General features: G+C 61.9%; 51 protein-coding genes and 1 pseudogene (1 of these 52 cut by a window edge). 30 read left to right on the top strand and 22 right to left on the bottom strand.

Translation table 11 applies throughout. The features are described from left to right. From MJ122_RS00260 to MJ122_RS00225, 8 genes are all read left to right on the top strand, one after another. A protein-coding gene (locus MJ122_RS00260) for a transporter substrate-binding domain-containing protein (RefSeq protein ID WP_239741694.1) crosses the window boundary here: on the top strand, positions 1-708 show its 3' portion. 120 nt of this gene lie to the left of the window's left edge; the window shows 708 of its 828 coding nt (coding positions 121-828); the start codon falls outside the window, past its left edge; it ends in the stop codon at positions 706-708. Between the two features lie 13 nt (positions 709-721). Further along, positions 722-1,081, top strand: a complete 360-nt coding sequence (locus MJ122_RS00255) for a DUF4398 domain-containing protein (protein WP_239741692.1) — start codon at positions 722-724, stop codon at positions 1,079-1,081. Next, positions 1,078-1,905 carry an OmpA family protein gene (locus MJ122_RS00250; RefSeq protein ID WP_239741690.1) on the top strand — a complete coding sequence of 276 codons (828 nt, stop codon included), beginning with the start codon at positions 1,078-1,080 and terminating at the stop codon, positions 1,903-1,905. Before MJ122_RS00255 ends, MJ122_RS00250 begins: the two co-directional genes overlap by 4 nt. 153 nt (positions 1,906-2,058) lie before the next feature. Continuing rightward, the gene (locus MJ122_RS00245) at positions 2,059-2,694 is read left to right on the top strand and encodes a response regulator transcription factor (protein ID WP_088416948.1); all 636 of its coding nucleotides are present in this window, start codon (positions 2,059-2,061) and stop codon (positions 2,692-2,694) included. A 102-nt stretch (positions 2,695-2,796) separates the two neighbouring features. Beyond that, entirely contained in the window at positions 2,797-4,236 is a 1,440-nt protein-coding gene (locus tag MJ122_RS00240; RefSeq protein WP_045212506.1) for a PLP-dependent aminotransferase family protein, read from the top strand. 290 nt (positions 4,237-4,526) lie between these two features. Beyond that, a complete protein-coding gene (locus tag MJ122_RS00235) occupies positions 4,527-5,120 on the top strand; it encodes an RNA polymerase sigma factor (protein WP_239741689.1) in 594 nt (197 codons plus the stop codon). Next, positions 5,117-5,809, top strand: a complete 693-nt coding sequence (locus tag MJ122_RS00230) for a hypothetical protein (protein WP_239741687.1) — start codon at positions 5,117-5,119, stop codon at positions 5,807-5,809. Before MJ122_RS00235 ends, MJ122_RS00230 begins: the two co-directional genes overlap by 4 nt. Before the next feature lie 82 nt (positions 5,810-5,891). Further along, positions 5,892-6,506, top strand: a complete 615-nt coding sequence (locus tag MJ122_RS00225; RefSeq protein WP_239741685.1) for a hypothetical protein — start codon at positions 5,892-5,894, stop codon at positions 6,504-6,506. A gap of 30 nt (positions 6,507-6,536) precedes the next feature. On the opposite strand, the gene MJ122_RS00220 is transcribed toward MJ122_RS00225, so the two are convergent. The 8 genes from MJ122_RS00220 to MJ122_RS00185 all read right to left on the bottom strand — a co-directional run bounded on the left by MJ122_RS00220 (position 6,537) and on the right by MJ122_RS00185 (position 18,331). After that, entirely contained in the window at positions 6,537-8,354 is a 1,818-nt protein-coding gene (locus MJ122_RS00220; protein ID WP_239741683.1) for a long-chain-acyl-CoA synthetase, read from the bottom strand. Positions 8,355-8,638: 284 nt separating this feature from the next. Further along, entirely contained in the window at positions 8,639-9,460 is an 822-nt protein-coding gene (locus MJ122_RS00215) for an NAD(P)-dependent oxidoreductase (RefSeq protein ID WP_239741681.1), read from the bottom strand. Positions 9,461-9,596: 136 nt separating this feature from the next. Then, positions 9,597-11,588, bottom strand: coding sequence for a geranyl-CoA carboxylase subunit apha (gene atuF, locus MJ122_RS00210; RefSeq protein WP_239741679.1), 1,992 nt, complete (start codon positions 11,586-11,588; stop codon positions 9,597-9,599). A 68-nt stretch (positions 11,589-11,656) separates the two neighbouring features. Next, complete coding sequence (atuE, locus tag MJ122_RS00205; protein WP_239741677.1) at positions 11,657-12,454, bottom strand: isohexenylglutaconyl-CoA hydratase; 798 nt, start codon at positions 12,452-12,454, stop codon at positions 11,657-11,659. Positions 12,455-12,583: 129 nt separating this feature from the next. Then, a complete protein-coding gene (atuD, locus tag MJ122_RS00200) occupies positions 12,584-13,744 on the bottom strand; it encodes a citronellyl-CoA dehydrogenase (protein WP_088416955.1) in 1,161 nt (386 codons plus the stop codon). 183 nt (positions 13,745-13,927) lie between these two features. After that, entirely contained in the window at positions 13,928-15,544 is a 1,617-nt protein-coding gene (gene atuC / locus MJ122_RS00195; protein WP_239741675.1) for an acyl-CoA carboxylase subunit beta, read from the bottom strand. Positions 15,545-15,547: 3 nt separating this feature from the next. Further along, positions 15,548-16,423: an SDR family oxidoreductase gene (locus MJ122_RS00190; protein WP_088416957.1), complete on the bottom strand. Its 876-nt coding sequence runs from the start codon at positions 16,421-16,423 to the stop codon at positions 15,548-15,550. A gap of 111 nt (positions 16,424-16,534) precedes the next feature. After that, the gene (locus MJ122_RS00185; RefSeq protein ID WP_239741672.1) at positions 16,535-18,331 is read right to left on the bottom strand and encodes an acyclic terpene utilization AtuA family protein; all 1,797 of its coding nucleotides are present in this window, start codon (positions 18,329-18,331) and stop codon (positions 16,535-16,537) included. Between the two features lie 217 nt (positions 18,332-18,548). Between MJ122_RS00185 and MJ122_RS00180 the strand changes: the two genes are divergently transcribed. Continuing rightward, a complete protein-coding gene (locus MJ122_RS00180; RefSeq protein ID WP_197698107.1) occupies positions 18,549-19,169 on the top strand; it encodes a TetR/AcrR family transcriptional regulator in 621 nt (206 codons plus the stop codon). Between the two features lie 149 nt (positions 19,170-19,318). Here the strand turns inward: MJ122_RS00180 and MJ122_RS00175 are convergent, their stop codons facing one another. Then, positions 19,319-20,083 (bottom strand): CPBP family intramembrane glutamic endopeptidase, encoded by a 765-nt coding sequence (locus MJ122_RS00175; RefSeq protein WP_017517594.1) that lies wholly within the window; start codon positions 20,081-20,083, stop codon positions 19,319-19,321. Between the two features lie 100 nt (positions 20,084-20,183). Then, positions 20,184-20,354, bottom strand: coding sequence for a DUF2897 family protein (locus MJ122_RS00170; protein WP_017517593.1), 171 nt, complete (start codon positions 20,352-20,354; stop codon positions 20,184-20,186). A gap of 290 nt (positions 20,355-20,644) precedes the next feature. Here MJ122_RS00170 and MJ122_RS00165 point away from each other — a divergent pair, with 290 nt between their 5' ends. The 3 genes from MJ122_RS00165 (at position 20,645) to pyrF (ending at position 23,671) form a co-directional block, all read left to right on the top strand. Then, positions 20,645-21,946, top strand: coding sequence for an ATP-binding protein (locus MJ122_RS00165; RefSeq protein ID WP_239741671.1), 1,302 nt, complete (start codon positions 20,645-20,647; stop codon positions 21,944-21,946). 2 nt (positions 21,947-21,948) lie between these two features. Further along, positions 21,949-22,872 (top strand): response regulator, encoded by a 924-nt coding sequence (locus MJ122_RS00160; protein WP_239741669.1) that lies wholly within the window; start codon positions 21,949-21,951, stop codon positions 22,870-22,872. Positions 22,873-22,972: 100 nt separating this feature from the next. Beyond that, on the top strand, positions 22,973-23,671 hold the full coding sequence (pyrF, locus tag MJ122_RS00155; RefSeq protein ID WP_024764511.1) for an orotidine-5'-phosphate decarboxylase: 699 nt from the start codon (positions 22,973-22,975) through the stop codon (positions 23,669-23,671). Positions 23,672-23,855: 184 nt separating this feature from the next. Here pyrF and MJ122_RS00150 read toward each other — a convergent pair whose 3' ends face one another. Beyond that, entirely contained in the window at positions 23,856-24,302 is a 447-nt protein-coding gene (locus MJ122_RS00150) for a multidrug/biocide efflux PACE transporter (protein WP_239741667.1), read from the bottom strand. 133 nt (positions 24,303-24,435) lie between these two features. On the opposite strand from MJ122_RS00150, the gene MJ122_RS00145 reads away from it, so the two are divergent. The 6 genes from MJ122_RS00145 (at position 24,436) to MJ122_RS00120 (ending at position 31,046) form a co-directional block, all read left to right on the top strand. Then, the gene (locus MJ122_RS00145; protein WP_088417044.1) at positions 24,436-25,296 is read left to right on the top strand and encodes a LysR family transcriptional regulator; all 861 of its coding nucleotides are present in this window, start codon (positions 24,436-24,438) and stop codon (positions 25,294-25,296) included. A 113-nt stretch (positions 25,297-25,409) separates the two neighbouring features. Then, positions 25,410-26,327 carry an AAA family ATPase gene (locus tag MJ122_RS00140; protein WP_239741666.1) on the top strand — a complete coding sequence of 306 codons (918 nt, stop codon included), beginning with the start codon at positions 25,410-25,412 and terminating at the stop codon, positions 26,325-26,327. Position 26,328: 1 nt separating this feature from the next. After that, a complete protein-coding gene (locus MJ122_RS00135; protein ID WP_239741663.1) occupies positions 26,329-27,282 on the top strand; it encodes a DUF58 domain-containing protein in 954 nt (317 codons plus the stop codon). Further along, on the top strand, positions 27,279-29,282 hold the full coding sequence (locus MJ122_RS00130) for a DUF3488 and transglutaminase-like domain-containing protein (protein ID WP_239741661.1): 2,004 nt from the start codon (positions 27,279-27,281) through the stop codon (positions 29,280-29,282). Before MJ122_RS00135 ends, MJ122_RS00130 begins: the two co-directional genes overlap by 4 nt. 81 nt (positions 29,283-29,363) lie before the next feature. Continuing rightward, positions 29,364-30,134 (top strand): CHAD domain-containing protein, encoded by a 771-nt coding sequence (locus MJ122_RS00125; RefSeq protein WP_239741659.1) that lies wholly within the window; start codon positions 29,364-29,366, stop codon positions 30,132-30,134. Between the two features lie 111 nt (positions 30,135-30,245). Then, entirely contained in the window at positions 30,246-31,046 is an 801-nt protein-coding gene (locus MJ122_RS00120; RefSeq protein WP_088416966.1) for an acyl-CoA thioesterase domain-containing protein, read from the top strand. Positions 31,047-31,056: 10 nt separating this feature from the next. Here the strand turns inward: MJ122_RS00120 and MJ122_RS00115 are convergent, their stop codons facing one another. From MJ122_RS00115 to MJ122_RS00095, 5 genes are all read right to left on the bottom strand, one after another. Beyond that, positions 31,057-32,628, bottom strand: a complete 1,572-nt coding sequence (locus MJ122_RS00115; RefSeq protein ID WP_239741658.1) for a GGDEF domain-containing protein — start codon at positions 32,626-32,628, stop codon at positions 31,057-31,059. Between the two features lie 5 nt (positions 32,629-32,633). Further along, a complete protein-coding gene (locus tag MJ122_RS00110) occupies positions 32,634-33,080 on the bottom strand; it encodes a molybdopterin-dependent oxidoreductase (protein WP_239741656.1) in 447 nt (148 codons plus the stop codon). A gap of 144 nt (positions 33,081-33,224) precedes the next feature. Further along, the gene (locus tag MJ122_RS00105) at positions 33,225-33,584 is read right to left on the bottom strand and encodes an Mpo1-like protein (RefSeq protein ID WP_088416969.1); all 360 of its coding nucleotides are present in this window, start codon (positions 33,582-33,584) and stop codon (positions 33,225-33,227) included. Positions 33,585-33,699: 115 nt separating this feature from the next. Beyond that, positions 33,700-35,178: a methyl-accepting chemotaxis protein gene (locus MJ122_RS00100; RefSeq protein WP_239741654.1), complete on the bottom strand. Its 1,479-nt coding sequence runs from the start codon at positions 35,176-35,178 to the stop codon at positions 33,700-33,702. A gap of 136 nt (positions 35,179-35,314) precedes the next feature. Continuing rightward, positions 35,315-36,115 (bottom strand): TatD family hydrolase, encoded by an 801-nt coding sequence (locus MJ122_RS00095; RefSeq protein WP_239741652.1) that lies wholly within the window; start codon positions 36,113-36,115, stop codon positions 35,315-35,317. A gap of 224 nt (positions 36,116-36,339) precedes the next feature. Here MJ122_RS00095 and MJ122_RS00090 point away from each other — a divergent pair, with 224 nt between their 5' ends. Both MJ122_RS00090 and MJ122_RS00085 read left to right on the top strand, forming a co-directional pair. Beyond that, positions 36,340-37,764, top strand: coding sequence for a transglycosylase SLT domain-containing protein (locus MJ122_RS00090; RefSeq protein WP_088416972.1), 1,425 nt, complete (start codon positions 36,340-36,342; stop codon positions 37,762-37,764). 142 nt (positions 37,765-37,906) lie between these two features. Beyond that, positions 37,907-38,341, top strand: a complete 435-nt coding sequence (locus MJ122_RS00085) for a DoxX family protein (RefSeq protein ID WP_017517576.1) — start codon at positions 37,907-37,909, stop codon at positions 38,339-38,341. A gap of 78 nt (positions 38,342-38,419) precedes the next feature. Here MJ122_RS00085 and MJ122_RS00080 read toward each other — a convergent pair whose 3' ends face one another. Then, positions 38,420-39,448 carry a YeiH family protein gene (locus tag MJ122_RS00080; RefSeq protein WP_239741650.1) on the bottom strand — a complete coding sequence of 343 codons (1,029 nt, stop codon included), beginning with the start codon at positions 39,446-39,448 and terminating at the stop codon, positions 38,420-38,422. A 93-nt stretch (positions 39,449-39,541) separates the two neighbouring features. Here MJ122_RS00080 and MJ122_RS00075 point away from each other — a divergent pair, with 93 nt between their 5' ends. Next, the gene (locus MJ122_RS00075; protein ID WP_088417045.1) at positions 39,542-40,441 is read left to right on the top strand and encodes a LysR family transcriptional regulator; all 900 of its coding nucleotides are present in this window, start codon (positions 39,542-39,544) and stop codon (positions 40,439-40,441) included. Here the strand turns inward: MJ122_RS00075 and thpR are convergent. After that, on the bottom strand, positions 40,427-40,945 hold the full coding sequence (thpR, locus tag MJ122_RS00070; protein ID WP_239741648.1) for an RNA 2',3'-cyclic phosphodiesterase: 519 nt from the start codon (positions 40,943-40,945) through the stop codon (positions 40,427-40,429). The two genes, MJ122_RS00075 and thpR, sit on opposite strands and share 15 nt — an antisense overlap. Before the next feature lie 182 nt (positions 40,946-41,127). Between thpR and MJ122_RS00065 the strand changes: the two genes are divergently transcribed. Further along, on the top strand, positions 41,128-41,448 hold the full coding sequence (locus tag MJ122_RS00065; RefSeq protein WP_239741646.1) for a hypothetical protein: 321 nt from the start codon (positions 41,128-41,130) through the stop codon (positions 41,446-41,448). A 33-nt stretch (positions 41,449-41,481) separates the two neighbouring features. Here MJ122_RS00065 and greB read toward each other — a convergent pair. Then, positions 41,482-41,805, bottom strand: a pseudogene (gene greB, locus MJ122_RS00060) (transcription elongation factor GreB); the annotation flags it as partial. Between the two features lie 136 nt (positions 41,806-41,941). On the opposite strand from greB, the gene gmtY reads away from it, so the two are divergent. The 3 genes from gmtY to gmtX are packed head-to-tail and all read left to right on the top strand — an operon-like array spanning position 41,942 to position 49,714. After that, positions 41,942-43,303 (top strand): gamma-mobile-trio recombinase GmtY, encoded by a 1,362-nt coding sequence (gene gmtY / locus MJ122_RS00055; RefSeq protein ID WP_239741644.1) that lies wholly within the window; start codon positions 41,942-41,944, stop codon positions 43,301-43,303. Beyond that, entirely contained in the window at positions 43,281-49,130 is a 5,850-nt protein-coding gene (locus MJ122_RS00050) for a VPA1269 family protein (protein ID WP_239741643.1), read from the top strand. Before gmtY ends, MJ122_RS00050 begins: the two co-directional genes overlap by 23 nt. Further along, positions 49,130-49,714 (top strand): gamma-mobile-trio protein GmtX, encoded by a 585-nt coding sequence (gene gmtX, locus MJ122_RS00045; protein ID WP_239741641.1) that lies wholly within the window; start codon positions 49,130-49,132, stop codon positions 49,712-49,714. The genes MJ122_RS00050 and gmtX overlap by 1 nt, the downstream gene beginning before the upstream one ends. 773 nt (positions 49,715-50,487) lie before the next feature. On the opposite strand, the gene MJ122_RS00040 is transcribed toward gmtX, so the two are convergent. Both MJ122_RS00040 and MJ122_RS00035 read right to left on the bottom strand, forming a co-directional pair. Continuing rightward, a complete protein-coding gene (locus tag MJ122_RS00040) occupies positions 50,488-52,029 on the bottom strand; it encodes a nucleotidyltransferase (RefSeq protein ID WP_239741639.1) in 1,542 nt (513 codons plus the stop codon). Next, entirely contained in the window at positions 52,029-52,583 is a 555-nt protein-coding gene (locus MJ122_RS00035; RefSeq protein ID WP_239741637.1) for an SLATT domain-containing protein, read from the bottom strand. The genes MJ122_RS00040 and MJ122_RS00035 overlap by 1 nt, the downstream gene beginning before the upstream one ends. Positions 52,584-52,876: 293 nt before the next feature. Between MJ122_RS00035 and MJ122_RS00030 the strand changes: the two genes are divergently transcribed. The 5 genes from MJ122_RS00030 (at position 52,877) to MJ122_RS00010 (ending at position 56,251) form a co-directional block, all read left to right on the top strand. Then, positions 52,877-53,485, top strand: coding sequence for an SLATT domain-containing protein (locus tag MJ122_RS00030; RefSeq protein ID WP_345772969.1), 609 nt, complete (start codon positions 52,877-52,879; stop codon positions 53,483-53,485). Beyond that, on the top strand, positions 53,485-54,768 hold the full coding sequence (locus tag MJ122_RS00025; protein ID WP_239741633.1) for a nucleotidyltransferase: 1,284 nt from the start codon (positions 53,485-53,487) through the stop codon (positions 54,766-54,768). The genes MJ122_RS00030 and MJ122_RS00025 overlap by 1 nt, the downstream gene beginning before the upstream one ends. Before the next feature lie 14 nt (positions 54,769-54,782). Beyond that, a complete protein-coding gene (locus tag MJ122_RS00020; RefSeq protein WP_239741631.1) occupies positions 54,783-55,052 on the top strand; it encodes a DUF3892 domain-containing protein in 270 nt (89 codons plus the stop codon). A 92-nt stretch (positions 55,053-55,144) separates the two neighbouring features. Continuing rightward, positions 55,145-55,789, top strand: coding sequence for a BRCT domain-containing protein (locus MJ122_RS00015; protein WP_239741628.1), 645 nt, complete (start codon positions 55,145-55,147; stop codon positions 55,787-55,789). Between the two features lie 12 nt (positions 55,790-55,801). Continuing rightward, positions 55,802-56,251, top strand: a complete 450-nt coding sequence (locus MJ122_RS00010; protein ID WP_239741627.1) for a hypothetical protein — start codon at positions 55,802-55,804, stop codon at positions 56,249-56,251. Here MJ122_RS00010 and MJ122_RS00005 read toward each other — a convergent pair. Next, a partial coding sequence (locus MJ122_RS00005) for an IS3 family transposase (RefSeq protein WP_143972353.1) occupies positions 56,248-56,356 on the bottom strand: 109 nt, incomplete at its 5' end. The genes MJ122_RS00010 and MJ122_RS00005 overlap by 4 nt on opposite strands.

Genomic DNA, 56,356 nt, shown 5'->3' with positions numbered 1-56,356 from the left:
CCACCCTACCTGTGGCGCGATCCCGCGCAGCCGGAGCGCCTGATCGGTGCCAATGCCGACCTGCTGGAGGAAATCGGCAAGGCGGTCGGGGTGAGTATCCGGGTGATTTACACCGGCTCCTGGGCCCGTGCGCAGGAAGAGGCGCGGTTGGGCCGGGTCGACCTGATCGCCGGCGCCTTCCTCACCCCGCCTCGGCTCGAAACCATGGATTACATCCATCCGGCCTTCCTCACCACCGATAACGTCGTGTGGATGCGCAAGGACGTCGCTATGCCCTATAACGGCCGCGATGATCTCAAGGGGCTCAAGGGCGGTACCCTGGTCAACAACAGCTTCGGTCCGGACTTCGACACCTTCGCCAAGCAGGAGCTGACGCTGGAAGAGGTGCCGAGCCTGACCCAGGCCTTCCAGAAGCTGCTGCTCAAACGCTCGGATTATGTGATCTACGAGCACTATCCCGGCCTTGCGGTCGCCGATACCCTCGGCATGGCCGATGATCTGCAGCCGCTGGAACCGCCGATCTCCAGCGAAGGTCTGTACCTGACCGTGGCGCACAACTCAGCCTGCAACGACCCGTGGCTGCGCGGACAACTGGCGAAAAAAATGACAGAATTGACCGCCGCCGGAGTCCCGCAGCGCCTGCTGCAGGACAACCTGGCCCGCTGGAAGGCGCAGCAGCTTCAGCCCGCCAGCACTCCCACCCAGTAGGACAATAGATTTCGTGATCAATCGACGGATGATGGTCGCCGGCCTGGCTTTGTTTGCAGTGGCCGGCTGCGCGACGAACGACCCGGCACCCAACGAACAGATGCGTCTCACCGAGCAGGCGCTGGAGCAGGCCAAGGCCGTGGGGGCGACCGATGACGTCGCCGAGCTCAAGCTTGCCGAGGACAAATACCAGGCCGCCAAGGGAGCCCTGGCGGTCGGTTCGAACAAGAAGGCGCGGCAACTGGCCGAACAGGCCGAGCTCGACGCCCGCCTGGCCGAAGCCAAGGAGCTCACGCGCAAGAGCTCGGAGCAACTGGCCGAGCAGACCAAGAGCATCAACCGCCTGCGCAAACAGTTGGGAGAAGTGCAATGACTTCGCTGAAACTGTTGCGCCGCGGTGCTTCCCGGATCGGCACGCTGGGCTTGGTCGCGCTATTGGCCGGCTGCGCCAACAGCCAGCTCAGCGAGAAGTCGCTGGAACAGGCGCGAGTGCAATTCCAGGCCGTGAAGGAAGACTCCTCGGTGCTGCGCAGTGCGCCCAAGGACGTGATACGTGCGGGCGAATCGCTGGCCCGCGCCGAGCGCCTGTCCAACTATTGGGGCAGCAGCGACGATGTGCTGCAGTATTCCTATCTCAGCCAGCGCTACAGCGAGATAGCCCGCGAACACAGCAACCTGGCGCTGAACCAGGAGCGCCTGCTCAAACAGCAGCTGGAACGCGAGCGCCTGCAACTGGCGATGCGCGAAGCGCGCCTGCTCAATGTGCAGGAACAGAGCAAGTGGCTGGAGCAGCAGATGGTCAGCCTGGCCACCAACGAGACCGAGCGCGGCCTGGTGCTGACCCTCGGCGACGTGCTGTTCGACAGCGGCGAAGCGGACCTCAAGCCAGCCGCCAACCGCACCGTGCTCAAGGTGGTGCAGTTCCTCCAGCTCAACCCGCGCCGGGTCATCCGCATCGAGGGCTATACCGATGCTGAAGGCGACCGCGAGCAGAACCTGCAATTGTCCAAGGATCGCGCTCAGGCCGTGGCGGATGCCCTGACCGATCTGGGCGTGGACGCGAAGCGCATTCAGGTGCAGGGCTATGGCGAGGCTTATCCGGTCTCGGATAACGCGTCTTCCCTTGGCCGTGCGCAGAACCGCCGGGTGGAGATCGTCTTCTCCGACGAAAATGGCCAGCTCGGCGCCGAACGCTGACAGCTCTCGTAATATCCCGTCACAGGAAAACCCCGGCAGCCTTGGCTCCGGGGTTTTTCGTCAGGGGGATCTCGAAATCTTTCGAGTGGCAGCTTGGCGAAAATAGCCGGGTGCGACTAATCCCCTCAGGGGAGCTGTAGATGAGAGAACGTGATGTCATCGGAAAAGAAGCTTTTCAATGTAATCGTGGCGGACCCGCAACCGATGATCGGCTGGGGTCTGGAGCGCTATCTGCTGGAGCGCGAGCTGGCACAGGTGAAAGCCTTCGTCAGCGATACCGACAGCCTGCTGGATGTGCTCACGGCCCATCCGGAGGTTGACCTGGCCATCGTCGAACTGGCATTGCCCGGCGCCCGTGGGCGTGATGGCGTGCACCTGATCGAATGGCTGCAGCGCCACCATCCGGAGGTGCCTGTGCTGGTCTACTCGGTCATGGGGGCGCCGCTGCTGGCGACTGCAGCGGTCAAGTGCGGCGCCGTGGGCTATGTCTGCAAGCGCAACCCGCTGTCCTTGCTGGATGAAGCCTTCGCCCGTATCAGTAAGGGCGAGACCTACATCGACCCGATGCTGCGGCCGCCGCGCCACACCGGCAAGCCGCTGAGTCCGACCGAGATCGACATCATCCGCCGCCTGGCCCATGGCGCCACGGTGGGGGAAATCGCCGAGCGGACCAATCGCAGCGTTTCCACCATCAGCACCCACAAGCGCAATGCCATGCAGAAGCTCGGCCTGACCACGGATGCACAACTGGTGGTCGCGGGACTTCTGGATTGGCTCGGCGAGATCTGAGCAGGACAGCGTAACTGTATCGGACGGAATACCTCTGACTGTTCTGGAACAGTTTGCCGTTTTTGGCTACTGTTTCGGTTCAAAGCCCGAGGAATGGCCGTCATGTCCAATCTGCTGCTGTACCAGCGTATCGCCCAGCAACTGGCGGAAGACATCCGTCGTGGTGTTTACCAGCCGGGCGAGCGCGTGCCGTCCGTGCGCAAGCTGAGTACGCAGCTCAACGTCAGCCATGCCACGGTGCTCCAGGCCTACGCCACCCTTGAAGACCAGGGGCTGATCCGCGCTCGCCCGCAGTCAGGCTTCTATGTGCACCGCACACCGGCGCTGACCGCCTCGACCCCGGATATCGCCCGCGTCGAGCGGCCAGGCCTGGTAACCCGCAGCAGCATTATCAACCAGGTACTCGCCGAGGCGCGCCGCGAAGGCGTGTTTCCGCTGGGCGCCGCTGTGCCGCACGTGGATTACCTTCCCGTCCGCGCGCTGCACCAGCAGTTGGCCAAGGTCACGCGCTTCTCCAGCCCGCGCGCCTTCAGCTACATGTTCAGCCCCGGCTACGAGCCGCTGCGCCGCCAGGTGGCGATCCGCATGCGCGATGCCGGTGTGGTGGTCGATCCGACCCAGGTGACCATCACCCATGGCTGCGTGGACGCGATCCACATGGCCTTGCGCGTGATGACCCGCCCGGGCGACCTGATCGCCACCGAGTCGCCGAGCTACTACGGCCTTCTGCAGTTGGCCGACATCCTCGGCCTGAAGGTCATAGAGATCCCCAGCGATCCGCTCACCGGCATCAGCCTGGAAGCTCTGCAACTGGCCGCCAACCAATGGCCGATCAAGGCGCTGGTACTGACCGCGCGCCTGAGCAACCCGCTGGGCGGCACCATTCCGGAAGACCGCCAGAAGGCGTTGCTCAAGCTCACCGCCGAGCACAACATCGGGGTGATCGAGGACGACATCTACGGCGAGCTGATGTTCGACCAGGGCCAGACCAAGGCGCTCAAGGCTCACGATCGTGACGGCCGCGTGGTGTATTGCTCCAGCTTCTCCAAGACCATTTCCCCCGGCGTGCGCATCGGCTGGATCATCACCGAGCGCTACCAGGAGGAAATCCGTCGCCTGCAGACCTTCACCACCCATTCGGCGTGCACCGTCACCCAGATGGGTGTGGCGGCGTACCTGGAGAACGGCGGCTACGACCGGCACCTGCGCTACATCCGCCAGGAGTACCGGAAGAACATGACCGCCTACCAGCTGGCGGTGCAGCAATACTTCCCCGAAGGCACGCAGATGACCCGGCCCAAGGGCGGCTTCATCCTCTGGGTCAGCCTGCCGGCCAAGGTGAACACCAAGGAGTTGCACGTGCGCGCGCTGGAGCAGGGCATCAGCATCGCGCCGGGGCTAATCTTCAGTAACACCGAGCAGTTCAACAACTGCCTGCGCCTGACCTGCGGCATCCCCTGGGACCGCGAGGCGGAGCGCGCGATCATGACCCTCGGCATGCTGGCCTGCCAGCTCTGCCAGGAAGAACTGATCGCCGCGTAGGAGCTTGGCTTGCGCAGGAGCGGACTCCGTCCGCGAGGGTATCCGGCAAGAGGCGGGCCTATCGCGGACGGAGTCCGCTCCCACGGAATAGCTTCATATCGGCGCCAACCCGTTTACCCGCGTCGTCTCGTCCAAGGAGTTGACCCCTCGACGAGGCCGCCGCCGTGCCGCTTGCCACACCCGGGCTTCTGCCTGCCCGCCACCGCGCTACCCCGGCGCACGCGCCATCGGCGATACTTGGCCACTGGCGAGACGCCAGCCGACACCCGCCCCGTAATGGATCGAGAGAGTTGAAGACACCCCTCACGGATGAAGACGACGCGGCGCTGCTGCGGCGTTATCGACACGGCGACGCCGAGGCCTTCGGTGAACTTTACGCCCGCCATCGCCTGGGCCTGTTCCGCTTCCTTTGCGGCCTGTGTGGCGATCACGCCCAGGCCGAGGAAGTGTTCCAGGAAACCTGGATGAGCCTGATTCGCAGCGACAGCCAGCCGCTGGGTGCGGCCAGCTTCAAGACCTGGCTGTACCAGATCGGCCGCAATCGCCTGATCGACCACTGGCGCAAGCTGGGCCGCCACCAGGGCCGTCAGGAGAGTTTCGACGAGCAGCTGCACGGTGAGGCGCTGGCCGGCGAAAGCGTCGACCCCGAGCGCGAGCTGAGCCTGAGCCGCGACCAGCAGCGCCTGCAGGGTGCGCTGGAGTCGCTGCCCCAGGAGCAGCGCGAAGTGTTCCTGCTGCGCACCCACGGTGACCTGGAGCTGAACGAAATTGCCGAGCTGACGAAAACTCCGGCCGAAACGGTGAAGAGCCGGCTTCGCTATGCCATGCAGAAACTGCGTCGGTTGTTGTCCGACCCGTCGGTGACCGAGGAGGTGAGCCCATGAACCGCGATTCGCACGAGCAGGACCTGCTCGAGCACTACCGCCGGCACAGCGATGAGCAGCCGTCGGCGCAGCTGGACGCGCGCATCCTGGCCGCCGCTCTTGCCGCCACGCAGGAGCAGAAACCGGGTTTGGCCCAGCGCCTGCACCGCTGGCTGCTGGGCGCTGGCAGCCGCCAGCGCTGGGGCGTCGCTGTGGCGGGCCTGGCGACCCTGGGCATCGGCCTGAGCCTGACCCTGCGCACCTACGAAGAGGCGCCCGATCGCTTTGACGCGCCAGCCGCCCCAGCGATGATGCGTGCGCCGGCTCCCGCACCGGCCATGGCGCCGCCAGCGGCTCCGGCTGCCGCGCCCTATGCGGCGGCGCCGAGTATCGATAGCGCTGCCGCGGGGGGGGCGATGGAAGAGCTCGCCAAGCCGGCGCCGATGAGCAAGAAGAAGGCGGTGGACAGCGCGAAAGGCGAGGCCCGTGAGCTTTCTGACGCTCAGGTTCAGCCTGACATGCGGGTCCAAGAGAAGCTGCAAGCGTTCACGGAGGAGGCTGGTGAGCCGCGTACCAGTCTGTTGCACCTGCGCGACTTGCAAGGCAAGGGTCTGAAGGCAGAGGCGGAACTTGTACGTGAGAGCCTGCGCCAGCGCTTTCCCGACCTGGATATCGACAAGGCTCTGAAGGATCTGACGGACAATCCTTGATCAATGACAGGCCGGGTTCAGCACTGTTCTGTCAGATTGTTCGGTAGTAGAAGGCTTGTTACGGCAAGCCTCTTGCCCTGCAATGAATCTCGCGCCAGCATTGCGCGGTTTTCTGACGGTCCGCTCCATGAAAAAATCCCGAATCCTCATTGTCGCCAGTTTGTCGCTGCTGCTCGTCGCCTGCGGTGACGAGCACAAGGACAAGGCTGCCGCTCCGGTTGCAGCTCCCGCGCCTGCCGCAGCAGTGACGCCGGAGGCGGCCAGTGCGCCTGCGCCCAAGCCTGCTGCCGAGCAGCCGCGCGAGGATGAGGCCAGGCCTGCCGCCGCCAAGGCCGTAGCGTCGCCCAGGGCTCCCGCCGTCGAGGCGTCGATAAAGCCGGAAGCCAAAGCGCCTTCGAAAACCCCGGCACAGGTGAAGAAGCCGGTCGATCCTGTGGTCAAGCAGCCGCTGCCGCCCGTGAAGCTGGATCTGCGCCTGCCCAAGGATCTGCTCCAACAGGAACAGGCGGACGATCCCATCACCATACTCGAGGAGAAGCCGATCCTGCCGCCGATGTTCGGCGAGAAGGTCGGGCAGAGCCCGTTCGAGGTCGGCGGTCGGTTGATCCAGCGCGAACCCAATGAGCGCGAGGCCAACGACGACAGTTGGCACTCGGATATCCGCGGCGCCGAACTGCAGTTCAAGTTCCGCAACTGATCGCGGCGTCTGCCCTTGTGGGCGAGGTCGTCAGAACCGGTACACGCCGCCGCGAATCGCTTCGAACAGAGCCCTGTCCAGTGCCCGGTAGTCCGCTTCGCCGGGCAGGCGCACGTATAAGGCCTCGCTCACTGAGGATGGGTCATAAGCGTTGCGCTTGAGGTCGGTCTTCTTGTACTTGAAGGTTCCGGTGGTCTCCACCTGGGTCAGCAGGCGCAGGAACAACGGCACGGCGTAGGCCGGCAGCTCGCGGTCCAGGTGCGTGGCGAGCTGTGCGGGGTCGAGGCTGGCACCGTCTGCCAGGCGCAGCGCGGCCATGCCGCAGCGGCCGTTGGTGCCGGGAATTTCCACGCCATAGACCACCGCATCCTCCACGCCGGGGAATGCACCCAGGGCGTTTTCCACTTCGGTGGTGGAGACGTTTTCGCCCTTCCAGCGGAAGGTGTCGCCCAGGCGGTCGACGAACTGGGTGTGCTTGAAGCCGATGTCGCGCATCAGGTCGCCGGTGTTGAACCAGGTATCGCCTTCCTTGAACACATTGCGGTAGATCACCGCTTCGCTCTTGGCCGGATCGGTGTAGCCGTCGAACGGCCACTTGTCGCTGATCTCGCTGATCAGCAGGCCGGCTTCGCCCTTGTCGACCTTTTCCATGAAACCCTTGCCGTTGCGCACCGGCTGGTCGCTTTCCAGGTCGTAGCGGACGATCGCGTAGGTTGCCGGCGAGAAGCCCACCGTATTGTCGAAGTTGAATACGTTGGTGAAGCCGATGTTGCCCTCGCTGGAGGCATAGAACTCGGTGATTCGCTCGATGCCGAAGCGCTCCTTGAACTCGTTCCAGATCGACGGGCGCAGGCCGTTGCCGATCATGCAGGTCAGGGTATTACCGCGCTCTTCGGCACACTGCGGCTGGTTGAGGAGGTAACGGCAGAGCTCGCCGATGTAGCCGAAGCAGGTCGCCTGGTAGGCCTGCACGTCCTTCCAGAAGGCGCTGGCGGAGAACTTTCGGCGCAGGGCGATGGCCGCGCCACCGGCGAGCACGGCGCTCCAGCAGACGGTCACGGCGTTGTTGTGGTAGCAGGGCAGGGTCAGGTAGAGCACGTCGCTGTTGGTCAGCCCCAGGCCGGAGTGGCCAAAGCCGCCGTAGGCCTTGATCCACTTGCCGTGGCTCATGATCGAGGCCTTCGGCAGGCCGGTGGTACCGGAGGTGTAGATGTAGAAGCAGGCGTCCTTCAGGCGGACCTTGGCGGTTTCCGGCAGGTTGATGGAATCCTGTTCCTGGGCCAGTCGCATCAGGCTCTGCCAGCCGACCGGAGCCTGCGCCGACTCCTCACCGTCGGCGATCCAGTAGCAGCGCCCGCCGCTGTTCTCCAGGGCCGGGCGGACGTCCTCGAAAGCCTCGCGCAGCTCCTCGCCGACCACGAAGTGGCTGGGCTTGACCAGGTTGAGGCTGTGGCTGAGCACCTGGCCGCGCTGGGTGGTGTTCACCAGCGCGCCGATGGCGCCGAGCTTGGCCAGGGCGGCGAGCACCACCATGAGTTCGGCACGGTTTTCCAGCATCACCGCGACCACGCTGGCGTGGCCCACGCCTTCGGCCTGGAAGGCCCGCGCCAGGCGGTTGGCCCAGCCGTTGAAGAGAGCGTAGGACAGGCGCCGGCGTTCGTCGATCAGTGCCGGGCTGTCCGGGTAGAGGCGCGCGGCGCGCTCCAGCGCCCAGCCCAGGGAGAGGTTCCTCTCGCGGTTGCGGATGCCGGTGTAGTACAGCCCGCGCAGCATGCGTGGCACGCGGCCGAGGGTGGCCGGCAGGTGGGCGAGGAAGCGGGTCGGGGTGATGATATCGGCGTGGCTCATTGACGCGTGCCCTTATTGTCATTGTTGTCTGTGGCGTGCAGACGCTTGCGAGCGACTCTAGGTCGTCGTCCGACGTGCGCCTATGGCTGTTGCGCGCGTGGCGCAGGGCAGATCGGCAAACGCATCGGGCAGGCGTTCATCGCAGTCTAGAAAGCGATGGCCGGACGGCCAGGGCGGGAGTGTGTCGATTGGTAAATGGCGACACGGCGCGCGTGGGGGAGGGGTGGTAGGGCGAATAACCGCTTGCGGTTATCCGCCATTGGCCGTGGTGCGATGGGTGGCGGTCAGTCGAGGAACAGGTCGGGCACCAGGCTGCCGCCGTTCGGGTCGAAGCGATACTGCTCGAAGTCGCTCTGGCCCTGTTCGCGCAGGATCTCCTCGTCGATCAGCAGGCGTCCGCTGATGCTGCGCTCGCTGCTGGAGAGAATGGCGTAGGCAGCGTCCGCCATGATCGCCGGGGTGCGCGCGCGTTTGAAGGCGTCGCGGCTACCCAGCTCGAACTCGATGGCAGCGGTGGCGATCATGGTCTTGGGCCACAGCGCGTTGACGCTGATGCCGTACTTCCTGAACTCCTCGTGCATGCCTAAGGTGAGCATGCTCATGCCGTACTTGGTCACGGTATAGGGGCCGTGCTGGGCGAACCACTTGCCGGCCAGGTTGATCGGCGGCGACAGGCTGAGGATGTGGCCCTTGCTCTGTTTCAGGTAGGGCAGCGCGGCCTGGCTGCAGACCATCACGGCGCGGGTGTTGATCTGGTACATCAGGTCGAAGCGCTTGGGCTCCAGGCGCTCCACGCCGACCAGCTTGATGGCGCCGGCGTTGTTGATCACCGCGTCAATCCCGCCGAAGTGTTCGGCGGCCTTGGCCATGGCCTCGCGTACGGCGTTTTCGTCGCGCACGTCCAGTTGCAGGGCCAGCGCCTTGCCGCCGGCGGCCTCGACTTCCCCGGCGACGCTGTAGATGGTGCCTTCGAGTTTCGGATGGGGCTCGGCGCTCTTGGCGGCGATGACGATGTTGGCGCCGTCGCGGGCGGCGCGCAGGGCGATCTCGCGGCCGATGCCACGGCTGGCGCCAGTGATGAAGAGGGTTTTGCCGGAAAGGGACATGTTGGGTGCTCCGTGTTCTTGTTGTCTTGTTCTGACGGAAAGGGTGATCGCAGGATCTGTAGGAGCGAGCTTGCTCGCGAACGCGCCCTCGCTGCGGGGATTGTTCGCGAGCAAGCTCGCTCCTACGAAAAGCGGTTCAGGCGGACTCCAGCGCCTCGACCTCTACCAGCAATTGCCGCGATTTCACTTGCTCGCCCTTGCTCACCTGCACACGGCGGATCACGCCATCGACGCCGGCCTTGAGCGGGTGTTCCATCTTCATCGCTTCCAGCACCAGCAGCAGTTGGCCCTTGCTGACCCGTGCACCTTCGGCCACCAGCACATCGACGATGGCGCCATCCATCGGCGCTTTCACCGTGCCCGAGCCTGTGCCGCCGGCCGCGCCAGCAGGTTCGTGGGTAATGTCCTGCAATTCCAGGTTGCCGTCCGCGCCATACAGCCACAGGCGCGCACCCTCGCGGTGGAAGGGTAGACGGCGGCGGATGCCGTCGGCTTCGAGGATGGCGTCGCCATTTTCTTCACCGAGCAGGCGCAGCGCGATCTCGGCTTCTCCGATACGCGCCAGGAGCACCGGTTGGGTGCCGTGCTCACGGACTTCCAGCTCGACGATGAATTTTTCCTCGCCATGCTTGAGCGCGAAACGCCACGGCGCGCTGCCGGCGCTGCGCCAACCGGCAAGTCCCGGCTGGTGCGCGCGGTCACTGGCCGAAGCCTGGTAGAGCAGGACGGCGGCGCAGGCCAGTTCCAGCGGCTGCGGCTGGCGCGGGGCGAGGCTCGGGTCGCCGGCGAACTGCTCGCCGATGAACGCGGTGGTGGCCTTGCCAGCGGCGAATTCCGGGTGCTTGAGCAGGTTGGCGAGGAAGCGCTGGTTGCCGGTCACGCCCAGCAGCACGCAGTCCTCGACGGCGCGCACCAGCTTGCGCCGGGCTTCGTCGCGGGTGGCGCCGTAGGCGATGACCTTGGCCAGCATCGGGTCGTAGAACGGCGTCACCGGCTGGCCTTCGCGCAGGCCGTGGTCGATGCGGATGCCGTCCAGCCGAGGCGGCGTCCAGCGCAGCACCTGGCCGGTCTGCGGAAGGAAGCCGCCGCCGGCATCCTCGGCGTACAGGCGCACTTCGATGGCGTGGCCCCTGAGCTGGATCTGTTCCTGGGTCAGCGGCAGCGAATGGCCCTCGGCGACGCGGATCTGCCAGGCCACCAGGTCCTGGCCGGTGACCAGTTCGGTAACCGGGTGTTCCACCTGCAAGCGGGTGTTCATTTCCAGGAAGTAGAAGGCGCCGCTGGCCTCCAGCAGGAACTCCACGGTGCCGGCGCCGACGTAGTTCACCGATGCAGCGGCCTTCACCGCGGCCTCGCCCATGGCAGCGCGCAGCTCCTCGGTCAGCACCGGGCAGGGCGCTTCCTCTATGACCTTCTGGTGGCGGCGCTGCACCGAGCAGTCGCGCTCGCCGAGGTAGACGATATGGCCGTGGCGGTCGCCGAATACCTGGATTTCCACATGGCGCGGCTGCACCACGGCTTTCTCCAGGATCAGCTCGCCGCTGCCGAAGGCGTTCTGGGCTTCCGAGCGCGCGGTGCGCAGCTGTTCGGCGAGCTCTTCCTCGCGGGTCACCAGGCGCATGCCGCGCCCGCCACCGCCGGCGCTGGCCTTGATCATCAGCGGGTAGCCGATGCGCTGCGCCTCGCGGGTCAGCGTGGCGTCGTCCTGCTCCGCGCCTTCGTAACCGGGGATGCAGGGCACGCCGGCTTCGAGCATGGCGATCTTCGACAGGCGCTTGCTGCCCATCAGGTGGATGGCTTCCACGCTTGGACCGATGAAGACGATGCCGGCGGCTTCGCAGGCGCGGGCAAAGTCGGCGTTCTCCGAGAGAAAACCATAGCCGGGATGGATCGCACCGGCGCCAGTGCGTCTCGCCGCGTCGAGGATGGCTTCGGGCTTCAGGTAGGACTGGCCCACCGGCGCCGGGCCAATGCACACGGCTTCGTCGGCCAGCTGAACATGGCGGGCATCGGCATCGGCCTCGCTGTAGACGGCCACGGTGCGGTAGCCCAGGTCGTGGGCGGTGCGGATCACCCGGCAGGCGATCTCGCCACGGTTGGCAATCAGGATTTTGTCGAAGCTGGGCATGCTGGCTGTTTCCCTCTCCCCAGCCCTCTCCCTGAAGGGAGAGGGGGTTGTTCGGTGCGCGCGTTGGGTCACTGCGCCCAGTTCGGTTTGCGTTTCTGCACGAAGGCCATCGTGCCTTCGGCGCCTTCTGCGCCGGTCACCGCAGCGGCGAACTGGCGGGCAGCGTCGTCCAGCAGCGGGCCGAGGGCTTCGGTCTCGGTGGCCAGCAACAGCGCCTTGGTGGCGGCGTTGGCGCCGGGGGCGCAACGGCGCACCTGATCGAGCGTCTGCGCCAGTTGCTCACCGAGGCTCTCGGCGCCCTCCGCGCAGGTATGCACCAGGCCCAGTCGCAGCGCCTCGCGGCCATCGAAGCGCGCGGCGGTGAGGGCCAGGCGGCGCGCCTGGGTGAGGCCGATGCGCTTCACCACGAAGGGGGCGATCTGCGCCGGCAGGATGCCGAGGCTGGTTTCCGGCAGGCCGAACTGTGCGTCCGCCGCCGTGATGGCAATGTCCGAGACGCAGGCCAGGCCAAAGCCGCCGCCGAGCACCGCGCCTTCCAGCACGGCGACCAGCACCTGGGGCTGCGCCTGGGCCTCTTCCAGCAGGCCGCCGAAGGCGCGGTTCAGCGCGGCATAGGCATCCGCGCCGGCGGCGCGGGCGCCGGCCATGTCCTTGATGTCGCCACCGGCGCAGAAGTGTCCGCCGGCGCCGCGCAGGACGATGGCGCGTACGGTGCGGTCATCGCGCACGGCGGCGAGCACCGCGCGCAGTTCGCCGACCATCGCCAGGCTCATGGCGTTGCGGCTGTCCGGCCGGTTCAGGGTGACGTGCAACACGCCGCCGTCATGTTCCAGCAGCAGGGTTTCGCAGTTCGGCAGTTCGTTCATGCCGGGTTCCTCGTACAACCGATTCTTGCTTGTGATCACCGTAGGATGGGGGGAGCGGAGCGATACCCATCGATGCTTCACGGCATGGGTATCGGCGCTGCGCGCCTCCACCCATCCTACGGCCCCTCATCAGCCCTTCTTCTTGCCCGGCAGGGTGCCCATCAACTTGCAGATGATGCCCAGCATGATTTCGTCAGCGCCGCCGCCGATGGAGACCAGGCGGGTGTCGCGGTAGGCGCGGGCAATCGGGTTCTCCCACATGAAGCCCTGGCCGCCCCAATACTGCAGGCAGGCGTCGGTGACTTCGCGGGCCAGGCGGCCGACCTTGAGCTTGGCCATGGAGGCCAGGCGGGTCACGTCCCTGCCACGGACGTACTGCTCGGTGGCCTGGTAGGTGAGGGCGCGCAGGCACTCGATCTCGGTCATCAGCTCGGCCATGCGGAAGTGGATGACCTGGTTGTCGATCAGCGCCTGGCCGAAGGTCTTGCGCTCCTTGCAGTAGTCGATGGTGGCGTTGACGCAGTACTCCAGGCCCTTGATCCCGCTGGCGGCGCCGAACAGGCGTTCTTCCTGGAACTGCAGCATCTGCATCATGAAGCCCGCGCCCTCGGCGCCGATGCGGTTGCGTTGCGGGACGCGCACGTCGTCGAAGAACACCTGGGCGGTCTCCGAGCTGCGCATGCCGAGCTTGTCCAGGTGCGGGCTGACGCTGATGCCCTTGGACTTCATCGGCACCATGATCAGCGATTTGTTGACGTGGGGCTTGTCGTCGGAGGTGTTGGCCAGCAGGCAGATGAAGTCGGCGGAGGGCGAGTTGGTGATCCACATCTTGCTGCCGTTGATGACGTAGTCGTCGCCGTCCTTGCGCGCGGTGGTCTTCAGCCCGGCGACGTCGGAACCGGCGCCGACTTCCGAGACGCCGATGCAGCCGACCATTTCACCGGCGATGGCCGGGCGGAGGAATTCCTCGCGCAGTTCATCGGAGCCGAAGCGGGCCAGGGCCGGGGTGCACATGTCGGTCTGTACGCCCAGGGCCATCGGCACGCCGCCGCAATGGATGGTGCCGAACTCTTCGGCGGCGACCACCGAGTAGCTGTAGTCCAGGCCCATGCCGCCGAATTTCTCCGGCTTGGAGATGCCCAGCAGGCCCAGGTCGCCGGCTTTCTTGAAGACTTCATGGATCGGGAAGCGACCGGCCTTTTCCCACTCGTCGACGTAGGGGTTGATCTCCTTCTCGACGAAGTTGCGGACGGTACGGCGGAGTTCTTCGTGTTCCTGGGTGAAGATCATTGTTGTTGTTCTCCTGAGCCTGAGTCGTTCATCTCTTGCCCTCTCCCCAGCCCCCTCCCTGAAGGGAGAGGGGGCTGTACGGAGCGAGCTGAAAGTTCGCTTTACGCCGGGTCGCTTTGGCTCCCTCTCCCTTCAGGGAGAGGGCGGGGGGAGAGGGCATTGGCCCGTACTCCCGAACTCCCGTCAGAACCTCGCTACCCCAAAACTATTTCCCTTGAGCGGCCGCACGGCCGCCTCTGCGCAGATGTCCAGCAGGTAGCCGAGCAACTGACGCGTGTCGCGCGGATCGATCAAGCCGTCGTCCCACAGGCTGGCGGTGCCGTAGAGTGCGGTGGACTGGGCGTCGAGCTTCTGCGCGGTCATCTGTTCGAGCATGTCGAGCATCTTCGGGTCGGGCTCCTTGCCCTCCTTGGCGTGCTTCTCCTCGGTGACGATGCGCAGCACCTTGCCGGCCTGGGCGCCGCCCATCACGGCGGTGCGGCTGTTGGGCCAGGCAAAGATGAAGCGCGGGTCCAGCCCACGGCCGCACATGGCGTAGTTGCCGGCGCCGTAGGAGCCGCCGACCACCAGGGTGAGCTTGGGCACCGTGGCGTTGGCCACCGCCTGGATCATCTTCGAGCCGTGCTTGATCACGCCCAGGCGCTCGGATTCGGTGCCGACCATGAAGCCGGTGGTGTTGTGCAGGAACAGGATCGGCGTGTTGCTCTGCTCGCACAGCTGGATGAACTGCGCCGCCTTGGCCGCGCCCTGCGGGGTGATCGGGCCGTTGTTGCCGATCAGGCCGCAGGCATGGCCTTCGATGTGCAGGTGGCCGCAGACGGTCTGGCTGTCGAACTCGTTCTTAAAGTCGAGGAAGCGCGAGCCGTCGGCGATGCGCGCAACGATCTCGCGCACGTCGTAGGGCTTCTTCGCGTCCGCCGGCACCACGCCCAGCAGCTCCTCGGCCGGGTACAGCGGTGCGTCCCACACCTTTTTCGGGCGGGCCGGCAGCTGCGTATTCCACGGCAGCGCGGCGAGGATTTCGCGGGCCAGGCGCACGCCGTCGGCGTCGTTTTCGGCCAGGTATTCCGCAGTGCCGGCGACCTGGGCGTGCAGCTCGGCGCCGCCCAGTTCTTCATCGGTGGCGATCTCGCCGGTAGCGGCCTTGAGCAGCGGCGGGCCGGCGAGGAACATCTTGGCCTTGCCGCGCACTACCACCACGTAGTCCGACAGCCCTGGCTGGTAGGCGCCACCGGCGGTGGACGAGCCGTGCACCACGGTGATCTGCGGAATGCCTGCCGCCGACATGCGCGCCTGGTTGGCGAAGCCGCGCGCGCCCTCGACGAAGATGTCCGCCGCATAGTTCAGGTTGGCGCCGCCACTCTCGGTCAGCGCCACCACCGGCAGCTTGTTCTCGAAGGCGATCTGCTGCAGGCGCAGGGTCTTCTTCAGCCCGGTGGGGGAGATGGTGCCGCCCTTGATTGCGCTGTTGCTGGCCGTCACCAGGCAGCGCACCCCGGCGATGTAGCCGATGCCGGAGATGATGCCGCCGCCGGCCTGGGTGCCGTCCTTGTCGTCATGCAGCTTGTAGCCGGCCAGCGAGGAAATCTCGAGGAACGGCGCACCCGCGTCCAGCAGCAGGTTCAGGCGCTCGCGCGGCAGCAGCTGGCCGCGCTTGTCGAACTTGGGCTTGGCCTCTGTGGCCTTGTCCAGCACCTTCTGTTCGACCTCGCGGAAGCTCGCCACGGCGGCCAGCATGGCCTCGCGGTTGCGGGCGAAGTCTTCGCCCAGGGGGTCGAGTTCGGATTGGATGACCGGCATCGCTTACTCCTGATCCTTCAGTACGTCGGGCAGGTAGGCGCGGTGGAAGCCGTTGTAGGAACGGCTCTGCCCAGGCTTGCCCTTCGCCAGCGGGAAGGCGCGGCTGCCCTGGCTGGCGGCCCCGTCGATGCGAATGGTGTTGCCGCTGATGAAGGCCGCGCCGGGGGAGAGCAGGAAGACGATGGCGGCGGCGACTTCCGATTCGGTGCCGATGCGCTTGAGCGGCACGTGCTCGCGCAGGGTCGGGATCACGGCCTTGAACGCGCCTTCGTAGGTGTCCATGCCGCTGGAGGCGACCCAGCCCGGCGCCACCGCGTTGACCCGCACCCCGGCGTGGCCCCACTCGATGGCGGCGGTCTTGGTGAAGTTCTCCATGCCCGCGCGCGCCGCGCCGGAGTGGCCCATGCCGGGCATGCCGCCCCACATGTCGGCGAGCATGTTGACGATGCTGCCGCCGGTCCTGCTCAGGCTCTGGTTGAACACTTCGCGGGCCATCAGGAAGCCGCCCACCAGGTTGGTGCGCACCACGGCCTCGAAGCCCTTCAGGTTGATCGAGGCCAGCGGCGCGGGGTACTGGCCGCCGGCGTTGTTGACCAGGTGATGGATCGGCCCGCGCTCGGCGATGACCTGCGCCACCAGCGCCTTCACCGCTTCCTCGTCGCGGATGTCGCAGCTGTGCCAGCTGGCGCTGCCGCCGTCCTCGATGATTTCGCCGGCGGTCTTCTCCAGCTTCTCGGCCTTGCGCCCGACCAGCACCACGTGGGCGCCCAGGGCGGCCAGCTCATGGGCGGTGCAGCGGCCGATACCGCTGCCGCCGCCGGTGACGATGATGGTCTGGCCGTCGAACAGGCCGGGTTTGAAGATCGAGTCGTAGCTCATTGTTGTTCTGACTCCGAGGTATCCCGTAGGGCGAATGAAGCGGCACGCTTCATCCGCCGTTTGCGATTGGCGGATAACGCCGGTGGCGTTATGCGCCCTACGTTCATTTCATCAGCGTGCATTCAGTCTGTCGGCGATGTGCTGCGGCACCGCCACCGGGAATTCCAGCAACTGCTGGGCGAACGCCTTGCCCTGCGGGTCGATGCGCAGGCTGGCGACGCCGCCGCCGCCCAGGGCGTTCTCCAGCAGGAAGTTCAGGCTGTGCGTGCCCGGCAGGTACCAGCGGCAGACGCGGCCGAGCTGGGGGTCGAGCACGTGCTGCATCCAGTCGGCCACCGCTCCTTCGCTCAATGCCTCGGCGATCCACGGCAGGTATTCCGGTTGGCGTGCCATGACGCCGATGTTGCTGTGATTACCCTTGTCGCCGGAGCGCGCCACGGCCAGTTTCACCAGCGGCACGCTGGCAGGCGCCGGGCCCTCGGCCGCCGGCACTGGGACCTTGTCGGCCAGCTCCGCCGGGTCGAAGGTATCGAGGGCGGGGAGGGCGGTGCCGTGGCGCGCACCGTCGATGTCCACCGCCAGTTCGCAGGCGTCCTTGTCGATCAGGAAGGAGAACAGGCGGATCACCGGGTACACGGTTGGGCGGCCACCGACGATGCCGGTCAGCCCCGGCGCCATGCCGGTCGCAGCCTGGGCGATCTCGCGGGAGAACAGCACCAGCGCCTCCTTGCGGCTGTGGCGCACGGCGAGCTTCACCACGATTTCGCGGCTGTCCTCGCGGCGGCCATGCGGGCCATAAGTCGCTTCGCTGCCGAGCAGTTCCACGCTCACCTCGCGGTACGGGCCCCAGCCGCGCTCCATGAGGATTTCCTCGGTCTTGGCGATGATCGCCTGGCTGACCCGCTCGGCCTTCTTCACCGCGTCGATGCCGGCGATCAGGCAACTGGCGGTGCAGCGGAAGCCGTCCGGGTAGGTGGCGCTGACCTTGTATTGCCCGGTCGGCGGCAGGCCGCGCGCGCCGCTGACGAGCACGCGGTTGTCGCCCGCCTGGGCGAGCCGGACCTGGGTGAAATCGCAGATCACGTCGGGCAGCAGGTAGGCGCGCGGGTCTCCGATCTCGTAGAGCATCTGCTCGCCCACCGACAGCGGCGTCACCAGCCCGCCGGTGCCCTGCGGCTTGGTCACCACGAAGTCGCTGCTGGCCTGCACTTCGACGAGGGGGAAGCCGATGTGCTCGTAGTCCGGCACGCTTTCCCAGTCGGTGAAGTTGCCGCCGGTGCACTGCGCGCCGCATTCGATGATGTGCCCGGCCAGCGCGGCCTGGGCCAGCTTGTCATAGTCGCTCCAGGCCCAGCCGAATTCGTGCACCAGGGCGGCGCTGACCACGGCGCTGTCCACCACGCGACCGGTGATGACGATATCGGCGCCGGCCTTCAGCGCTGCGACTATGCCGGGGGCGCCGAGGTAGGCGTTGACCGAGACGCACATGGGCGGCAGCGGCGCATCGCTGAACATCTCGCGGATGCCGGCCTTGGCCAGTTCGCCCAGGCGCGGTTGCAGGTTGTCGCCATGCACCACGGCGATCTTCAGCGCCACACCAGCCTTCTCGCAGGCGGTGGACAGCGCGTTTGCGCAGGCTTGTGGGTTCACGCCGCCGGCATTGCTGATCACGCGCACCTGTTTCGCCGCGATGTCGCCCAGCAGGGGTGTCATCACTTCGATGAAATCGCTGGCGTAGCCTGCTTCGGGATTCTTCAGGCGGGCGCCGGCCATGATCGACATGGTGATCTCGGCGAGGTAGTCGAATACCAGGTAGTCCATCTCCGCGCCGCGCACCAGTTGAGCGGCGGCGGTCGAGGTGTCGCCCCAGAAGGCGGAGGCGCAGCCGATACGTACGGTTCTAGTCATTGTTCTGCCCGTGACGCTGAGTGATGGATCGACATTACCAAGCAAGCGCTTGGTTGAAAAGCCCCGAAAGACGACAACCCCAACCAATGGATGGCCAAGCGCTTGCTTGGTTGGGGGTCAGGGGCTTACATTTCGTCAGACAACACAAGCACTTGCAGGGCGTTTCGATGAATCGCCCTGAGCAGATCGGCCGATGGGCCCCATGGGAGAGCACAGCGTGGATGACCGCAAAGCCCGCGAAGTACTGCTGGAGCTGGTCGCAACCGGGCAGATCACTGACCCGGAGAGCGCCCGCGGCAAGCTGTTGCAAACGGCCGCACACCTGTTCCGCAGCAAGGGCTACGAGCGCACCACGGTGCGCGACCTGGCCGGCGCGGTGGGAATCCAGTCCGGCAGCATCTTCCACCACTTCAAGAGCAAGGACGAAATCCTTCGCTCGGTGATGGAGGAAACCATCCTCTACAACACCGCCCTGATGCGCGCCGCCCTGGCCGATGCGACGACCTTGCGCGAACGCCTGCTGGCGCTGATCCGCTGCGAGCTGCAATCGATCACCGGCGGCACCGGCGAGGCGATGGCGGTGCTGGTCTACGAATGGCGCTCGCTGTCGGAAGAAGGCCAGGTGTACATCCTCAGCCTGCGCGACATCTACGAGCAGATGTGGCTGGAAGTGCTGGAGGAGGCGCGTCAGGCCGGCTTCAGCCAGGGCGATCCGTTCATCCTGCGGCGCTTCCTCACCGGGGCGCTGTCCTGGTCCATCACCTGGTTCCGCCCGGAAGGCAGCCTGACCCTCGATGAATTGGCCGAGCAGGCGTTGCTGCTGGTGATGCGCGAGTAAGTCCGCAGTGGGCGGGATGCCCATCGCGGACGGAGTCCGCTCCTACGCGCGCCGGAGATATTTGCGTTGCGGCGACACCCCTGCGCGGCGTTGAGCTTTGGGTAGGAGCGGACTTCGTCCGCGATGGTTCACCGGCGGTCTCGATCCGATCAGATGATCCGCAACGGATAGCTGAACAGCAGCAGGTGCAGGCAGTTCACCGCCGCATGCAACAGTACCGGCACCACCAGGCGCCCGCTGAAATGGAAGGCCAGCCCGTAGCCCAGGCCGGCGACACCAGCAACCACGGCGAACAGTGGGTTGATCGGCCAGTGCACCATGCCGAACAGCACGCTGGACGACACCACCCCGGCGATCGCGCCGAAGCGGCGCACCAGTTCACTCTGCAGCAGGCCGCGGAAGAAGGCTTCTTCGGTCAGCGAGATCACGCAGACATTGACCAGCATCCACAGCCAGAAGCCGGGCGGCCATTTCGGGTTCCACACCACCAGACCGCCGGCCACGGCCACCAGCGGCACGGCGAACAGCGTCGTGACGATGACAATGGCGGCGAAGTCGGGTGAGCGTTTTTCCGATGGCACCGGCTTGCGGCGCAGCCACCAGGCGAGCAGGGTAAGACCGACCAGGGCCTTGTCCCAGGACAGGTGCAGGGCATAGACGGGCGCGTCCGGGCTGAGCTGGCGCACTGGCCAGAGCGTCCAGGAAGTGGTGCCCGGTAGCAGGTGCGCGGCCAGGGCAATACTGAGCACTAGGCACACCAGCCACCACAGCAGGGGCGGCAGGCGAGCCTCGCCGTAGAGGGTCCAGGCGATGTAGACGGCACCGATCAGCAACCCCACCGGCTGGACGAAACCCAGCGTGAATCCGCAGAGCAACAACAGGATTGGCAGCAGCGGCAGGAGTTTCCTGAGCATTCTTTCCTCCAACAAGGAGGCGCAGTCTAGGCAATTTCGACTGCTGCTGACCATGGCTATGGCCAGTTTTTGACTGAGGCGTCAGTCAGTTAGGCGATTTTCAGCGCTTGTCCCGGGCTTCCTTGGCGTCCATTTCCGCGTTGCGCTCATGGATGCGCTTGAGCTGCTCCTCGGTGAGCGGGAGCTTCTTCGCGGTATCGCGCAGCATCATCAGCGCGCCGACGATGGAGCCCAGGGCTAGGGCAATGATCAACCAGGCATACCAGGGCATGGTCCCGTCTCCGACAAGGGGTGTGAATCGTCACGATACGCTGTGATTGGGACCTTGTCAGGCGCGTGCCGGTTCATATGGATCGCTTCAGGCGAATTGCGGCCGAACCCCGGGAATGCGAGTTGCCGGCTGGTTGCGGAGGTCACGGGACAAGCCGAGAGGCTCTCGCCAGGCGCTTGTTGCAGGGCGATGACGGCGCTGTGAAGCTTCGCCGCCCCGCGACGGCTGTCACAGGATGGCAATCTGCCGCTGCTCTACTGGCGCCCATCCCAGCGACCGGAGATTCGCCGATGACCACCCGCGCCCTGCATGAGCTGTTGCGCCAGGTTGCGCCCCTGGCGCCGGAGTTGAGCATCAGCGATGTGGCTGAACGCTTCCTCGATGCCGAGCACCGCTCCTTCCTCTCGCTGCCGGTGGTGAACGCCAGCGGAGTGCCGCTGGGCCTGGTCAGCCGCAACGGCCTGCAGGACATCTTCATGCAGCGCTTCGGCCGCGACCTCTGGGGCCGCCGCCCGGCCAGCGACGTGATGAACGCCCAGCCGCTGAAGGTACGCGCCGATCTGAGCCTCGAAGAGGCCTCGCAACAGGTCACCGCGCAACTGAACTACCCGATCACCGAGGACTTCGTCCTGGTGGACGAGCAGGGGCTCTACCTCGGTCTGGGCACGGTGCTCGACCTGCTCAAGGCCATGGAGCAGCGCGTCGCCCAGCGCAACCGCGTGCTCAACAAGACGCTGCAGGACCTGCGCGAATCCCAGGCGCAGCTGGTGCAGTCGGAGAAGATGGCCTCCCTCGGGCAGATGGTCGCCGGCGTCGCCCACGAGCTGAACACCCCGCTGGGCTATGTGAAGAACAACGTCGCGCTGCTGCGCGAGCTGCTGGTTCCACTGCTGGGTCTTACTGAAGCCCAGGCCCTGTTCAACGAATGCCTGGACGACCCGGCCTGTGACCCCGAGCAACTGGCTCGGGCCCGCGCCGCCTTCGAACAGGCCCGCGAAGACGCCGCGCTGGAACAACTGGTGGGCGACCTCGACCAGCTCTTCGGCGATACCGACTTCGGCCTGGCGCAGATCGGCGAACTGGTCGGCGGGCTGAAAGACTTTGCCCGCCTGGACCGCGCCCGCAGCGAGGAAGTCGATCTCAACGACTGTGTGCGCAGTGCGCTGCTGATCGCTCGCAACAGCATCAAGGAAAAGGCCGAGGTCGCCACCCAGCTGGGTGCGTTGCCAAAGGTCGCCTGCGCCGCCAGCCAGATCAACCAGGTGCTGCTCAATCTGCTGACCAACGCCGCCCAGGCGATGGAGAAGTTCGGCCTGATCCAGGTGAAGTCCTGGGCCGACGAGACCCATGTGCACCTGTCCGTGCAGGACAACGGCAGGGGCATGAACGAGGAGGTGCGCGCGCGCATCTTCGACCCCTTCTTCACCACCAAGCCGGTGGGGCAGGGCACGGGCCTGGGCCTGTCGATCAGCTACAAGATCGTCCAGGACCACGGCGGCCGCATCCGCGTGGCGTCCGAGCCCGGACGCGGCACGCGATTCCTCATCAGCCTGCCGCTCGCGCAGGCCAGCGAACTGAAACGGAGCGCCTGAACATGAGCCAGCAGCCTGTCCGCATCCTCTTCGTCGACGACGAGGAACGCATCCTGCGCAGCCTCGCGATGCAGTTCCGCCGTCACTACGAGGTGCTGGTGGAGACCGACCCGCAAAAGGCCCTGCAGCGCCTGCGCGAGGAGCGCATCGACATCCTCGTCAGTGACCAGCGCATGCCGCAGATGACCGGCGCCGAGCTGCTGGCCCAGGGCCGGGAGATCGCCCCGGACACCCTGCGCATCCTGCTGACCGGGTACTCGGACCTCGACGCCGCGGTGGATGCGCTCAACAGCGGCGGTATCTTCCGCTACCTGACCAAGCCTTGGGATCCGCAGGAAATGGCCTTCACCCTGCGCCAGGCGGCGGAAATCGCCCTGCGCCAGGCTCCGGCCGAGCCCATCGACACCAAGGCCATCAGCCGCGTGGTCGCACCGCTCAACGTCCTGCTGCTGGACGAGGACCCCGAGACTCTGGCCTGTGTCGGCGAGTTCTGCGCCGCCGGCACCCACCAGTTGCACCGCGCGCGCAACCTGGCCGAAGCCATCGTGCGGCTGAACAGCGAGCCCATCGACATTCTCGTCAGCGACCTGAAGCTCGCCGGCGAGGACACCGCGCCGCTGCTCAAGTCCCTGGCTCAGGCTCATCCACGCCTGCTGAGCATCGTCGTCACGCCGTTCCGCGACACCCAGGACCTGCTGGCGCTGATCAACCAGGCGCAGATCTTCCGTTACCTGCCCAAGCCGATCCGCCGGGGGCTGTTCGAAAAGGGCCTGAAGGCTGCCGCCGAGCAGGCGCTGCTGTGGCGCGCGCAGCCCGAACAGAAGGTCGCGCGTATCGCCGAAGTGCCGCGCGAGGAGCGCGAGCGGGAGAAGGTCGGCAGCCTGCTGGGTATGCTCGGCCGCCTGCGCGAGCGGCTGAGTGCCTGATCGCCGCCGGCGACGCAGCATTCCTGCCGGGCGGGCTACGGAAGTCGGCGCGTTTCTGCGACAATGCGCGCCGATTTTTTCGATACCCGCGAGAGAGCCCATGTCCGCCTGCCAGACCCCGATCATCGTCGCCCTGGATTTCCCCACCCGTGAAGCCGCGCTGGCGCTGGCCGACCAGCTGGACCCGAAGCTGTGCCGGGTGAAGGTGGGCAAGGAGCTGTTCACCAGCTGCGCCGCCGGTATCGTCGAGACCCTGAACAGTCGCGGCTTCGAAGTCTTCCTCGACCTGAAATTCCACGACATCCCCAACACCACCGCGATGGCCGTGCGCGCCGCCGCCGAAATGGGCGTGTGGATGGTCAACGTGCACTGCTCCGGCGGCCTGCGCATGATGAGCGCCTGCCGCGAGACCCTGGATGCCTTCAACGGCCCGTCGCCGCTGCTGATCGGCGTGACCGTGCTGACCAGCATGGAGCGCGAGGACCTGGCCGGCATCGGCCTGGACGTCGAGCCGCAGGAGCAGGTGTTGCGCCTGGCAGCTCTGGCGCAGAAGGCCGGTATGGACGGTCTGGTCTGTTCCGCCCAGGAGGCGCCGGCGCTGAAAGCCGCGCACCCGGCGCTGCAACTGGTCACCCCTGGCATCCGCCCGGCCGGCAGTGCCCAGGACGACCAGCGCCGCATCCTCACCCCGCGCCAGGCGCTGGACAACGGCTCCGACTACCTGGTGATCGGCCGCCCGATCAGCCAGGCCGCCGACCCGGCCAAGGCTCTGGCCGAGATTGCCGCCAGCCTGGCCTGATCGCTTTTCGGACATGAAAAAGCCCGCAGCGATGCGGGCTTTTTTTGTGCGAATTGACGGGGCGTTTCCTGTTAATCCGTGCCTCGAGCTTTTTCGTCTCCCTAGCCCTCTCCCTCCAGGGGGAGGGCGGGGGAGAGAGGGTGCCCCTGCGTAGATCGTGACGGGAGCCGTCAGCCGTCAGCCATCAGCCGTTGGCCTGGGCGGTTTGCGCCTGTCCGACCCAGCGCTCGCGCAGCACGTCGTACACCCAGTTGAACACCAGCGCGTAGGGCAGGAAGAACAGCACCAGGCCGATGTCGAGGATGAAGGCCTGCAGCAGGCTCACCGACAGCCACCAGGCGGCCAGCGGCACCAGCAGGACGATCAGGCCCAGTTCGAACAGCGAGGCATGCAGCACGCGTACCGCCAGGGTACGGCTGAAGCCCATGCGGTTCTGCGCGCGGTCGAAGGCGGCGTTGAACAGCATGTTCCATACGGTGGCGATGGCCGAGAACATCAGGGTCATGGCGCCCATGTGGCCCAGCGGTTTGTCCATCAGCCAGGCCAGGGTCGGTGCGCAGATGACCACCGCCAGCAGCTCGAAAAGGCCGGCGTGGAACATCCGCTCTTTCAGGGTTTTAGTGGGGGTCATGGGGTATCTCCAGGCATTAAAGCTCTCAATTCACGAGAAGGCCGACTCCGTCGGTCCGGCGCCATTATCATCGGTCGACCGGCTGGATCTAAGTTGGATACCATCGGCTTAACCGATAGAAGAGGGTGCCACGATGCAATACTCCCCCGAATCCCTGCAGGCCTTCGCCGAAGCGGCCTGCCTGGGCTCGTTCAGCGCCGCCGCGCGCAAGCTGGGCAAGAGCCAGTCCACCGTCAGCGAGGCCATTGCGCGGCTGGAGATCGATCTGGGCCTGACGCTGTTCGACCGCAGCAGCCGCCAGCCACAGCTGACCGAGGCCGGTCACGCGCTGCTCGGGCGAGTGGAGGAAGTGCTGATGGCGAACGACCGCCTCGGCCAACTCGCCCATCAGCTCGTCGGAGGATTGGAGTCGCGGGTGACCCTGGCGATGTCCGACACCTACCAATCCGCTGAATTCGAGGCGCGGTTGGCGGAGATCGACGCGCGCTATCCAGACCTTGAGTTCGAATGGCTGATCGCCGAGGACAGCGATGTGCTCGATCTGGTCGTCCAGGGCCGCGCCAGCCTCGGCCTGCTGGCGGCGCAGGCGGAATACGCACCGGACATCAGCTCGGCGACCCTGAGCGAGCAGGCCGAGTTCGGTCTCTTCGTCAGCCGCGACCATCCGCTGGCCGGCCGCGCGCGGGTGGAGCGCGAGGACCTGCTGGCCTACCGCGCGCTGCGCCTGAATACCTACCTGGACGACGCCGCGCCCATGCTCGGTGGCCGTTGCTGGAGCGCGCCAAACTACCTGCTGTTGCTGGACATGGCGGTACTGGGCTTCGGATGGATCGAATTGCCCAGTTGGATGGTAGGACGCTTCGCCAGCGGACGTATGCAGGAGCTGAAGGTTGCTGGCTGGCCGCGTCGGGTGGCGGTCGATGTGATCTGGTCGCGCCAACGCCGGCTCGGGCCGGCCGCGAGTTGGCTGGCGGAGCGCCTGCTGGGGCGCTGAGGCGCTCTGGATCACAGCTCTACATCACAGATTGCGGACTAAATGTGTCGAAGCCTTTGATGCGCTGTCCTGGATCAGTAGGATCGGAGTTTTCCGAGGGAGAGAGGGTCAGGATGCACGCCAAGCTTGAGAATTGTCTGAAGGCAGTCGATCAGGTTCTGCTCGGCAAGGAAGTGCAGGTAAGACTGGCGCTGACCTGCCTGCTGGCCCGTGGTCACCTGCTCATCGAAGACCTGCCCGGCATGGGCAAGACCACCCTCAGCCACGCCCTGGCGCGGGTGCTGGGGCTGGGCTTTCAGCGCATCCAGTTCACCTCCGACCTGTTGCCCGGCGACGTGCTGGGCACCTCGGTGTTCGACAAGGACACCGGGCAGTTCGTCTTCCATCCCGGGCCGATCTTTTCCGAACTGGTGCTGGCTGACGAGATCAACCGCGCCACGCCCAAGAGCCAGAGCGCTTTGCTCGAAGCCATGGAGGAAGGGCAGGTGACCATCGAAGGCGCGACCCGGCCGCTGCCCGAGCCCTTCTTCGTCATCGCCACGCAGAACCCGGTGACCCAGGGCGGCACCTTCGCGCTCCCTGAGTCCCAGCTCGACCGCTTCCTCATGCGCCTGTCCCTGGGCTACCCCGGCCGCGCCGCCGAGAAGGCGCTGCTGCTGGGCGAGGCGCGCCGCGATCTGCTGCCGCGTCTGGAGCCGGTACTGGATCCACGGGAGCTGCAGGCTTTGCAGGGCGAGGTACTGGAGGTGCGCGCCAGCGATGCCCTGGTCGACTATGTGCTGCGTCTGGTGGAAGCCACGCGCACCCAGTCGGCCTTCGCCCTCGGCCTGTCGCCGCGAGGCAGCCTGGCATTGCTGGCGGCGGCCCGCGCCTGGGCGCTGCTCGCCGGGCGCGATTATGTGATTCCCGAGGACGTGCAGGCCGTGCTGCCCTCGGTGGCCGGCCACCGCCTGCGTGACCAGGCTGATCCGGCCGGTCATGGCGGCGGCGCGCTGGTGCAGTGGTTGCTCCGCGAAGTCCCGGCGCTCTGAGATGCTGGTCAGGGTCAGGCCGCTGTGGCAGAGCTGGATAGCCCGGCGCATACCGCCAGCGCCCTCGCTGCAGCTCAACCAGCGGCGCATCTTCATCATTCCCACGCGGCAGGGAATGGCCTTTGGCGTTGCCCTGCTGCTGATGCTGCTCACCGCGATCAACTACCAGAACAGCCTGGCTTACGGCCTGACCTTCCTGCTGCTGTCGCTGTTCATTGTCGCCATCCTGCACACCTACCGTAACCTGGGTGGCCTGCGCCTGACAGCCCTCGGCGCGCAGCCGGTGTTCGTCGGCGAACAGGCGGCATTCCGCGTGCGATTGGAGGGCGAAGGGCGCGCGCGCCAGGCCATCGGCCTGGGCTGGGAGGCCGAGCGCATGCAGTTCGCCGACGTCGCGGCCAATCAGGCGGAAGAAGTCCTGCTCACCGTGATGGCACCGCGGCGCGGCTGGCTGCGTCCCGGTCGCCTGCGGGTAGAGAGCCGTTTCCCGCTGGGGCTGCTGGTGGCCTGGAGCTGGGTGGATCTGGACCAGGCAGTGCTGGTCTACCCCCATCCGCAGCCGGGCGACCTGCCGCTGGAAGGCGGGCCGGCGGAGAATGATGAAGAGGGAGTCCGCCCCAGTGGGCGCGGCGTCGACGATTACCAGGGGCTGCGGCCTTACCAGCCCGGCGACTCGCGCCGCCGCCTGCACTGGAAAGCCTATTCCCGGGGCCAGGGTTTGCTGGTGAAGGATTTCTCCACGCTGGCCGGGCGCAACGTCTGGCTGGAGTTCGACAGCCTGGGCGGCGACACCGAGGGGCGCTTGTCGCGCCTGTGCTTCTGGGTCCTGCAACTGTCGCTGCGCCAGCAACCCTTCGGCCTGCGTCTGCCTGATGCGCAATTGCCGGTCGGTCTGGACGATGGCCATCGCGATGCGTGCCTGCGAGCCCTGGCGTTGCACGGAGTGAAGCGATGAGCAACGCGGCGGCGATTGCCGCGCAGCCCATCCCCCGTGTAGCGCTGACCTGGCTGCTGGTGGCCCAGGCGGTGGTGATCATTCCGCATCTGGAACATCTGCCGATCTGGATCGTCGCGCTCTGGCTGGGGTGCGCCGCCTGGCGCATCCAGGTGTTCCGCATGCGCGCCAGCTATCCCAGCGGCGTCGCCAAGCTCGCGTTGGTGGCGGCGGCAGGGTTGGGGGTATGGCTCTCGCGCGGCTCGTTGATCGGACTGGATGCCGGTGTGGTGCTGCTGATCGCGGCCTTCGTGGTCAAGCTGGTGGAGCTCAAGACCCGCCGCGATGCCTGGGTGCTGATCCTGCTGGGCTTCTTCGCGGTGACCACCAGCTATCTGTTCCAGGACGACATCATCGCCGCCGCCTTCAGCCTGCTGCCGGTGCTGGCCCTGCTGGCGGCGGCCATCGGCCTGCAGCAGAGCAGCTTCGCCGCGCGGCCGATGCCGACCCTGCGCCTGGCCGGCGGCCTGTTGCTGCAAGCCTTGCCGCTGATGCTGCTGATGTTCGTGCTGTTCCCGCGCGTGGGGCCGCTGTGGTCGCTGCCGCTACCTGGCGAGCAGGCGGTCACCGGACTGAGCGACTCCATGGCGCCGGGGGACATGGTGTCGCTCAGTCAATCCCCTGCATTGGCGTTTCGCGTGAGCTTCGACGGCCAGCCTCCAGCACATTCCCAGCTGTACTGGCGGGCATTGACGCTCGAACGCTTCGACGGCGTGCGCTGGACCACTGCCTTCCAGCGCGGCGACGTCCCGCCGCAATGGCACGGGCAGGGCGAGGCGCTGAACTACCAGGTGATCATGGAGCCCAACGGGCGGCCCTGGCTGTTCGCTCTCGACGTGGCGCAGACGCCGTTGGGCGATGCTCGGCTGATGAGTGACTTCCATCTGGAGCGGCGAACGCCGGTGCGCCAGGCACTGATGTACCGCGCGACTTCCTGGCCGCAGGCTTTGCTTGAACCTACCGACGATGCCCGTGCCCGGCGAGTGAACCTGACGCTGCCCCCTTCCGGAAATCCACAGGCCCGGGAATGGGCGCAGCAGTTGCGCGAACGTTATCCGCAGCCCGGTGAGTTGGTGCAGGCAATGTTGCGGCATTTCCGCGAGCTGCCTTTCAGCTACACCCTCAGGCCGCCGGAAACGGGGCCCGAGCGCATCGATGGATTCCTCTTCAACACGCGGGCGGGCTTCTGCGAGCACTACGCCGGCGCCATGGCCTTTGTACTGCGGGCGGCAGGCGTCCCGGCGCGGGTCGTCACCGGCTATCAGGGCGGCGAGACCAGCTCGACGGGAAATTACCTGAGCATCCGTCAGTTCGATGCCCATGCCTGGGTGGAATACTGGCAGGACGGCAGCGGCTGGAGACGGGTCGACCCCACCGGCGCGGTATCGCCCGAACGCATCGAACAGGGGCTGGAGGCCGCCATGAGCAGCGAAGGAAGCTTCCTCGAGCAGGATCCGTTCTCGCCACTGCGCTATCGCAATTTTGCGCTGATCAACAGCCTGCGCGCCGCCTGGGATAATCTGAATTATCGCTGGCAGGCCTCGGTGCTCGGTTACCAGAGCGAGCAGCAGGGTGACCTGCTGCGGCGCTGGTTCGGCGATCCTGGCCGGCAATGGATCGGCGCCCTGCTGGTGGGCGGCGGGGCCCTGCTGCTGGGTCTGTTGACACTGGTGCTGTTCAAGCCCTGGCGGCGCTCCAGTGATCCGCAGCTGCGCAGCTTCCAGCGTTTCGAGCGGATGCTGGCGCCGTTGGGGTTGCGCCGCGAGCCGGGTGAGGGCGCGCGGGATTTCTGTCGGCGTGCGATCAAGGCGCTGCCCGCCCATGCACAGTCGATCCACAGTTATCTGGAAGCCTTCGAAGAACAGCGCTACGGCGGGGAAGCCGCAGCGCCTGCCCAATTGCACGCACGACTGGCTCGCTTGCGCCGCGAGCTGCCGTGGCGTCTGCGGCGCCCTTGCTGAAACGGGACGCGACATCCCGCCCCTTGCCGCTGCGTTGGCCGGGGCTAACCTGATATTTCACCCACCTGAGTGGAGCCTGCCGTGACCTCCTTCTGCGATTACCTGGTGAGCCATCTGATCGAGCAGGAGGTCGCGCTGTTTTCCGCGTCCTCCCGGCTGAAGGCCGAGTCCGACTCTGAAGCACTGCATGACCTGCGTATCGCCGTGCGCCGCCTGCGCAGCCTGTTGCACCCGGTGCGCGGCATGCCCGGCATCGATGAACTGGAGCAGGCGCTGAGCGACATGGGCCGCCTCAGTGGCCCGCTGCGAGACCTCGAGGTGCTGCTGCCGGTGCTGGAGGCCGAAGGTTACGAACGTGCCGCCGCGCTGCGCCGGCCCGCGTTGATCTCCGGCTACGCCACGCTCCTCGCCAGCCCGCAGTGGGAGCGCCTGATGATGCGCCTGGATGGCTGGCCACAACTGTGGCGCACCTCCGAGCGCCACGGCGTGCTCAAGGGCCTGCATGGCAAGGTGAAGAAGCGCCTGGCCAGGGAGTGGCAGAAGCTGCGCGATGCCCTCAAGGACCCGGATCACGACCGACATCGCCTGCGCCTGCTGATCAAGCGGGTGCGCTATTCGCTGGAGGTCTACCCCGAGGAATCCGCCGTGCCGCAACGCCTGCTGGCGCCGCTGAAGGACGCGCAATCGGCGCTGGGCGACTGGCATGACTACGAGCAATGGCTGATCCGCAGCGAGCGCGAGCTGGACCTGATGCCGCTGCAGCCGCACTGGAATGCCCGCCACGACCTCGCCGAGCGCCTCGCCGACGAAAGCCTGGAGGCCCTGGAGAAGGCGTTGCATAGAGGCCATTGATGACCGGGCATTTCCTGCAAGGGACAAGGCTTTGGATGGTTTGCCGGGGTCGCCGCTGCCCCTAAGATCGCAACCTGCTGCCATTTTCCAGAAGCCCCAAGGAAGTCGACCATGTCCTTCAGCGAAATGCTCCGGGCGGTGCGCGCCGCGCCGTTATCCATCGTCATCCCTGCCGCCTGGGCCCAGGGCCGTGCGAGTTTCGGCGGCCTGGTGGCGGCGCTGGCCTACGAGGCCATGGCATCGGTGGCCGAGGCCGGGCGGCCGGTGCGTTCGCTGGCGATCACCTTCGTCGGCCCCATCGAGGTGGAAGTGCCGGTGAGCTTCGAGGCCGAAGTCCTGCGCGAGGGCAAGTCGGTCAGCCAGGTGTTCTGCCGCGCCGTGCAGAACGGCCAGGTGGTCCTGCTGGCCCAGGGCAGTTTCGGGGTGGGGCGCGAGTCCAGTGTGCAGATGGACGGCTTGCCACCACCGGCCTTCAAGGCCGTGGAGGACTGCCAGGAATTGCCCTATATCCGCAAGCTGATGCCGGCCTTCACCCAGAACATCGCCATGCGCTGGGCGGTCGGGCACATGCCGTTCTCGGCCAGCCGCGAGCGCGAGATGGGTGGCTGGATGCGTTTCCGTGGCGACGACGTGGGCGACGAGCCGATGGAGATCAGTCACCTGCTGGCGCTGATCGATGCCTGGCCGCCGGCCAACCTGCCGCACCTGAAATCCCCGGCACCCTCCAGCTCGTTGACCTGGACCGTGGAGTTCGTCCAGCCGCTGCCGTCGATGCCCGCCAATGGCTGGTGCCAGTACCTGGCGACCATCGAGCATGCCCGCGATGGCTATGGCCATATCGCGGCGCAGACCTGGTCGGCCGATGGCCAGTTGCTCGCCATCGGCCGGCAGACGGTGACCATCTTCGGCTGACGTTATTCCGCTAGACGCCGGGCGCGATTTCCGTCCGGTTACGCCCGCCAGCCTTGGCCCGGTACAGGGCCCGGTCGGCACGAGCGAGCAGGTCTTCCAGGCGCAGTTCGCCATCGAGCCGTGCGGCCACGCCAATGCTCAGCGTCAGGCGCACGCGGCTGCCGTCCTCGCTGCTGAAGGACAGCGCCTGCACACTGTTGCGTACCCGTTCGGCGACCTGCAGCGCCTGCTGCAGGTCGGTCTCCGGAAGGATCGCAGCAAACTCTTCGCCGCCCAGGCGACCGAGCAGGTCCACCTCGCGCAGCCCTTGCGTCAGCTCCTTTGCCACGGCTTGCAGCACGGCGTCGCCGAAAGCGTGGCCGTGGGTGTCGTTGATCGGCTTGAAAAAATCGATGTCCAGCATTAGCGCTGCGCACTGGCGTTCATAGCGCTGCGCGCTCTTGAGCAGCGCGACGCCGCGTTTGACGAACGCATGGCGGTTCTGCAGGCCGGTCAGCGGGTCGGTGGTGGCCAGCAGGCGCAGCTCCTGCTCCATGGCCTTGCGCTGGTTGATGTCGAAGCTCCAGACCAGCGAGGCGGGGCGGCCGTCCACTTCCATCTTCCGCGCCCAGACGATGGCCCAGTACGACGGGTTGCCCGCCAGGCGGGTTTCCCAGCTGTCCAGCTGGCCATGCTCGGCCAGCGACTGGCGGAAGCGTGCCTCCTCGTCGGGGGCGTCGAACAGCTGGCGCATGGTGAAGGGCTCGTCCGGGAGGATGCCGCTGCGCTGCAGCAGGCGCGGGCTGACGTAATGGGCGCGGGAGTCCTCGTCGCTCAGCAGCGCCACGTCGCTGGGGCTGGTGTCGAGAATGTAGCGTAGCAGCGTCTTGCGCTCGCTCAGCTCCTGGGTCCGTTGTTCGACGCGTTGCTCGAGCGACTGGTTGAGATCGTGCAGGCGCTGGGTGAGCTGCAGCTTGCGCCGCGAGTTGGCGATCACCCGCAGGGCCAGCAGCACGCTGCACAGGCCGAGGCCGAAGAGCACCCAGGCCAGCAGGTTGAAGGCGCGCTGCAGGTCGAGGCGTTCGGCGTCCATGTAGTTGGTCAGTGCAATGTTGGTGACCACCACCAGTTCGTGGGCGGGTTCGAGCAGGGGCGGCAGTTCACGCAGCATCTCGCCGGCCAGGACTTTCGCCGCTGCCGGCTGGCCCCAGGGCGCGCGCCTGAGCCAGGCGTCGCTCAGATGCTGGATCGTCTCCAGCGTTGCCTGTACTTCCGGTCGCGGCACGACCAGGTAGTTGTAGACGGGCGTGGTACGCAGCGGCGGCAGGAGGCTGGCAAGCACTTCAACGCGCGTTGCCAGGGCGTCGCTGTCACTCTGGCCGGCGAGTACCTGCCGGGCACTGTTCAGCGAGCGCTCCAGCTCGGTGCGCAGCTGGTAGGCCTGCCACAGTTCGCTGTGGGCATCGGGGTGGGCCAACTGGCGGACGTGCTGGTGGACCAGCAGCAGCGCCGCGCCGGCGCCGGCGGTCAGCGCCGCGATCAGGCCGCTGAGGATGATGATGGTCAGGCGGCGATAGCGCCGCCTGGGAGGCTGCGGGGGCACGGCGATCACTCCAGGGTAATGCGGCTTACCTGCCAGACGGTGCGGTTGAAGTAGACCTGGGTCGGCAACTCCGGGTGATCGACCATCGGATAGATGACGAACAGCGGGCCGCGCTCGGCGATACCGATGGAGTGGCCGTCCCGGCGGTAGGCGAGGATCGGCTCGAAGGCGTCGAGGTCTCCCAGCGGTATCAGGGTGGAGTAGTCGTTCAGTGCCTCGACTCGCAGGTGCTGGGTATCTGCACGCTCGAAGCCGGCGAGCAGCGTGCTCAGGCGCACGCCCTGCCATTCGGAAACCTGGGATTCGTCAGGGAGCATCGCGCGCCACTGGGTCTGCGGCAGCGCTTCCAGGTCGCGCAGGCGGTAATGGCGCAGGAGCTGCGGCTGGCCTTTCACTGCGACGATCAGCACGGTGCGCTCGGCCTCCGGTTCCAAGGTCGAGTACGCAGGCATGACAATAAACAGGCAGGCGAAAATGCCAATAAAATGGCGAAACGCTGACATCTCAACAGCTCGTGACGAAATCTCGACGATTATATCGGCGAACCCGCCGGCTACTTGAATGGCCGAAATGCCGCGCCCCGCTGCTGGAATTGCTCAGTGCCGGCGATTACGCCAGGCACGCCACCATTCACCGCTCAGGACAAAGCGCGGGAAGGTGACGAATTGCTCCACCAACAGCCGGCTCACGGCGTCCTTGCGGTCACTGAAGGGTTCGGGGGCCTGCTCCTCGAGCTTGTGCCCGCGGCCCTGGATGGCCAGCGAGGCGATCATGCCGATCATCCCCAGCAGAAGGGCCGACAGGCTCAGGCCGAACAGCCCGCTGAGCAGCGTCAGCGCGCCGAGGATGAACAACGGCACGGCAATGATATGCAGTGCCAGGTTGGTCGGATTGCGGTGGTTGGCAGCGTAGCCCTGCCACTGCCAGGAAAGGAGGTTGGGGTGACGTTTGCCCATGGTGCAGCTCCCTGAACTGAGAAGCCCGCCTGAGCGCAGGCGGGCGGAATGTCAGCAGTCTAGGTGCAGCTTTGCCGCCTGCGCCAATGAGCTCGGGCTATGCGGACGATAGGGATTACAGGCGCAGCTGGCGGATGGCGCGGCTGAGCTCACCGGCGAGGTCCGCCAGCTGGTGGCTGGTGCCGGCCGACTCGACGGTCTGCTGCACGGTGTGTTCGGTGACGTCGCGGATGCCAACGACCGAGCGGGTCATTTCCTCGGCAACCTGGCTCTGCTGTTCGGCGGCCACGGCGATCTGGGTATTGCTCTCGCGCATCAGCGCCACGGCCGAGGCGATGGCTGCGAGGGCTTCCCCGGCTTCGCGGGCTTCCTCGACGCAGCCGTCGGCCTTGATCGAGCTTTCCTGCATGAACTCCACGGCGTCGCGGGTGCCGGACTGCAGCGCGTTGATCATCTGGGTTATCTCGTCGGTGGAGTCCTGCACGCGCTTGGCGAGGTTACGCACCTCATCGGCGACCACGGCGAAGCCGCGACCCATCTCGCCGGCGCGGGCGGCCTCGATGGCGGCGTTGAGGGCGAGCAGGTTGGTCTGCTCGGCGATGCCGTGGATCACGCTGACCACGCTGCTGATCTTGTGGCTGTCCTGGGCCAGCTGCTGGATCATCTCGGCGGTCTGCTGCACGCCCTGGGACAATCCGGCGATGGACTGGCCGACGCGACCGACCACCTGTTGACCATTGCCGGCGAGGCGGTCGGCTTCCTGCGACTGGTCGCGGGTATCGGCCGCGTGCTGGGCAATGTGGTGGACGGTGGTAGACATCTCGTTGATGGCGGTGGCGGCCTGGTCGGTCTCGCTCTGCTGGCCGAGCATGCCCTGGCGCACCTGGCCCATGCTGCTGGCGAGGCTGCGCGCGCCTTCGTCCAGACGGCCGGCGGCCTGGGCGACGGTGCCGACCACGCGCTGGTAGCCGGCTTGCATGGCGTTGAAGGCGGTGGCCATCTGGCCGACTTCGTCGCGGCTTTCCAGCGGTACGCGGGCAGCCAGGTCGCCGCTCTTCTCCACGTGGAGCATCACGTCGCGCAGGGTCAGCAGGTGGGTGAGGATGAAGCGGATCAGCAGTTGCGAGGCGGCCAGCAGGGCCAGCATCAGCACCAATACGGCGCCGGCGAAGGGCAGGGCGCGGTCCTCGAAGATGCCCCAGAAATCGGCGCCGGGGGCGAGCACGGCGACGCGCTGGCCATTGCCGATGTCCTGTACGTAGGCGCCGGCCAGTGCACCTTGGCGGCTCTGCGCGCCTTGCAGGTCAACCCAGCCATTGGCACGGGCAAGTGCGGAGCCGTCGATACCGGCGATCTGCGGCGCGCTGCCGCTGGCGAAGCTGACAAGATTCGACGAAGTCGGCAATGCCGAACCTGCCGGCCAGTTCTTCAGCAACTGCGCCTGGGCTTCGGCACCCTGGCGTGCCTGCTGGTTGCGCCCGTCGAGCTCCTGGTGCATGGCGAACAGCACCAGCAGCAGGGGGGTGACGAAGGCGACCGCATTGACGGCCCAGAACTTGTACTTGAGGGAAATGTCGCGGATCCAGGCGGCCATAAATCTCTTCTTGTCGGTCGAATAGTGGCGAGGCGCCATTATTGTCGTGAAAAGGATGAAGGTGGCCATTGATGGGAATCAAGCCACCTTCCGCTCCCGACTTATCGGCCGACGAAGGGCGATCTTGAGAGCCGGTTCAAATTTCCGGCAGGTCAAAGAAGCGTCGTGCGCACTCGGTGGTGTGGGCTGCGACCTGCGCTGCGCTCTCGCCCCGATGCTGCGCCACGCAGGCCAGCACTTCGGGCAGGTAGGCCGGCTGATTGCGTCCATTCTTGGGCTTCGGGCGCAGAGTGCGCGGCAATAGATAAGGTGCGTCGCTTTCCAGCATCAGCCGGCCTTCGGGGATTTCCCGCACCAGTTCCTGCAGGTGGGTGCCGCGCCGCTCGTCGCAGATCCAGCCGGTGATGCCGATGTGCAGGTCGAGGTCGAGGTAGGAATACAGCGTGCGTCGCTCGCCGGTGAAGCAATGCACCACGGCTGCGGGCAGCTTGTCGCGGAAGTCCTTGAGGATCGCCAGCAAGCGCTCACCGGCTTCGCGCTCGTGGATGAACACCGGCAACTGCAATTCCACCGCCAGGCCCAGCTGTTCTTCGAAGGCCTTCTCCTGCGATGGACGCGGTGAAAAGTCACGGTTGAAGTCCAGCCCGCATTCCCCCACCGCCTTCACCCTGTCCTCGGCCAGCAGGCCGCGCAGCGTCCTGGCGCTGCCGGTGTCCCAGTGGCTGGATTCGTGCGGATGGACGCCGGCAGTGCAGTAAAGACGCTGTTCCTCGTCCAGTTGGCGGCACAGTTCCAGGGCCTGTTCGCTGTCGTCCAGGCTGGTCCCGGTCAGCACCATCTGCACGACGCCGGCCTCGATTGCGCGAGCGAGGACCGCTTCACGTTCCGGGACGAAGCTCGGGTGGGTGAGGTTGACGCCGATGTCGATCAGTTGCATTTTTGTTCCCTTTGTTCGGAAGCGGAGCATAGCAAAAGCCGCTTTTTTGACGAAAATTCTTCAAAAACAACAGGTTGAGGAATATTCCGAAGATTTATCGGAAGTTTCGGGTTGGTGTTTCTCCCCTCCTGTGAGAGTCTTGCGCGCCCTTGGCGACCGGGAACTACCGGTCGAAACCGCACTCTAAACGGCCCTTTGCCGAGTGCGAGCCCCCGGAGAGCTGGATGACCCGACTGTTGCTGCTACTGCTGTGCCTCGTGGCTCTGACGCCACTGCCGGCGGCTGCTCGCCTGACGGCCCAGCCGGAAAACTGGGAGCAGGAAAGCAGTGACGCGCGCGATCTCGCCGCCATTCGCTCCGGTGGCACGCTGCGGGTTCTGGTCAACCAGAGCCGCAACAGTTCCGGCGAAATCAAGGGCGAACCCATCGGCATCGAATACCGCCGCCTGCGCGCCTTCGAGCAATACCTCAACGACAATTCCCCGGGGCGCAAGCCGCTCACCATCAAATTCATTCCCAAGGCCAAGGACCAGTTGCTCGGCGCGTTGCAGCGCGGCGAAGGCGATCTGGTCGCGCCCGGGGAAGTCCTGCTGGCGCGCGATGGCCAGAACGTCAGCCCCAGCCTGCCGTGGAAGGCCGATGTGCCACTGGTGCTGGTGACCAGGCAGGGCAACCGCAAGTTCGTGCGCCTGGAGCAACTCGCCGGCCGCACCATCACCTTGCCGGCCGGCAGCGCCGCTGGCGAGGCCGTCCGCAAGGTCAACGAGCGCCTGGCGCAGAAACGCCTGGCGCCGCTGGTGCTGGAGTGGACCGATTCCTCCCTGGCCGTGGAAGACGTGCTGGAGATGGTCCAGGCGGGCATCTTCAACTACACCGTGGTCGAGCAGCCGATTGCTGAACGCTGGAGCAAGGTCTTCACCAAGCTGCGCGTCGACCGGCACCTGGTGCTGGACAACAGCGAGCCGATGGCCTGGTACGTGCGCCGCGATGCGCCGATGCTGCGCGCCAGCGTCAACCGCTTCCTCAAGGACTACCGCGCGCCGGCGGACCAGGACATGGCGTTCCAGCGCCTTTACCGCCGTGCCTACCAGGTACGCAATCCGCTGGTGGTGCCTGACCGCAAGCGACTGGAAGCCGTGCGTCCGACCCTGCAGCGCTACGGCGAGCAGAGCAAGGTCGACTGGCTCGCGCTGGCCGCCGTGGCCTTCAAGGAATCCAATCTCAATGCCAGCGCGCGCGGCGCTGGCGGCGCCACCGGGCTGATGCAGATCACCCCGGCGGCGGCCCGCGCCGTGGGCGTGGATACCGTGCACCAGAAGGAGAGCAATGTGCAGGCCGCCAGCCGATACATGGCGATGCTGCGCAAGCGCTTCTTCTCCAGCCCGCGCATCAACGAACGGGACCGCATGGCCTTCGTTCTTGCTGCCTACAACGCCGGTCCCGAGCGGGTGCAAAGCCTGCGCGCGGAGGCCAAGCGCCAGGGCCTGAACCCCAACCAGTGGTTCTTCCAGGTTGAGCGCGTAGCGGCCGAGCAACTGGGTATGGGGGTGGTGAACTACGTCAGTAGCGTCAACAAGTACTATCTTGCATATCAGCGGGAACGTGATGGCCTCGAGCCACGTGAGAGCGTGGCGGCAATCAAGAAGTAATCGATTTGTTCGATAGTTATCAGCGCGATTTTGCGCTTTTGATATCGGAAAAACTGGATATATTGGTCGCCAAGCAACCACGGTTGTCACCCACTTCCTACGCAACCCTTCGCTCCTACTGGAGCTCGCATAAGGACGCACCATGAACTCGCTGATCAAATCCATCCTGACTACCAACGCTGGCGCCGGCATCGCTGTACTGCGCATCACCACCGGCCTGACCTTCATGGCACACGGTTCGCAGAAACTCTTCGGAGCCTTCGGTGGCCCCGGTCTGCAAGGCATGGCGGGCTGGCTGGAGTCCCTTGGCGTGACCCCCGGCTATCTGATGGCCGCCCTGGCCGGCAGCGCCGAGTTCTTTGGTGGTCTGGCGCTGGTCCTGGGCCTGCTGGTGCGCCTGGCGAGCATCCCGCTGATCGTCGCCATGCTGGTAGCTGTGTTCAGCGTGCACCTGGCCAACGGCTTCTTCATCACCGCCAACGGCTTCGAATACGCCTTCACCCTGATCATGATCAGCGTTGCGCTGCTGATCAGCGGCGCCGGCCCGTTCTCCCTGGACCGCAAGCTGTCCAGTTGACGGCCAAGGCAGTACAGAAAGTCGGTAACGAGAAAGGGCGGACACCTGGGTGTCCGCCCTTTTGTTTGCCTGCCGGAATCAGTGGAAGAGGTATTGCACGCCGCCATTGATCAGGCCGCCGCCCACCAGCAGGAAGACGAACAACCCGGCGCCCAGCAGCAGCGGCTTGGGGCCTTCCTTGCGCAGGTCGCCCAGGCGGGTGGCCAGGCCCAGGGCGGCCATCGCCATGCCGAGCATCACGTCGTCCAGCTGCTGCAGCGGTGCCAGCCAGCTTTGCGGTACCCAGCCCAACGAGCGCAGGCCGGTCACCAGCAGGAAGAACACGGCGAAGCCGGGGATATGCAGCTTGCGGCGTGCACCGGGTTCAGCGACTTCGGCACTTCCAACGCGTCCGAGGATCAGCAGGGCCGGGGCCAGCAGCAGAACCCGCAGCATCTTGCTGATCAGCGCGGCATCGGCGGCGGCCGGGTCCATGGCGCGGCCGGCGGCAACCACCTGGGCGACCTCATGGATGGTCGAGCCGGTGAACACGCCGAAGGCCTGCTCGCTGCCGAACAGATTGGGCAGCGCCGCGTAGATCATCGGGTGCAGCAGCATCGCCAGGGTACCGAAGAGCACCACGGTGGCTACCGCGACGGCTGTGTGCTCGGCACGCGCCTTGAGCACCGGGCTGCTGGCCATGACCGCGGCGGCTCCACAGATGGCACTGCCCGCGCCGATCAGCAGGGCGCTTTCGCGCGGCAGCCTGAGCCAGCGTTCGCCGATCCACCAGGCGACGGTCAGGGTGCTGGCGACCATCAGCACGTCGATGACCAATGCTGCCGGGCCGAGAGCGGCGATGTCCTGGAAGGTCAGGCGCAGGCCGTAGAGCACCACGCCCAGGCGCAGCAGTTGCTGGCGAGAGAGGTCGATGCCGGGGCGAATGCTGCCGAAGCGGGCCAGGCCCAGGTTGCCCGCCAGCAGACCGATGAGAATCGCCAGGGTCAGGCTGCCAAGCCCCAGGTGCTGCAGCGGGGGGATTTCCATGAGCTGGCGGGAGCCGAAGGCGATGGCCAGGCAGAGCAGGGCGCCGGGGAGGTAGTAGGGCAGGCGGCGAAGGGCGTTCATTGCAGGCTCCTTGTGTAAGGTGAAGCCATGGTGCCGCTGGCATACTTAGTGTAAAAACGGATTGTTCTTATTGGGTTGACCGGTTTTATCGATATGGGCCCGCGTATCACCCTTCGCCAACTGGCGACCTTCACTGCGATTGCCGAACTGGGCAACGTGACCCAGGCAGCCGCGCGCATCGCGCTTTCGCAGTCCGCCGCGAGCCAGGCTTTGCAGGAACTGGAGCGCGCGCTCGGCACTCGCCTGTTCGACCGAAGCGGCAAACGCCTGGCGCTGAACGACAATGGCCGCGCCTTCTACCCCAAGGCCAGTGCGCTGCTGGCGCAGAGCGCAGAGCTGGAGAGCCTGTTCGAGTCGGCGCCGGTGCAGCTGAGCCTCGGTGCCAGCCGCAGTATCGGCGGCTATCTGCTGCCGCAGGTCATGGCCGGCTTTCTCGGCGAACTGCCCGAAAGCCGTCTGGAGTTGCAGGTTGCCAACAGCGGCGGGGTGATCGAGGCCCTGGCCGAGTTCCGGCTGGACGTGGCCTTCATCGAGGCGCCGATCCAGCATCCGCAGATCCAGCTCACGCCCTGGATGGCCGATGAGCTGCTGCTGGTTGTCGCGCCTGATCACCCTTTGGCGCGGGCCGAGCGCATCGGTCTGAGGGATCTGGCAGCGGCGCGCTGGGTGTTGCGTGAGGCCGGTTCCGGTACCCGCGTGACGTTCGAGCAGCAGGTATTGCCGCGCCTGGGTAGCGTCAACGCGCCTCTGGAGGTGAGCAACGCCGAGGCGATCAAGCATCTGGTGGGCAGCGGTTTCGGCATCGGTTGCCTGTCGCAGCGCGTGGTGCAGGCGGAGCTGGAACGCGGCGAGCTGGTGCATCTGGACAACCCGCTGGGGCCTTTGCGGCGCACGTTCTTCCGCGCGCTGCATATCGACAAATACCCTACGGCGGGCCTGCGTCGCTTCCTCGATTACGCCCAGGAATGGGCGGCGCGATCAGGCGCGATCTAGCGGCCACTCGCCGATGGCGCGGTAGTGCACGCCGCTAGGGCTGTTCTCCGAGCTGAACAGCGTCACGGCCTGGGCGGGTAGTACAAAGGCAGCAGTGGCGGCCGGCGTGTGCTGGGCGTGGCGGGCGAGGGTGATATGGGGATGGAACGGGCGATGTTCGACCTCGAATCCTCCGGTCTGCAGCCCATCGCGCAACGTGCGCACCAGTTCGTACAGGGCAGCCGGCACGTTGCTGGGCGCCAGGTGCAGGATGCCATTGTTCCAGCGCGCGACGTGGTCCAGCTCCAGGTTGAAGCCCTGGCGTGGCAGGCGCTCGCCGATGGCGCGCAATTCCGCCTTGCGGCCGCGAGGTACGGAACCGAGAAAGGCCAGGGTCAGGTGCAGGTTGGCCTGGGCTACGGGCTGGCCGTCGTGGTGCAGGCTGTCGCGCCAGGAGCAGATGCGCATCGCCAGTTCCGCCGGGCAGGGCAGGGCGAAGAACAGCCGCATGGGGGGTGTGGTCATCGACTGAAGTCTCCTTGACAGCTTTGCCGGGGCTTCTCTAGGATGCCGCACAGCGCCGATTTAAGTAGCAACTTGCGGGGCGCGGATGCAGCGATGGCTGACATCGAAATACCGCTAAAGCGCTGGTTCGGTGTGCCTCTCGCCGCGTCCAGCAGGACCCTTGAGGCGGAAGACTAGACACCATGACCTGTCCCAACCCGCATGTGCGCCTGGCCCCCATCACCACCGGCCTGCTGCGCCGCAATCCGAAGATTCTCCTGGGCGGCAATCACCAGCCCACCCTCGTCCGTTACCTCGATGGCTGGCCCAAGCGCTGGAACGGCTCGCGCACCTTCCTGATCCAGTTCGCCGAAACCTTTGCCGATCTCGCGCGTTTCCCCTCCGACAGCTTCGACTTCGCGGTGGTGCAGTCGCCGGTGGCCGAACAGCTGGAGTCGGCTATCCACGAGCTGATCCGTGTTGCCCGGCAGGGGCTGATTACCCGCCGCCCACCGGCGCTCTGATCATTCTGTAGGAACGTCGTTTGCTGGCGATACTCAGGGATACTCGATTTCCACCACGAACCACATCTTCTCGCCGGATGGGCTGCGAACCATCACCTCGGCATCCAGTTCCTTGCCTACCAGGGCGCGGGCCAGGGGTGAGTCGATACTGATGTGGTTGTTGCGCAGGTCCAGTTCGTCCGGGCCGACGATGCGGTAACGGGCCTGCTCGCCGTCCTCGTCTTCCAGGGTGACCCAGGCGCCGAAGTAGACCTTGTTCGGATCGGCCGGACGCTCGCTGACCACCTTGCAGTTCTCCAGGCGCTTGCGCAGGAAGCGCACGCGGCTGTCGATCTCGCGCAGCATCTTCTTGCCGTAGGTGTATTAGAACCCCACTCGAAAACATACTATTTTTATTTTAGAGTATGCCATTGACATACTCTAAAATTTGTGCTTCCAAATTCCTGAGCTATGCGCGATAGTGCTTGCCAATTGCACTGTCTGGATGGCGCTGGTGGCATACGTTCTCAAGATCAAGGCGAGGTACAGGAGGGACAACACGGGGGTCGTGCTGCGACTGCCGGCTCTGTTGACCGAGAAGGGGCTGCTGCTCTCGCACCTTCAGTACCTGGCAGAGAAGTCTGGGAAGGGGCAGTCGTGGAGGGAGCGCTCTACGTTCGCGATCATGCTGCTTTTGAAGTACATCAATGCGAACGAAGGGGTCTTCACGAAGACGACCGAGTTGCTCGAAAGCTTCGCAACGGCGTTGCGCGTAGGAACCATCGACCCGACTACTCTCGAAGACCCTTCAGGCCTTTACTGGAGAGTCCGCACCGCTGAAGACACGAGCGTTCTCCTCCACTTCATAACTCACTACACCGACTGGCTCGCGGATAGGCCTGAGTACAAAACTCAGCGCGCTAACCCTTTCCGCGAGGCTACGGGCGCCGAACAGCGTTTGAACTGGTGCGCGTACCATCAGAGGCACAGTCGGGTTTTCCTCAACCACCTACCCTCTGAGGAGCGTGCGCTGTCGCGCATAAGATTCGCCCGAAAGATTATGAGAGAGGGTGGGCCTCCGGTAGATCTTGAGGAGGTGATGAGGTTCCCAGAGGCGAGCATCTTTAAGTTGCTAGATGAGGGCTTCGTCCGCGCCGAGAATAAGTCGCATCCAGACCCAAATAAGCGAGCTGACTGGAAGGGGCGCGCTATAACTTTGCTAATGCACTATGGCGGAGTACGCAAAAGCGAAGTTTTTCATCTGTATCTGACAGATGTCGATATTGACCATGAGCGCCTCGAAGCAATAGTTCGGATCTATCATCCGTCAGAAGGCGCGGCGCCCGAAGATGGATATATCTCTCGGGAAGATTATCTTGCAAAGCGTTTTCGCCGCATGCCGAGAACTAAGTACCTCAGGTCTGAGCGCCTCCATTCTGGTTGGAAGTCTCCTGTACTAAGTAATGCGGATAAGTTTTTTAAGGTTGATTTCTTTCCCCCAAATATGGCTACAGAGTTTCTGTACGCATATAAGATGTATATCGAGCATCAACGTATAGAGCCTGAAAATCTCGATCACCCGTACGCTTTTACAAACTCTTACGGGCAGCCTGAGACAATTCGCAATTTTCAGCGAACTCACAGGAATGCAGTAATGCGAATTGGGCTGGTGCCTAAAAAAAAGCTAGGGACGACAGAACATGGCCATCGACATGCATATGGTTATCGTCTACATGCTCATGGCTTCTCGGGCGTAGAGATTCAGAAGAAAATGCGTCATAGAAGTTATGAGTCGCACTTGGTTTATACCCAGCCCACAAGTGAGGATGTCCGAGTGAGGATGGACGAGGCATATGAGCGATACGGTCGTGGCTAAGCTCTACAAAACGTATGCAGAGGCGTGTGTTGCGGCCCGGGCTCTCGGTATTCGTACTATAGAAGAATATAAGTGTCGGCGTCGCGAAGATTCAATGCTACCGGCGTGTCCAAATATTTATTATAAAGATTCCTGGAAAGGTACTCGTGAATTTCTTGGGACAATGCCTTACAGGACTCTTGACGAGGCAATGGTAGCCGCAAGAGGCCTGAGCATAAAAAGCAAAACCGAGTACTCCCTACGTTATCGTGAAGATCCTCTCTTGCCTGCTAAGCCAGAAAAGCAGTACCAGTCTTCGTGGATAGGATATGCGGAGTTTTTGGGTGCGGCATGTAAGGTTTTTTACGAGACGCTTGCAGAGGCTGCAATTGCTGCTCAGGCACTTGGGATTACCATGAAGACTGAGTATAAATCTCGCTATCATGAAGATCCAATGTTGCCGTCAAATCCAAATGCCTTTTACAAAGATGAATGGAAGGGCTATAGGGAGTTCTTGGGCGTTGGTAGTAAGTATTACGAAAGTCTGGCCGAAGCGTCTGAGGCTGCCAAGGCGCTAGGTGTTACTACTCTGCGCGAATATAGGAGGCGTTATAAAGAGGATCCGCGTCTTCCTAGTGATCCCTGGAAATCCTATCCTGACGAATGGATCGGAATTCCGGAGTTTCTTGGCGGCGAGAGGAAGAATTATTATGCGACCTTAGAAGAAGCTTCCGCCGCAGCGAAGTCTCTGGGTACTATTTCACTTGAAGATTACAAAACGCGTCATCACAAGGACTCAAGGCTTCCTACAGCGCCCGAAGTTGTTTATAGGCATGAGTGGAAAGGCTGGCGTGAGTTTTTGGGGACGTTAAGAAACGTCTACGAAACTATTGGTGAAGCTAGTCAAGCCGCGAGAATTCTCGGCATAAGGTCGTTTGTGGATTACCGCGCACGCCATAATGAGGATTCACGCCTGCCTGCGAATCCCGCAGAAGAATATAAAGAAGAGTGGGCGGGGTTTTCGGAGTTCTTGGGTACGGGAAAGGATTTCTACCCATCACTGGATGAGGCGGCAGCAGCTGCGAGAGCTCTCGGCATTCAAGGTCAAATCGAGTACGCGCGGCGCTATCAAGAAGATCCAAGGTTACCTGCGAACCCGAATAAGTTTTACAAAAGGGAATGGAAAGGTGTTCGCAATTTCTTGGGTGTAAAGTCTTATGCAAGTCTTTCTGACGCAGCCGCTGCAGCCAGAAAACTTGGAATCCGCACTAAAACGGATTACCGTACTCGCTATAAAGAAGATCCACTGCTTCCAGCTAAGCCTGAAAGGCTGTATGAAGACGCCTGGGTAGATTACTCAGAATTCTTGGCTGTTGAGGTTATAGCCTTTTATGAAACTTTGGCTGAAGCTTCCGCAGCTGCTATTGCCTTAGGTATATCAGGTCAAAAAGAATATCAGAGACGTTATCGGGAAGACTCGAGGCTGCCTGCGAATCCAGGGCGAGTTTATGCGGATAGCTGGAAGGGATTGCATGATTTCCTAGGGGTAACCACGGAACGCTACGCAACTCTTGCTGAAGCTTCGGCGGCAGTTAAAAAACTGGGTATAACTACTCGGGCGGAGTATGTGGCTCGCCATAACGAAGACACAATGCTTCCTGCGAATCCAGCCACGGAATACAAAGATGATTGGAATGGCTATGTAGAGTTTATTGGTGCCGATCGGCGAGCGATTTATAAAACGATTTCCGAAGCAGCAGCGGCTGCAAAAGCTTTGGGCATTAGGGGGGTTAAGGATTACCTATCTCGGTACAAAGAAGATCCCAGACTACCGTCACAACCGAGTGTGCAATACCGAACGGACTGGAAAGGATGGGGAAGTTTTCTTGAGACTGAAAAGTTTTATCCAACTTTGGCAGAGGCGAGAAACGCCGCGAGAAAGCTTGGGGTAAAAACTAGCGTCGAATATTTGCATGAATATAGGCGGGATCCTAGGCTGCCTCAGAAGCCTTACCGATATTATTCTTCTGAGTGGGTGGATTTCGACGACTTCTTAATCCCTGAAAAGATTATGCATTACCAAAGTATTCATCAGGCTTCTGAGGCCGTGAAGAAACTTGGTATCAAGAGTCGTGAAGAGTATGCTGATCACTTTACGCTTGATCACCAACTCCCGGGAAGTCCGGAAGATTTCTATGAACTTGAGTGGCATGGCTGGGAAGATTTTACCGGCTACGCACAGTCAACTGCTGCAGCGATTTATTTCGACACCTTCGAAATGGCGCGTCGAGAAGCTCGTCAACTTGGTGTTGCTACACGGCTTAGTTATTTGAATAAAGCTGCTGGTGATGCCAGGTTTCCTCTGTCACCAGAAAAGCTTTATGAGGATGGCTGGAATGGGTGGCGTGATTATTTGGGTGTAGAGAATTTTCAGGGGAAGTATAACTCCTACTCTGAAGCTCGAGATGCAGTCAGGAAGTTTGGACTTCAAAGTAATGTTGAGTATAAGTCCGAGTGCAGAATTCTTGACTCTCGACTGCCTGCCAGTCCTGAGAGATTTTACTTTGATGATTGGAAGGGGTGGCGGGATTATCTCGGAGGAAATCGCAGAGGTTTCTACACCCTTGAGGAAGCGATCGGTGCGGTGGCTCGTCTCGGTATACGTGGAATTAGTCAGTACAAGGTGCGGTACCGTGAAGATGAGCGCTTGCCGTCGAACCCGCATACAGTATATGCAGCTGAGTGGAAAGGTTACCCGCATTTTTTTGGTCGCCCAGAAAAGGTCGCCAAGTATGAAAGTTTAACGCAGGCCAGTGAGGCTGCGCGGGCTCTTGGGTTTACTACTAAGACTGCCTATCTGGAAGGCTACCATGCTGATCCCATGCTGCCAGCTAATCCTAATGTATTTTACAGTGATTACTGGAGGGTCTGGGGCTGGGAGAAATTTCTTGGTGTAGATAAATATTCGTACAAAGATGCTGGGGAAGTCTCTCGTCGTTTAGGTATTTCCAGTGCGGCTGAGTATTCTGAATTGCAACGGCAAGATATCCACTTGCCCGCTTATCCGCCGTCATACTACGAGTCAGATTGGCAGGGCTGGCCGGAATTCCTGTTGCCGCGTAAGTGTTTCAGCCTGGGAGATGTTAAGTATGCTGTGAAGGTGCTTAAAATTAAGGATAGCAGGGGTTATCGGCAGGAGTATAAGAAGTACCCCTGCTTACCTGCTAATCCGGATCGGGTATTTGCTGATGAGTGGATTAGCTGGCGCGATCTGTGTGATATGCCTGAGCTATACACTTACGAAGAAACTCGAGATTTAGCTCTCGAGTTTGGAGTAAAAGGCAGTCAGGATTACAAAAAATTCATTGCGGATAAGAAGGATCCGCGTATTCCTCGTGATCCTGCATCTGCTTATAAAGGCCGATGGAAGAGTTGGTTCTCATTTCTTGATAAGCCAGAGCCTTATAAGATTGAGCATATTCCTGCGCCATATCATGCATGGGCGGAAAGCCTGGATGAGTTCCTCGGTAAAACCCGGGCGCGTGCAACCAAAGAGTCCTATTTGTGCAGGTTCGTTAGGGACTATGTGCAGCGCCATGGATTGGGTTTCAGCCCGCTCGATATTTATACTTCTAACAGAGTCAATAAGGGGCTCTTCTTTGAGTTTCTTGATGGCGTGTCGGGTGCAGTGGGGAAGAGTATCCTTTCGGCGGTAAAGGAGTTCTCTTCCCATTTCATGAAAAGCAAACTAACGGTCGAGGATGAGGAAACTCATGAGACTGTTCGTATTGCAGGCGCTTATGACCCATTCGCCAATTTGGCTTTTGAGGGCGAAGAGGTTAGTGGTAATGCTGGCGAGACGAATAAGCCTGCGTTAGCTTACCAGTTCGTCAAAGCGATGTGCGATTGGATGGTGCCCGACAGTGCTGAAAGCTTTGCGGATTTAGTTCATCTGCAGCAATTTGATGCTGACTGGATTGAGGTAGATCCTTCAGTTGTAGACAGTAAAGACCCCAATTGTATCGTTAAGAAAGAATATGGGAAAACCAAAATTTGGTTCCCCGGATACTGGATGCATACTTTTGCAATTGCGACCGTGCCGGCGCGGGGGCGCCAACTTGCCTATAATGACTCTGGCGAAGGTGATTACGAAATACCGACCGTAGTTAATGGTAAAATAGTTTGGGCCATTAACCAGTCTCCACTCGCAGGGATTACGGATGGGCAGGGTTTTGTTAGGAAGTTTCCTAATGACCAGATTGGGATGCGATTTACTTCTAACAAGACATCCAACAAGGGGGAGGGATATGACATTGGATGGATGCCGGAGAAACTTGCTATTTGGATGATTCGTCTTCGCGACTGGCAAGCGAAATATAATCCAATTAAGCGTGCAATGCCGTGGGTGGAGTGCACAAGGACGGATTTAAATGAAAAGCAACTGAAGGCTAAAGGTAGTAACTGCTTCCTGTTTCGAAATTTTGGCGAAGAAGAATGTGGAAATTATTCTTTCAGGTTGAAGTTTCGGTTGGCGGCGGCGCTGTATCACAGTCAGCCAGATGGTTTGGTTCTGGCAACTTGTAGTGGAGCGCTTTCATCGCTTTCGACGTACGATACACCGTACTCTCCTCACAGTATGCGTGTTAGTCTCATTACCGCTTACGTAATGGAGTTTGGTCTACCTATAGAGATCGTGATGAAGATTGCAGGGCATGGTTCAGTAATCATGTCCTTGTACTATGTGAAGATTAATTCTGAGAATTTGCGCGAGAAATTTTCGGAAGGTGAGAAACGCGCTCTGAAAAATAAATCTTACGTTGCCATGAAAATGCTTGAGCAAGGTAGGGTTGATAGCATCAAGAGTGAATTTATCCAAGACAGAGACGGCGCTCTCGGTCGTTTTGAAGGAAAAGTACTGCCGGGAAGTTTCCTTTTCCGTGATTACGGATTCTGTCCATTTGCTGGAGGGCGTTGCGATGATGGAGGGCCTCTGATCGGATCTACTAAGGTGCGCGCGCCTATTAATGGTGGATATCTTGGTTATCAAAACTGCATTCGTTGCAGGCATTTTGTAACCGGGCCGGTTTTTATTGGTGGGTTATTAGCGCTTGCCAATGAAATTTGCCTGCAGGTTTCAGTTCAGATGGATAAGGTTGGCGAACTGAATGAGGTGCTTTCCGAGACAACCAAGGCACTCGAGTCTCAGGAGGATGCGCAGCACGATGCGGCGAAAGCTGGTGAAGAGTTTGATGCTAGCGAGCTTGCGAATCTTGATATGAAGTGCCGTAAGCTGCAGTCGGATATTGAAGGTGCGTCTAAGAAGGCTGATCTTTATCTTTGTGATCTGCAAGCAACGACTCGCCTGATTAATCAGAGTCAAGCTGTTTTAAATGAGCAGGTTTCTAGTGAGGATAATAGCAACCTTCCTCAGCTAATTGTTCAAAATGAACATGAGTTGAAAGTTGCGTTTGAAGATTCATCGAGATTCCATCTGCTTAGTGAGGTCTGTGAAAACGCCGAGATTTACGAATCGGCGTCGGCTGAGATTGCCCTGCCGATGCGTTCGCAGAAACTTGATCAGCTCCTTTTACGCAATCAAATGGCTCCAACAATGTTTGCGCTCGATAAGCAGCAGCAACTGATTTTGGGGAATCAGTTGACGAACCTCCTTCTTTCGCGTGTTAAGTCGTGGAGAAAGGTTGATGCATTGATTGAGGGTAAGTTGATGCTGGCGGATTTGGCGGAAAACGAAAGAGTTGAACCCAGGGATATCTCAGCGATCCTTGGGAGTGGTCATGGACTTATCGCGAGCGACGTACCTCGTGCGCTTGAAGGGGAGCTTCTTTGATGGAGCCCAAGGCGCTGCTTGAGCAGCTCAAATCCAGTAGCCCACGTCGCGTGCACTCATCACTGGATGCGATTTACGCTGTATGCCAAGAGCAGGTTAAGCAAGGTGAAACTGACTTCAGGCCCGTTACTGTAGCGCGATTGGGTGCAGGCAAAGGCGTTCCTAGATGCCAGAGTATCCGAAATGCCTCGGGCGCCTCTTATCGCGCGCTCCTGGAGGCGTTTAGTGTTGCGTATCCAGCGAAGCGGAAGACGAAGACTAAGCCGTGGATGGACGAGCTGTCTCCTCGGCATCAGCTCTTAGTAAAAATGATGAAGGCTGAGTTAGACGAGGCACGTCGCCTGATTAAAGAGGTTGTACCGCCGAACCTAGAGATTTACGTCGACGCTCGAAATACTCCTCGTGGAACGTTCAAGCTCGACGAGTCAGAGCGACGTGCTCTGGAGTACCTCCTTTCGGATGACTTCATGAAGAAGTGGAATTTCAAAAAGGGCAATAGAGGCGACGTTCTTGATGAGGGCGGTACGCGGGTGTTCAAGCCTGGAACGATTGCAGCCCTTGAGAAGGCTCTCAAGCACCTCTAAAGCGTCGCGCCACAGCGGTTGGGTGCGAGCGAACTGAGGGATGGGCAGCGCAGAAAGCCGCAGACTGCCCTTCCACCTCCTGGAGAGCTAGCCGCCGACGGTGTGAACCCTCAAGGAGCCCTGTGCCTATGCAACCGTCGGCAAAGCTATCGATGGTTGCTCCAGTAGTACCCACGGAATGCTCTTTGTGAGCTGGATGAGCAAATTTCCGTTGTAACAACCCTGTGCGCGAAAAGCGCTTACCGAGTATCAGTAGAGGGGCTGCAAATGAAGCCAATCAAAACGTCGAACACCAGAGCACTTCGTAAGAGGCTCTCTGTGGATGAATCCTGGCAGCAGGAGCGGGCTGAGGGAGCTAATGCTCTGTTTGAGAAGCTCTATCTACCTTGTGAACCCTTCCGAGCTGAGGTTACTGGTAGGTGCACGGATGGCGCGCTCCCTCCGGTTAGCTGGCAGGAAGGTCGGGGTCTGTGTCTAAGAGTCGAGCAGATAAGGGGTCTGGTTGAGCAGTAGGTGGCCGGCTTGCTCTGATACCGAGGGTGGCCGCGTCTTTACCAAGCTCAATCGAGCAGTCCCAGAGATGCGTTACCGCCCTTTGAGCTAGCCGCCGACGGTGCAGATCAACATGAAGCTCTGCGCATCTTTAGCCGTCGGCAAATCAAGCGATGTTTGCTCTTAGGGGCACCACGCCGAGCACAACGCAATGGCTTCAGCGAGACACCAGCCCCTGCCGAAGCTTGGTGAGCCTCAAGCCGCGGCAGGGCACGTTAAAGCTATGCGATGTTGACAACAAAGGGCTCGCTCTTCGCTACACACTCGCCGTGCTTGACGATGAAGCACTGCATCGTGTGAGAGCCTGGATATAAGGCATCCTCGCTCCACTGCAAATTGCTTTTGGAGGACTCGACTCCTTCAAAGTTGCCTCGCAATTTCTTGGCAGCTGCAGCCTTTCTGCCCGTGTTCACGACCTGCCAGAAAACCTTAAAGGGTGGCGGAATATTCGTGGTTGCTGAGAAGTCGAGCGACCAGCCTACTGGCACGGGAATTGGATCGTCGTTTCGGACGTTGATAGCGCTAGAGCCATCTCTCGTTCTGGTACAGGAGAGCGCGACTATACCCCAGAGGTTCATCGGCCAAGAGCTGGGTTTGCGATGAGGCGCATCTCGTAGCCGCATGAGTTTCGTGAGTGTGGCACTCGCGGTGATCAAGGATCCCTTGCCCGCAGAGCCGCTTGTGCCTGCGGCCTTTTTGGCGAGCTCACGACCAATCCTGGGGGCAAGAATTTCAACGATGTCATCGAGGTTGTTGCTCCTGGCTGCTTGAGCAAAATCAGCACGTGCTGTCTCTAGCCAGTCGAAGAATGCAGCTTTCTTGTCCGGAGCGTCTTGCCAAGCATCTGCGAAATTCTCGCGAGGGTCGGATGGGTTAGCGATCCAGTCAACGCCATTGCGGTTCTGGATGTACTTGTCCATGTTCTGCAGGATGCTAAGCAGGGCCTCAGGTATCTCTGCTTCCTGGTTGTAAGCATGAGCCGCGAGGGTTGTGATGATGATCGAGCTTGGGCGTAGCTCCTTTTCCTCTGAGAACCGTAAATCCCGATGGCGTTTCAAGATCTGAATGGACGCCTGCAGGGCGGTTTTAACGCGGAAAATCGGGATATCAGCCACTTCCTTGCTGGCCCTGACTGCCATGGTGAGGCGTCGCTTATCGAACGCTTCTTTCATCCGCAGGTAGAACCATTCTGCAAAGCCGTTTGGATTGCTGGACGGCCAATCCTCCGAGTGGAGGGTGTAGTTGGGGTGAGTTTTATCGGTGATGGAAATCGACTTGTCGACAAAGTCGAGAGCAGAGGCCTTTGTCTCTCGCAGTTGCCGCTGACGTGCTCCGTCTGGTGCGGAGGGGAGCAAGTCCATGTGAAACTGTGCTGAGTCTGCGTACTCCAGCGTCCAGCAGCGATCCCACCCCGTTGGCAGGCTCATTCCGTGGTAGGCAGCATAGAGTTTGAGTTCGTGCCCTAAATCGTCGAACAACCGCTTCTGCGTGTGGACAGATTTCTTAATCGAAAACTCGTACACGACGTCGAGGTCGTAGTGTTCCTCTCCATTAGCGGGGCGAATTGCTGTGCCCAGGCGGAATGACCCTTGGGTGTAAGCGGTAATGCGAGTGTGAGCAAACCGCGAGAATGGCCGCTCAAGCCAGTCGCAAACCGATTTGTAGCTCCTTTCAGCGGATTCGTACCGTTCTGGAGGGATATCTAGCGACGATGCTAGGTCGCTTATGAAACGCTTTCCTGTAGCGGTGATGGGGGAGGGCATTAGCTATCCTTGCGTAGGGCCTTTGGGAGGAAGCGATCCAGCTCCTCGTCAGAAAAGGTGTATTCCTCATTTTCCTGCAGACCGACCTGCGCATCGCGGTATGCGGAGCTATTGGTCTGAGGGGCGTTCTCGTAAATCGACGCGAGCTTTTGCTGCAGCTCATCGCGGCGCTCGGCCGCTTTTTCATACGAAATCGCATTGGATTTCATGTCAGTTATCAGTGACAGATAGGACTCTCGGATCGCCCAGATACTGGAAGCAGTGTCGCGGTGCTTTTGAGCTGTGCCACCTGGATCGAAGCCCTTCATGTAGCCTGAAATGATCAAGGTTAGGAATGAAAGAGCTGCAGCTGCCATCTTCGCCCAGTCTTGGCCAAAGATGGCAGATATCAAGGCTGACGAGGCTGTGAGCGCAGCAATCGCGATCTGAAAAATTTTCCAGTTTCGCAGGGAGGCAGCGCAACGATCTGCCATTTTTTCGTGAGTTTTGTGGGTATAAATCGCCCGACCAAAGCATTCACGAACCTGCGCTTCCAAATGGGTTAAATCGGTCATCAGAACGTCTACCTTGACAATGGGTGTCACATGGCCATTATAGCGGCGTAGGTGCTAGAAGGCACCGCAAGCTCATGCTCGCTGGTTCATGGAAGAACGTCAAAATGCGGAAGGTAATTCGACCTACGTCTAAAACCGATAAAAGCCAAATCAGGCTTTTTGACATTCTTTTTAAAAGTCACCGAATGAGCGTACTGGCTGATGCGCTGAATTTCCAGCCTTCTGCAGTAAGTATTTTTATTTCGAAAATTCTTTTTGTGAAAATTTCTGCCGAATAGTAGGTAGGGTGGCGCGTGGATAGAAGTTCTGCAATGCGGCTCATTGCTGAGAAAGCATATGATGTCGGCTATAGTGCTAAGTTGCATTTCTCGACTTATGATATTGTTGAAAAATCTCCTGGTTGGATAGGGCTGATTTCGACAGTTGTCGGAATACTATCACTGATCATAGCGTGGCTAGCCGAAAAGCAAATGTCGGCGGCTATTACTATTCTCGGCGTGTCGGGACTGTACATAGCGTTTTATGCTGATAAAAAGGACGAATATTTTAAGGTCGGTCAGAAGTTGACGGGCTTGTTCAATCGGCTAAAGAAGCTTAGCGCTGAATGCTCTTCGTTGTCAGAGATTACTGCTGATCATCTTAAAGAGTTAGAGGATGTCGAGAGCGAATTTAACTCCATCTGTATGAGTAAGCATATTTTTGGTGCTAGTTGGTTGGCACATAAAAAATTCTTCTGGGAACAACAGGTGAGTTGGATTGATGAACAGGTGCACTTTGAGTTTTTCAAAGATAAGGTTCCCTTCTCGGTGTATGTGATAGTTGTGTCTCTGGCTTTGGCGCTAGTGGTGTGGGTGTTTAGAAATATTGAGTGGTTTGCAATCCTGCGTGGGGTTTGTTCGTGATGAGTAAGGAACTATTTGAACAATTCAGGGTTAATCTAGCAGTTAAGAACGCGGATGAGATTTCGCGAAGCTACAAACAGGTCACACGCAAGCTTAATGAAAAGTACTACGGCATCGACTCTGAGAGTGGGCATTGCAGGCAAGTAGGGTCGTATGGGCGGCACACCGCTGTTCATGGGGTGAGTGACCTGGACATGGCTTTTGAATTGCCGTGGGAAGTTTACGAACGATTCAATAAATATGAGAGTAATCGTCAGTCCTCTCTTCTTGCGGAAATTAGGTTGGCTCTTAAGGATAGGTTTCCGAATCGTGAGGTTAGAGCTCAGCAGCAGATTGTATCCATTGACTTTAATGGGTACATCGTCGAGGTTCTTCCTGCATTTGTAAATTCTAATGGGAGCTATACCTATCCTGATGCCAACAATGGCGGAAGCTGGGAGGTGTGCAACCCGGTCGCTGAGATTCATGAGATAAATGATCTGCATAAAAGCAAAGGGAAGAATTTAAAGCCTTTGTGCAAGATGGTGCGGGCCTGGAAGAATGATCATGGCGTCCCAATCAAAGGGATGCTAATCGATACCCTTTGCTATCAGTTTCTCAAAGGCACATCTAAGTACGATACTGCGACCTTTGCGGATTACGGCGAACTGACCAAGGATTTCTTTGCTTATATAGTTTCTATCGATTACGAAAAGGAAGCTTGGCGTGCGCCAGGTAGTGGTTCGATTATAAAAAAGAGCGGGAATTTCCATCCTAAAGCTAAAAAGGCACTACGGAGACTTCAGGAAGCACTGGAAGACCCGGAATGTGCACATGAGCGTTGGCGGACGGTATTTGGTGAGCACTTTCCGGATTATATTGAGGAAGAAAGAAAGGCGGCTCTGGATCGAAATGATATACAAGATCTGGAGGAGTTCATTGGTCGCAAATTCAGTCTTGATATCCAATACAGCATGGAAATCGACTGTAAAATTCGAGACCAGGGTGTGCAGTTAAGGAATCTGATGTCTCGAATTGGCATTACTAAGATTCCCAAGCAAAAGCATCTTGATTTCTATGTGAGCTCTATAGATGTTCCCAAGCCATATAAGCTGTATTGGAAGGTGAGGAACGTAGGTAGTCAGGCGATCAAGAAGAATATGCTTCGCGGGCAGATTAAGGCTGATAATGGAAGCCATTCGTTAAGCGAATACGCTAGCTTTGATGGGGATCACTTTGTTGAGTGTTTCGCCATTAAAGATAATGTGTGCGTTGCGCGTGGAAGGATTGTTGTTCCAATTTAATTGTGGGGTGTTATATGTTCTTTATTAATGGTGTTCGCCTTGATGAAAATGGCGAGCATATCGAGTTTGTTCGGGTTCGCAAAATTGACTCTGCGGTTAACTTTATAGTTGAGCGGCTTTTTATTGCTCAGCTTATTTCTTCGGGTGTAGTGTTTAACGCTAGATTTCAGAAAAAAGGTAAGTGGTATACAGGCGCGAAAGTTGAGGTTTTTGGAGATATATACCTGCGTGCTAACCCTAACGCTACCGCGGATGACAATCTTCTGAGCCTCACGCGGGTTTAATTCTGGGGCAGAACCCAGGATTCTCAGAATCCTTCTTAGGATTATTTACCAAGTTTTTGATCCGGGTGTACTAGAGTTCGGGAGGGAGCAAGATGGTTGATTTGCACAGAGAATTTGAGGGGAGCCGTTTCTATCACGAGGCTCGCATCGATCGGAGATCTGCGGATGCGTTGGTTGGCTTGGCTGCTGGGTTGACAGCTGATGGTTACATCAATCAGGGCGAGGCTGAGTTCTTGCAGAATTGGATTGTCACGAACCTGGCGCACCTCGACGATCCCGTGATCAATCTGCTTTATCGCCGCCTCAACGACATGCTAGCTGACGGGGTGCTTGATGCTGAGGAGTCGCAAGAGCTCCTGGAGATGCTTCGCTCATTCGCCGGCTTGACGGCGGCTAAGCCTATGGCGAGCAACAACAGTTTCGTCCGCCCTAACGGTTTGCCACTTAACGATCCGCCACCGGAGTTGGTCTGGGCAGGGAAGGTTTTCCTTTTCACCGGTGTGATGGCTTATGGGCCCAGGAAAAATTGTGAAGCCTTGGTGCTGGAGAGAGGCGGGGAGATCGCACCAGGGGTCAGCAGAAAGATCCACTACCTGGTGGTCGGTGAGATCGGCAATGAGCAATGGCTGCACAGTACCTACGGTACAAAAATTAAAAAAGCTGTCGAGCTGAGAGAGCGTGGAGCGCTCTTAGCGATCATTAGTGAACAGCATTGGCAGAAGGCGCTATTCGGCTAAGGGAGTGACCGCATGTCGGACTGGGGTAGCTTTGCAACACTGACCGCCGTGGTGGCGGCCCTTTGGGCGTACGGCTCTGGCGGAGAAGAGAAGCGATCGAATTTCCGTTCATGGGCTGCCGGGAGGATGAGCGCGTTTGCACCAGCGGCACGAAGACTAACCTGGGGCATCATTTTTGGAGCCTTAACTGTCGCAGCTGGGGCGATCGTCATCAGCTCAGGCTTTGCCATTCTAGAGTTCTTATCGCGAACTGGCCCGATTAGCCGTGGTGAGATATTCAACCTTGTACTGAACTGCTTCAATGCGGTGATGTACTTGGCAGGTGGGGCAGGGTGTATGGCTCTGCTCTTTGAGTTTCCTGAGCGAAAATCTGACGAAGGGTCTCATGTTCTCTCAAGCGGTAAAGATGAGTGCATTGAGCTTTTGCTGCAGGATGTGGGTGAATCGCCCCGGCTTTCCTAGACACTCTCCAAGCTTTGGAAATAGCGCTTTTCAAACTCCACTGGCGATAGCTGCATAGCGCTGCTGTGCCGGCGTTTGGGGTTATAAAACATCTCGATGTAATCG

This window comes from Pseudomonas sp. DP-17, from assembly GCF_022380625.1.
GTDB lineage: Bacteria > Pseudomonadota > Gammaproteobacteria > Pseudomonadales > Pseudomonadaceae > Pseudomonas > Pseudomonas nitroreducens_A.
Note: the sequence above shows the minus strand (reverse complement) of the source record. Positions and strands in the feature narration are given on the sequence as shown.

Excerpts from the sequence above, each read along its gene's own strand:
- MJ122_RS00250 (WP_239741690.1), top strand. The coding sequence starts at position 1,078 with ATGACTTCGCTGAAACTGTTGCGCCGCGGTGCTTCCCGGATCGGCACG.
- MJ122_RS00245 (WP_088416948.1), top strand. The coding sequence starts at position 2,059 with ATGTCATCGGAAAAGAAGCTTTTCAATGTAATCGTGGCGGACCCGCAA.
- MJ122_RS00240 (WP_045212506.1), top strand. The coding sequence starts at position 2,797 with ATGTCCAATCTGCTGCTGTACCAGCGTATCGCCCAGCAACTGGCGGAA.
- MJ122_RS00230 (WP_239741687.1), top strand. The coding sequence starts at position 5,117 with ATGAACCGCGATTCGCACGAGCAGGACCTGCTCGAGCACTACCGCCGG.
- MJ122_RS00225 (WP_239741685.1), top strand. The coding sequence starts at position 5,892 with ATGAATCTCGCGCCAGCATTGCGCGGTTTTCTGACGGTCCGCTCCATG.
- MJ122_RS00220 (WP_239741683.1), bottom strand. The coding sequence starts at position 8,354 with ATGAGCCACGCCGATATCATCACCCCGACCCGCTTCCTCGCCCACCTG.
- MJ122_RS00215 (WP_239741681.1), bottom strand. The coding sequence starts at position 9,460 with ATGTCCCTTTCCGGCAAAACCCTCTTCATCACTGGCGCCAGCCGTGGC.
- atuF (WP_239741679.1), bottom strand. The coding sequence starts at position 11,588 with ATGCCCAGCTTCGACAAAATCCTGATTGCCAACCGTGGCGAGATCGCC.
- atuE (WP_239741677.1), bottom strand. The coding sequence starts at position 12,454 with ATGAACGAACTGCCGAACTGCGAAACCCTGCTGCTGGAACATGACGGC.
- atuD (WP_088416955.1), bottom strand. The coding sequence starts at position 13,744 with ATGATCTTCACCCAGGAACACGAAGAACTCCGCCGTACCGTCCGCAAC.
- atuC (WP_239741675.1), bottom strand. The coding sequence starts at position 15,544 with ATGCCGGTCATCCAATCCGAACTCGACCCCCTGGGCGAAGACTTCGCC.
- MJ122_RS00190 (WP_088416957.1), bottom strand. The coding sequence starts at position 16,423 with ATGAGCTACGACTCGATCTTCAAACCCGGCCTGTTCGACGGCCAGACC.
- MJ122_RS00185 (WP_239741672.1), bottom strand. The coding sequence starts at position 18,331 with ATGACTAGAACCGTACGTATCGGCTGCGCCTCCGCCTTCTGGGGCGAC.
- MJ122_RS00175 (WP_017517594.1), bottom strand. The coding sequence starts at position 20,083 with ATGCTCAGGAAACTCCTGCCGCTGCTGCCAATCCTGTTGTTGCTCTGC.
- MJ122_RS00170 (WP_017517593.1), bottom strand. The coding sequence starts at position 20,354 with ATGCCCTGGTATGCCTGGTTGATCATTGCCCTAGCCCTGGGCTCCATC.
- MJ122_RS00165 (WP_239741671.1), top strand. The coding sequence starts at position 20,645 with ATGACCACCCGCGCCCTGCATGAGCTGTTGCGCCAGGTTGCGCCCCTG.
- MJ122_RS00160 (WP_239741669.1), top strand. The coding sequence starts at position 21,949 with ATGAGCCAGCAGCCTGTCCGCATCCTCTTCGTCGACGACGAGGAACGC.
- pyrF (WP_024764511.1), top strand. The coding sequence starts at position 22,973 with ATGTCCGCCTGCCAGACCCCGATCATCGTCGCCCTGGATTTCCCCACC.
- MJ122_RS00150 (WP_239741667.1), bottom strand. The coding sequence starts at position 24,302 with ATGACCCCCACTAAAACCCTGAAAGAGCGGATGTTCCACGCCGGCCTT.
- MJ122_RS00145 (WP_088417044.1), top strand. The coding sequence starts at position 24,436 with ATGCAATACTCCCCCGAATCCCTGCAGGCCTTCGCCGAAGCGGCCTGC.
- MJ122_RS00140 (WP_239741666.1), top strand. The coding sequence starts at position 25,410 with ATGCACGCCAAGCTTGAGAATTGTCTGAAGGCAGTCGATCAGGTTCTG.
- MJ122_RS00135 (WP_239741663.1), top strand. The coding sequence starts at position 26,329 with ATGCTGGTCAGGGTCAGGCCGCTGTGGCAGAGCTGGATAGCCCGGCGC.
- MJ122_RS00130 (WP_239741661.1), top strand. The coding sequence starts at position 27,279 with ATGAGCAACGCGGCGGCGATTGCCGCGCAGCCCATCCCCCGTGTAGCG.
- MJ122_RS00120 (WP_088416966.1), top strand. The coding sequence starts at position 30,246 with ATGTCCTTCAGCGAAATGCTCCGGGCGGTGCGCGCCGCGCCGTTATCC.
- MJ122_RS00110 (WP_239741656.1), bottom strand. The coding sequence starts at position 33,080 with ATGCCTGCGTACTCGACCTTGGAACCGGAGGCCGAGCGCACCGTGCTG.
- MJ122_RS00105 (WP_088416969.1), bottom strand. The coding sequence starts at position 33,584 with ATGGGCAAACGTCACCCCAACCTCCTTTCCTGGCAGTGGCAGGGCTAC.
- MJ122_RS00100 (WP_239741654.1), bottom strand. The coding sequence starts at position 35,178 with ATGGCCGCCTGGATCCGCGACATTTCCCTCAAGTACAAGTTCTGGGCC.
- MJ122_RS00095 (WP_239741652.1), bottom strand. The coding sequence starts at position 36,115 with ATGCAACTGATCGACATCGGCGTCAACCTCACCCACCCGAGCTTCGTC.
- MJ122_RS00090 (WP_088416972.1), top strand. The coding sequence starts at position 36,340 with ATGACCCGACTGTTGCTGCTACTGCTGTGCCTCGTGGCTCTGACGCCA.
- MJ122_RS00085 (WP_017517576.1), top strand. The coding sequence starts at position 37,907 with ATGAACTCGCTGATCAAATCCATCCTGACTACCAACGCTGGCGCCGGC.
- MJ122_RS00080 (WP_239741650.1), bottom strand. The coding sequence starts at position 39,448 with ATGAACGCCCTTCGCCGCCTGCCCTACTACCTCCCCGGCGCCCTGCTC.
- MJ122_RS00075 (WP_088417045.1), top strand. The coding sequence starts at position 39,542 with ATGGGCCCGCGTATCACCCTTCGCCAACTGGCGACCTTCACTGCGATT.
- thpR (WP_239741648.1), bottom strand. The coding sequence starts at position 40,945 with ATGACCACACCCCCCATGCGGCTGTTCTTCGCCCTGCCCTGCCCGGCG.
- MJ122_RS00065 (WP_239741646.1), top strand. The coding sequence starts at position 41,128 with ATGACCTGTCCCAACCCGCATGTGCGCCTGGCCCCCATCACCACCGGC.
- MJ122_RS00050 (WP_239741643.1), top strand. The coding sequence starts at position 43,281 with ATGAGCGATACGGTCGTGGCTAAGCTCTACAAAACGTATGCAGAGGCG.
- gmtX (WP_239741641.1), top strand. The coding sequence starts at position 49,130 with ATGGAGCCCAAGGCGCTGCTTGAGCAGCTCAAATCCAGTAGCCCACGT.
- MJ122_RS00040 (WP_239741639.1), bottom strand. The coding sequence starts at position 52,029 with ATGCCCTCCCCCATCACCGCTACAGGAAAGCGTTTCATAAGCGACCTA.
- MJ122_RS00035 (WP_239741637.1), bottom strand. The coding sequence starts at position 52,583 with ATGACCGATTTAACCCATTTGGAAGCGCAGGTTCGTGAATGCTTTGGT.
- MJ122_RS00025 (WP_239741633.1), top strand. The coding sequence starts at position 53,485 with ATGAGTAAGGAACTATTTGAACAATTCAGGGTTAATCTAGCAGTTAAG.
- MJ122_RS00020 (WP_239741631.1), top strand. The coding sequence starts at position 54,783 with ATGTTCTTTATTAATGGTGTTCGCCTTGATGAAAATGGCGAGCATATC.
- MJ122_RS00015 (WP_239741628.1), top strand. The coding sequence starts at position 55,145 with ATGGTTGATTTGCACAGAGAATTTGAGGGGAGCCGTTTCTATCACGAG.
- MJ122_RS00010 (WP_239741627.1), top strand. The coding sequence starts at position 55,802 with ATGTCGGACTGGGGTAGCTTTGCAACACTGACCGCCGTGGTGGCGGCC.